Source organism: Parabacteroides timonensis (assembly GCF_900128505.1).
Lineage (GTDB): Bacteria > Bacteroidota > Bacteroidia > Bacteroidales > Tannerellaceae > Parabacteroides > Parabacteroides timonensis.
In genome coordinates, this window is the sequence record NZ_LT669941.1 from 1,894,233 (window position 1) to 1,951,903 (window position 57,671).

Consider the following 57,671-nt stretch of genomic DNA (forward strand, 5'->3'; position numbering starts at 1 on the left):
CTTCTCCGGTGCAACCCGTGGACCGGCTATCGGCCATGTCTCACCGGAAGCATACGAAGGAGGCCCTATCGCTTTGGTTGAAAACGGCGACCTGATTCATATCGATATCCCGGCCCGGATACTGGAAATTACAGGAACAAACGGCGTACAACAGACACCGGAGGAAATAAATCAGATCCTACAGGAGCGCCGGAGACAATGGAATAAACCAGCTCCGCTTCATACTCAAGGCATTCTCGATATTTTCACAAATATCAGTGTATCTCCCATGAAAGGAGCTTACATGGAGAGCAGAAATGCTTAAGCCTTGATAGTAGATGAATTACAATAAATTTTAGTACCTTTGCCGACCTAAAATTAAAAGAGATGTATAAGAAGATCGGTTTTATGGTAAGCCTATGGATACTTGTTCTCACTGCTTGCACAAACCAGAAACAATATTTTGAAGAGAGTGGTTCCGTATTTCATACAATCTACCATGTCAAATATGAAGCATCCGAACTGCTGACTGACAAGATTGATGCTGAATTCCAGAAGTTTAATCTGTCATTGAACCCGTTCAACCCGAACTCTATCATATCCAAGGTAAATCAGAACGAGCCTGTTGAAACCGACGACTGGTTTATCGAAGTATTCAACAAAGCCCGGGAAGTCTCAGACCATTCCGATGGTGTTTTCGACATCACATGTGCTCCGTTGGTAAACCTGTGGGGATTTGGTTTCAGCAAAATGGACAGTGTCACCCCACAGATGATCGACAGTATCAAACAGTTTGTCGGTTATCAGAAAGTAAAACTGAACGGACGAAAGGTAGTGAAGGAAGATCCCCGCATTTTACTGAATTGTTCAGCCATTGCAAAGGGATATGCGAGCGACATAATAGCCCGCTTGCTTGAACGAGAAGGAGTTAAGAATTATATGGTTGAGATTGGCGGTGAGGTTACAATGAAAGGTGTCAACCAGAATGGAAACTGCTGGCGCATCGGTATTAACAAACCGGAAGACGATTCCACCGGAATAAGAAACGATATAGAAGAGGTTGTCCAGCTATGTAAAAAAGGCGGAGTAGCCACTTCGGGCAATTACCGGAATTATTACGTAAAAGACGGAAAAAAATATGCACATACGATCGATCCGCGTACAGGATACCCGTCTGAGCAGAATATCTTAAGCGCAACTATTGTTGCAGATGACTGTATCACTGCCGATGCCTACGCAACGGCCTTCATGGCAATGGGTCTTGAAAAAGCACGTCAGGCAGCCAAAAACATCCCTGATATTGAATATTATGTAATCTACTCCGATGAAAATGGTAAACATCAGATAGAATACTCTGAAGGCATGCTCCAATATCTACCCAACAGGCAGTCTGAAGCAATACTGAATGAGTAATATTTTTTTATGAAGAATTTTTTTAATCAGTTTGAATGTAAAGAAGTTAAAGCAGGTGAAACAGCATACGACACAGAGTCGATTGGCAATGTCTTACTTTTTGTTACCTCCGGAACACTTCTTATCGACCCCCAAACATCAACTTCGGCCATAGAACTAAATGAAGGGTATTTTGTTTTGCTACCCGCAGAACAACGTTATATCATAACGGCCGTTACCGATGCACAAACAGTATTAATGTATGCAGGAAGTTTATCTGCCATGATCACGGAAGATCCGGAATGGGACCCGGAAAGACCGGTTATCCTCCCGATATTCCCCTCATTGGCAAAAACGATCTACCTGCTCGAATCCTATCAGAAAGAGGAAAAGGCGAAGTTGAATTAAAAGCTTTTGATCAGGAATGACGGATTTATCCGTAAATAAACTCCGGCAGAAAAACTCGTCGCACTACCGGACTTACTGAATCCGTCTACTCCTTGTTCATACATGTTAACAGGAAGATGTTGGTATATATCGACATCTACTCCCATAGAAAAACCTTTTCCGAAACTCCGGGAGTATTCAAATCCCAGATAGAACATATTCTGTCCGTCAAACGTAACACCTTCGGTGGATGTTGAAACAGCTCCGTAGAAAGGACTGCCGAACATCGATATAAACTTATTACTATTCCAATAGGACGTTTTCACACGAAAATCATAAATATCGGCCGAGGCGCGAACATAAAAGCCAGTCCCGCTATCATAAGGCCATAATTCACCGGCTTGCTGGTAATAACCGGTTACGTCAAATTCTAAATTGACATTCTTAAATATAGGATTTCCTGTATTCCATACTGCACCGGCACCAACCGCACCGTTCATCAAAGTCTGAACCGAATTAGTGTAGATCGTATCTATCTCTCCTCCCCGGTGCTGAGCAAGACCTTGCAGAGGTACATAGAAATGAAAACGTGATTCCGGATTGTTCAGCTTGTACCGCGCAGACAAACCGACCGTAAACGCTTCCTGGTGAGTATCTCCATGAAAGATAAAACTCTCCCAGTTCACCCATACATCGAAATCGAACCGCCGGGAATCGTATAACAATTGCAGGCCGGCCTCAGGATCAGCAGTCAGGTTCAGTTCCGGATTATATAACGGTTCGATCAGATTATGATTCGCTCCCCCATAAATATCTCCTAATACTATATTTACATGATCCGACAAGGCCACCTGTGCACGAAAGAAAGGAAGCACATGAAATCCATGCTGAAACTGATTACCTTTCCAGGTTGCAATATCCTGATAAGCCAGGCTTGGATATTTAGTTGCTCCCCAGTAACGCAGCATGTGAGCGCCCACCTCCAGTTTGATGTTACTTAACGGATAGAAGATCACTTTCGGCTGCACCCAAAGTCCCGGAAGCGAATATCCTTTCATAATAGAACCCGTATATTCATTATCTTTGAAAAAGCTTATATTATCCAGCTCCACGGACAGTTGCCCCTTTTTATCCGGATCAATCCTGTGGTCCGATTTAAACACACGTTCAGGAATCTGTGCAGAAGCAGTTTGTATAGCCAGCAAACCGGCAAGCACGAGACAAATACCTATTATTTTCATTTGTTTTTTAAATTTGCAGCAAACGTAAGAAATTATCGGCATAAATAAAAAGGGATACGGAAGTTTTACCCACCGTATCCCTTTCAATATTTTATTTGCTAAAGCTAACTCAACGTCTCGGAGTTGCTTCTTTAACAACCATCTGACGACCTTCGTATTCAGCACCGTCCAATTCTTTGATCGCATTTCTTGCTTCGCTTTCATTTGTGAACTCAGCGAATGCAAAACCTTTAGATCTGTTGGTGTCGCGATCAATGATTAACTTTACTGATTCTACAACTCCATACTCTTCCAGAACCTGCTGTAAGTCAGATTCTCTAACCCGATAGTTCAGGTTACCAATGTAAATATTCATACAAAAATGATATAAAATAATTAATAAAAAAACTGTAACAAATAAGCTTGGAAAGGTCGATTACTACAAAATAAATTCATTTTTGAATATTACATCGGAGATAAAAGAACTATTTCTGAAAACTATGTTGTTCACATGGGGCAAAGAAAAGTATTTTTATTTAATAAATCATCATAATCACGAATTTATTTGTCAGGTAAAATGTATTTTATAATTTTGTAACACATAAAACGGATAACGAGGTATACAACAGAACCTCCATTTTACAAAGTATCAGGGCAAAACGGACTTCTAAAGCATAATACTTTTAAGTCGTTATCCGGACAAGTTGTTGGAAATTATAGTATTTTTGACCAATTATATCGCATATTTATCCTTTTTAATTCAAATTAGAAGGCCTAAATTTGCACGATTATTTTTGAACTTAAATTGACATGGAAAAAATCGAAGTAAAAGAAGCCAAAGGAAAACTTGGTATTCTCGTTGTGGGTGTAGGTGGAGCAGTAGCAACCACCATGATTACAGGTACACTGGCCGCTCGTAAAGGGGCAGCCAAACCAATCGGGTCAATCGCAGCAATGGCGACGATGCGTTTGGAAAATGGAGAAGAAAAGGCAATTAAGGACATTGTACCCTTGGCGGATCTGAACGATATTGTATTCGGCGGATGGGATATATTCGCAGACAATGCATATGAAGCCGCCATGTATGCAGAAGTTTTAAAGGAAAAAGACCTGAACAAGGTGAAAGATGAACTGGAGGCTATTAAGCCGATGCCGGCAGCCTTCGATCACAACTGGGCCAAACGCTTAAACGGAACGCATATTAAACAAGCTGCTACTCGTTGGGATATGGTAGAGCAAATTCGCCAGGATATTCGCGATTTCAAAGCAGCTAACAACTGTGAACGTATCGCTGTATTATGGGCAGCAAGTACAGAAATCTATATTCCTCTTTCAGAAGAACATATGTCGCTTGCCGCATTGGAAAAAGCAATGAAGGAAAACAATACGGAGGCCATTTCTCCCAGTATGTGTTATGCTTATGCTGCCATTGCAGAAGGTGCTCCGTTCATCATGGGTGCTCCCAACCTGTGCGTAGACACGCCTGCTATGTGGGAATTCTCCAAACAGATGAATGTACCTATCTCAGGTAAAGATTTCAAGAGCGGACAGACACTGATGAAGACAGTACTGGCTCCGATGTTCAAAACACGTATGCTGGGTGTCAGCGGTTGGTTCTCTACCAATATCTTAGGAAATCGCGACGGCGAAGTATTGGACGACCCTGCAAACTTCAAGACGAAAGAAGTCAGCAAACTGTCGGTAATCGATAACATTTTCGAACCAGAGAAATATCCGGATCTTTATGGCGATGTATATCATAAAGTACGTATCAACTACTACCCGCCGCGTAAAGACAACAAAGAAGCATGGGACAACATCGACATCTTCGGATGGATGGGATATCCGATGGAAATCAAGGTAAACTTCCTTTGCCGCGACTCTATCCTTGCCGCTCCTATCGCACTCGACCTTGTATTGTTCAGCGACCTTGCTTTGCGTGCCGGTATGTCCGGTATCCAGACCTGGTTGTCATTCTTCTGCAAGAGCCCGATGCACGACTTCGAACACCAGCCTGTTCATGACCTGTTCACACAGTGGAGAATGGTTAAACAGACACTGCGTAACATGATCGGCGAAAAAGAGCCCAGCTATCTGGATTGATAAAATACATACAGAGATAAAGATTTCTTCTTTCCGTGAAAAGCCTGTCTTCTCACAGAAAGAAGAAATTCTTTTCATATATTACTCTTTTTAATTCAAACATATTCTAACATATGGATTATGCAATCATTGCAGCAGGCGAGGGTTCCCGATTGGTGCAAGAAGGTATTAAATGGCCCAAACCTTTAGTGCAACTAAATGGTATCACTCTTATAGACCGTCTGATCAATGTCTTCCTGAAAAACGACGCGTCATCTATCAGTATTATCGTAAACGAAGAAATGACAGAGGTACAGGAACACCTGCAGAAGCTGGAACTTCCGGTTCCTTTCCGGCTGCTGGTAAAGTCGACACCCAGTTCGATGCATAGTTTCTATGAACTGAATCACCACCTGGACAGCGACAATATCTGCCTGACTACTGTCGACACGATTTTTAAGGAAGATGAGTTCAGTGGATACATTAATGAATTCCTAAAAGAAAACCGGTTGGACGGACTGATGGCCGTAACCGATTTTATAGATGATGAAAAACCCCTATACGTAGATACAGACAAGGATTTAATGATCCATGGTTTTTTAGACAAACAGGGAGAGCCCGCATGTACTTACATATCCGGCGGTATCTACTGCCTGAGACGTTCCGGGCTAAAGGTTTTGAATAAAGCCATCGAACAGGGAATGTCACGCATGCGCAACTATCAACGCCAGCTTATAACTGAAGGATTGCAGCTTAAAGCATATCCATTCAGTAAAATCGTAGATGTCGATCATGCCGAAGATATCCAAAAAGCCGAAGAGTTTTTAAAACAGTAAACAATGAGTAAACTAACAATAGCAGGCATCCGCCGGGAAAATCAATTCTCCCCCAATCATATCGGAAACGATGCCGCCATCTTTTCCCTGACCGCTCAATATCTGCGCGATTTGGGGTGTGAAGTAAACGAATACATAGAATCAGACCTGATTATCCGGAACTTTGAAGAGACTGCAATCTTCAACATGGTAAGAAACTGGACATCCATCCATAAGCTTCAGCAAATGGAGGATCAGGGATACACCGTTATCAACTCCGGTTATGGTATTGAAAACTGTACGCGCGAGAAAATGACACGCCTGTTAATGTCGAACAATATCTCACATCCGGCCAGCCTGATCCTTCCCACCGATGAAGATCCGACTGCCGCAATGGAAGAAGCCGGATTCTACAACTGCTGGATCAAACGCGGTGACTTCCACGCTATCCACCGGGAAGACGTTACGTATGTCAGAAACCCGGAGGAGGCCAAAACAATTCTGAAAGAATACGCTATTCGCGGCATTAAAACAGCAGTTATCAACGAACATCTGGTAGGTGACCTGGTTAAGTTTTACGGTGTAACCGGTACTGATTTCTTTTATTGGTTCTATCCATCCAGCCAGCATCACAGTAAATTTGGACTAGAACAAATAAACGGAATGGCCAAAGGCATTCCGTTTGACGACTCAAAGCTGCAAAGCTATTGCAGCCATGCAGCAGAAGTATTAAATATACATGTTTACGGTGGCGACTGCATTGTATCCGAAGACGGTTCAATCCGATTGATCGACTTCAACGACTGGCCCAGCTTTGCCCCTTGCCGGGACGAAGCCGCTCCCCAGATAGCCCGCCGCATCTATAATTTAATCAACAAATAATGGAAGATACGAAAAAGAAACCCGATATAGAATCAACTCTCAAATCACTGGACACAGAAGAGTTTATCGACATTCATTTCTACCGTCCGATAGGTTATCGCTGGGCTTTGTTCTTCAATAAACTGGGAGTATCCCCCAATGCCATTACCGTGGCAAGTATATTCATAGGGATTGCAGCAGGTATCTGTTTCTACTTCCAGGACTTGACAGTCAACATAATCGGCATGCTACTGCTTATCTGGGCAAACTCCTACGACAGTGCAGACGGACAGTTGGCCCGTATGACCGGAAAGAAAACACCTCTGGGACGCATACTCGACGGTACTGCCGGCGACTGCTGGTTCATAGCTATCTATGCAGCAATCTGCCTTCGCCTCACACCGGAATGGGGTATCTGGATATGGATATTAGCAGCCATCACCGGATTCTTCCACAGTAAACAGGCCGCTATGGCCGACTATTACCGGAACATCCACCTCCTGTTCCTGAAGGGAAAAGCCGGAAGCGAATTATCCCACTCCCCTGCCCTGAAAGAGAAATACAAGACAATGAGTTGGAAAAAGGATTTCATCTACAAACTATTCGAAACATTCTATATCAACTATACTGTCGGCCAGGAAGCTTTAACACCGAAGTTTCAGAAGATGATGGATATCATCCGCAACAAATATCATGACGAAGCTCCGGAGTGGTTCCGCAAAGCATTCCGGGAAAAGAGCCTCCCGATGATGAAATACACGAACATGTTGTCGTTCAACACACGTGTCATCGCCTTGTTCATCAGTATTTTTATTGATATGCCGTGGTTGTATTTCGTATTTGAAATGACTGTATTAAATACGATGCTGATATATATGATATACACGCACGAACATTTCTGTGCTGAATTTACCAAAGAACTTAAATCAAAATCATAAGACAATATGTTAGAATCAGATAAGATAAAAGGGATCCTGTTCGATTACGGCGGTACTATCGACAGTAACGGTATGCATTGGGCCGAAGTGATCTGGAAAGCTTACCAGACGGAAGAAGTACCGATAAGTAAAGAGACCTTCCGTAAAGCTTACGTGCATGGAGAACGGACACTAGGTAAAAATCCGATCGTGCAACCGCATCACACCTTTCTCGACATGTTGCGCCTGAAAACCGACCTGCAAATCGAATGGCTCAAAGCAGGTGATTTCCTGCCGGAAGAATATGCCACCCCTGGACTAAAACAACGTCTGGCAGACTGGTGCTATGCGTATGCACGAAGATCGATCGATTCAGCCCGTCCCATACTTGCCGCCTTGTCTAAAAAATATCCGCTGGTGCTGGTTTCTAACTTTTACGGGAATATCGAATCTGTATTGAAAGACTTCCACCTCGATATCTATTTTCAGTCGATCATCGAATCGGCAGTTGTCGGTATCCGTAAACCAGATCCCGCCATTTTCGGATTAGGCGTAAAAGAATTAGCACTCCCCGCAGGAGAGATCGTCGTAATCGGTGACTCCTACGATAAAGATATTATCCCTGCCACCTCCATCGGATGTAAGACAATTTGGTTGAAAAGCATTGGCTGGGATGAATATCGGGGAGACGAAACAGCAGATCTCGTGATCTCGGATTTTACGGAACTGGAACAAATCTTCCACATATAGATATTTTGACCACCAATGGTTCAATAAAGACCTTTCCTTAAAATAAAAGTCGCCCTATCTTTGCATATAAAAAGATGGGGCTTTATTATGAGAAATAAATATGCTTTATTACTATTCATCCTACTCACCTCTTGCGATTTGATAGATTATCACCCGTATGACGGAAGAGTTTCAGATAAAGAAGACAAAGACATCAATGCAACCAATATTGCCAGGATCGAAAAAACTTGCGCAGACAAAGATACTATCCGTTTTGTCTTTACCGGCGATACACAGCGTTGGTATGATGAAACAGACGATTTCGTAAAACACGTCAACCAATTGGATTCCGTCGACTTTGTTATTCATGGTGGAGACCTTACCGACTTCGGTATCAAAAAAGAATATCTCCTGCAACATGAAATCCTGTCGCGGTTAAATATCCCTTATGTTGCCTTAATCGGCAATCACGATATTATCGGCAAAGGCGACCTGGTTTACGAGGATTTATATGGTAATGAAGACTTTTCTTTTCGAACAGGAGGAGGAATCCGCTTCATCTGTCTGAATACAAATGCTCTTGAATATGACTATTCAACTCCTGTACCCAATTTCGCCTTCATAAAAAATCAATTGAATGATACAAATGAAAAGGATACACGTACGGTCTTTATCATGCATGTTCCACCGGGAAGTGATCAGTTCAACAATAATGTCGCAGATATTTTTCAGGAAAAGATCAGGGAGTTCCCTTCTCTCCTTTTCTGCCTGCATGCCCATGATCACAACTTTGTGGCACGCGATCTGTTCAATGACGGGATTATTTACTATTGCTGCGACAATATAGGAAAACGAACTTATCTTCTCTATACTATAACACCGGATAGCTATTCATATGAAATCATTAAATTCTAACTGTTTACTATTACTCATATTCGCTTTTTTCTCATTTCATATAAATGCACAAGATAGCATTCCTACTCCTACTTTATATGAAAAGCATGTGAAAAAGTACACCTCACTATGGGATAATTTAATTCCACGATATAGCAAAATACAATTTGCAGGCTCTATCGGGATGTTCTCTTTCGGCTTGGGCTGGGATTACTACCGTCATCATTGGGAAACAGACTTGTTGTTTGGCTTTGTACCTAAAACGACACGTAATCTTAGTGCAGAGAGTGCCAAAAGACGACATGCCATGGCTACTTTTACATTGAAACAGAATTATATCCCCTGGAGAGTCCCTTTACATAAAAGCATTGACTTCGAACCTTTAACAACAGGGCTATACATCAGTACCCTACTCGACAGGGACTATTGGGTACACAGCCCTAGCAAATACCCTGATGGATATTACTTTTTTCCAACCCGCATACGTACCCATATTTTCCTGGGTGAACGTGTCACTTTCAAATTCAACAACCCGGGAAGATGGCATAAATCTGTCACCTTGTTTTACGAACTTAGCACCTGTGACCTGTATATCCTTAGTAAATTCGGGAATAAATACCTGAAACCGAAAGACTATTTGAGCTTATCGTTCGGGCTGAAGTTCCAAATATTATAGCTAAACTATCTTCCGATAGAACCATAGCTACAATAAAAGTTTCAATTAATAAATTACCTTATCCAGTCCACCTCATCCTTAGGAGTGAATATTAAAGCTGGATACAAAAAAATGAGAAGCTGCCTCTGCAGCTCCCCATTTTCTAATAAACTACATAAAACACTTAAAAGAACAAACTTCTATTTTAGAATGCAACACCGAAGCGTACGCCCCAGTTATTTATTCCGTCCATGGAATAAGTCAGGACTTTGCTTTTGTTTGTTGCATAGTTGTAATAAGCGGCTACGTGCAAACCGAATTTCTTTTCCGGAGTAAAGAAAATATTCATACCGATTTCAGGAGCTACATAGAAACCCCACTGGCGGTCGTATACTTTCATTACATTCATATAAGTCGACATTTCGCTGTATTCAGTACCCAATTTAGCTGATACATAAGGTTCGAACTGACCTTCACGTGTAAAGCTATAACGGAATGCTGCACCAAAAGGCAACTGGAATAAGGAATGTTGCTGATCGGATGTGATAGCAGAAGTTTCGCCTACATTGAGTGTCTGACGGTCGATGTATTTATTATTCGTGTGATAAGAAATAAATGCACCTACTGCAAAATTAGGAACTACATAATAACCGGCTTCACCGTGAGCACCCCAACCGCTTGTCTTGTCGGCAAAGCTATTGCCGAACGGAGTGTTAATATCCCAGTCGATATTGAAATACATATTGTTTACAACCTGGGCGCCAGCCAGTGAGGGCATCGCTAAACAGGCGATAAGTAAAGCGACTAATTTTATTGATTTATTTATCTTTTTCATAAGACTCAAATTTTACTGATTCGCGTTTAATTATTTCCTGAGGTATGGTGATTGAACAAATGCCTGATCGACTGCACGGATTGACAACTGAGTGTCGACCTTATCAGAACCGGACAATAATCCAGCCATGTAAGCAGTCCAAACAACCGGCAGTTTAGCATCAGCTTTTGGAGTCGGAGCTTTCAGATCAACCATTTCAGCAAGCAGTGAACCTACGCTATAACTGTAAACCACTGGATACGGATAATACCAATCGTGCCAGTCGTATCCCCATGACGGACCCCATCCTGGTCTCCAGTAATTCGGTGTCCAATAACCTGGGTAACCCCACCACCAGTAGTTGTTATTATAATCATTATACCAGTTTGTAAAATAATTTACATTTTCTACAAAAGAAACCTGCAGACCCAGATCTGCGTCTTCTTTATCCATTGTGCGTGTATAACCACGACTTTCCATATTGCCGATCACTGTAGAAATAATATCGTCAGCTTCTGTTGCTGTCCAGTACTGAGGTTTTTCACTACTACCGATTACCAACACGCTATCAGGCACATAGAATGTGGTGAACGATTTAAAATCCGTTTTGCTATCGTGATTTGTGTACACCACGAAATCATTATCCAGCTTTGACATATCCGGATCTTTCTGACAGGATGCCAGTAAAAGGATCAACAAGAAAAAAGGAATAATCTTTTTCATCTCATTTTAACGTTTAAAACAGTTTATACTATTATTTGTGCTTATATATAAGTTATCCATGAAACAGCAAATACTAAAAAAAGGTTCTCTTTGATGTTATTTTGGCTGTGTTAATTAACTTCTTGTAAGACTTCAAAATGCTCGTAAACGATAGTTAAAACGCAAAAAGGCCTGAAATAACTTACGCTATTTCAGGCCTTTGGATTATTCTTAAGAAATAAATATTTATTTCAATGTGCCCTGTTGTGCATCCTGTATCATCTTTTCGTTAGCAAGAATCAGGATCTCCACGCGACGGTTCAGTGCACGTCCTTCAGGCGTATCGTTGCTGGCAACAGGGTCGTGAACCCCTTTACCTTCATATTCCATACGTCGTCCGCTTACACCCTGGTCAACCATCATATAATCGTACACACTCTTAGCACGTTTCTCAGACAGTGTCTGGTTGTAGTCCACTTTACCGGTATTGTCGGTATAACCAACGATCTTGATGTCGGTATCCGGGTTCTCATTCAGGCTGACAGCCAGTTTACGCAATGCGCTGCGTGAAGCGTCGCTCAACGTGCTCGAGTTGGTGGCAAATAGAATACCGGAGTCGAAAGTTACTTTCAGAGCTTCGCCATTGTTGATCGTTTCAACAGTGGTTTCAGGCGGTAAAGTAGCTTCGAGTTCTTTCTTCTGCTTATCCATCTTTTTGCCGATCAGGGCTCCGGCTGTACCACCTACGGCAGCTCCGATAACAGCACCTAAAGCTGTATTACCAGCCAATGCACCGATCCCGGCTCCGGCAGCAGCACCACCACCTACGCCGATGGCTGTACCTTTACCTGTATTCGTCCATGTCCCACAACTCGTAAATACTACTGCCATACATAGCAGTACAGATAATAACTTAAAACTCTTCATGATTTTTTACTCTTTTATAAACCTTATATGAATATAACAGTTTATCAATCGAACATGTTGATAGAATCGCAGTATTCAAGTTCTCCCTGCACAATAAAACTGATTGCTTCAGGGTCGAATTTGCCTACGCCATCCTTTTTAGCGTTCTTAATAACATATTCGATCAATTCATCTTCGTCGATCTCGATATCGGTATTATCGTCTGCATCATCGTTCAGATAGCCGCGTGATTCGTAGAAATCGTAGATCAGGTCTACAATATAGTTAATATCGTCATTACTGAATTTGCCTTTCAATTCCTGGGGAAGATAGTTCTGAATAAATTTTACAGATTCGTCTTCATCGTAAATTAAATCGTCTTTGTCGCTCATAACTTTTTCAGTTTAATTGGTTACATACTCATGCAAAGATAAGTATCTTTTATTTATTTGTAAAACGAATAAATTATTTAAATACAGATCTTACCGCATTATCTCCTTCTTTCAGGATGTTGTCGATGATACCGTGCTTTGTCTGGATCGTCAGATAAATGGCTTTCAACTTCGTAATGCCGATCATCTCATCCGTAGATAGTTCGGAACTGTACTTGTCATATTTCGTTTCTGCAAATTCGACATACTTCTTTTCCAACTCTTTCCAGTCATCTTCCGAATACTTATCTTCATTCGCCTGTACCTTCTCTACGAATTTTGTAAAGTCCTTTATATATGAATCTTTCGATTCCCCACAACTGCTCATGACAAAAAGAGCCGTCGCTGCAAACATCATCATTAAAAACCTTTTCATATCTTTTCCTTTTTAGATTAATTCCGACAAAAGTAAACAAAAAAAGAGGATCTGCACTGTCCGGCAGAATGAAACTGCCGGACAGGTATTAATCGGCCGTAGCTACGATCCGGTCTGCCGTCCAACTATCAGCTACTATCTGTATCCGGTCTGCGGGTAAAGAAGAGGTAAAACTGATCGTTAAAGTACAATGGTCACCCGGCATAAGCGTGATATAGTTATCCGAATAATGTACGGGAAGGATACGATTGCCGGTTTCCTTATCCAATACCTTGATACGGTTGAAAAAAGAAATATTCGTTTTCGAATGGAGCGATACCATACCGGAATAGGTTGTTCCTTCCCGTTGCAGAGAAACTTTCACCTCCGGCTTTGCTTTGGGCAAACGGGATAAGTCGGAATAATCTTTCGGAAGCGTGGTCAGCCAATAGATATTCGGGGCGTCCGGTAATGCGACGGCTACGTTGGAAGGCCGGGCAGGATCAGCCGGCTGCATAGACAGGCGAAGGAAGTAGACTCCTTGTATCTCTTCCGGAACGGGAACATCAAACAAGGGCGCTACCGTATTGGCTTTGGCTTCCGACTTTATTTCTTTTTCCCAACGGATATTACCGCTGGTGTCGTAGATACGGGCATTTACGATCAGATCCGGGTAATCAGACAGGGATGTATTCAACAGTTCTACCTGCCGGGTGACAGGATTGTAAAACGGATGCAGGGGTTCGCATCCTTTACGTGTACCGTACAGGGAAGCATTTACATCGAGGAACCAATCGTACATCTGTCCGCGCAGGGAAGTCCACGGGTTCTGGGTTTTCCAGATCAGTATGCCGGTATACCAGTCCCAAAGATGCGAACCCCAGCCCTCCATAAAGCTACGGTATTGATCGTAATTCACGACCTGAGCATATTTACAATAAGTTTCGATATCCTTTACCTCGCCATAACGTTCCAAATGATCCTGATATCCCAGATCCCGATGATAACGCCAGGTGGCATTACGGGTAAAACCTTTTCTAGGAAATTCTGCCAGGTCTTTCTCCGTCATCATTTCCCGCATACTTTCCACCTCCGGCGAACCGACGGAGCCTGCCTCCGGATTAAACGGATGCGAACGGAAAGTAAAGAACCATTCCGGCTCCTGAATACCGTAAGGACCGTCGCCGTTATCGCCCAGCAGGTTGCGGGTAAAGAGGGAGTCGGTCGAATAGCTGACGAACAGGCGTTCGGGATCAAGCTCCGGGAAGACTTTTTCTTTCAGTTGCTTGTCGATGTTTTTAGCCAACGGCCATTCGTTAGCTCCACACCAAAGACAAAGGCTCGGATGGTTACGTATCATTTTGACCTGGTCTTTTACCGAGGCGATAAAAAGATCATGATTGTCGGGATATTCCCAACGACGTTCGCGGGAGTCCATTTTCATCGGGTCTTCCCAGGCACCGTTACAATCGCCACTGCCCCATAAATCCTGGAAGACCAGTATTCCGTATTCATCACAGGCATTATAAAACTCCGGACGTTCGAGCAGGGCACCTCCCCATACGCGGATCATACGCAAATTCATTTCGGCATGGAAACGGACTTCATCGCGGTAACGTTCAGGGGAAAGGCGCAGTAACCAGTCGGAAGAGATATAATTACCTCCGGTTACATAAATCTTCTGGCCGTTCACGTAGAAGCGACGGCCTCCGTTGTCCGGACATTTATCTGTTGTGATCTCACGGATTCCGTATTTGAGTTGCTGGCTGTCGCTGACCCGGTTATCTGCTTCAAAGTAAATATGCATATCGTATAGAGGTTGTTCCCCTACTCCGTTGGGCCACCACAACTGCGGATTTTTTATTTTCATCGGGTCGAAATGAACTTCCCTTTTTTCGTATGGAGACAAGGTGAGACGCTGCGTTAAACGGATACCGTTTGTTTCGCAGACTAACAGACCTTTACGGGGTGCATCGGTAACATTCTCCACCTCAACAGAGGTCTTTACCAAAGCATCCTCCTGCGTTTTCTTTTCCGGAGAGCGGACACCCGGTACTTTCGTTACGATATATGGCGACTGGACGGTAACAGCACCGGTAGTAGTAACCGACACCTCATCCCAAATACCGGTATTACGATCCCTGATGGGTTGAACCCAGTCCCAGCCGGGCGTATATTGCATGGTATTATTACGGGCGATCTGTCCGTCACCGCCTTGTCCGCCATTCGGATCGCCGGGGTATGTCGGAGGATATACGAGGACAGCCAACACATTCCTTCCTTTCTTCTGAAGATGTTCCGTTATATTAAACGATTTCCGCAGGAACATTCCTTCATGGGTGGTATTATTAAGCCGTTTGCCATTTAGGAACAGTTCTGCCTTATAGTTTATTCCCCGGAAGTTCAGCCAGACAATCCGACCGTCCGGTACTGTCGGCGTTTCAAACTGACAAACGAACCAGAAAGTATAAAAATCATTACCAGCGTCATAAATATCGGGGATCAGGTTATTGTTCATTCCGAACTCCGGTGCAGGGTACAGGCCGTTTTCCAGTAAAGTGGTCAGTACTGTTCCTGGGACACGGGCTGGTATCCAGCCTGTTGTTTCCAGAGGTGTAGAGCTTAAAAGGTTTCCGTCTGTCTTTATCTCACTGGCTCTCCGTGCCATCCAGCCGGAATTAAGCAAAGTCTTTTCTCCGGGTTCAGGGATTGTTATTGTATTTTCCTGTGCAAAGGCAGAGAATACTCCGCTTATCATTAACAGCAAAACAACAAAAGAAAAAGATGTATGTTTCATAACGTATTCTATTTAATAGGCGTAATATACAATAAAAAGATAAAAGGCCTCTCCCGATAATAGGAGAAGCCTTTCTCTTTAAATATTATTAATGTTGCTAGGATAGATTCGGACTATTTAGAATCAATTCTTAAATACCAGTCCATCCCCTTCCCGATCGATAATGATCGGACGGTTCTTATCGATCTTCATACCCAGTATCTCCTTCGACAGTTCGTTAAGGACATATTTCTGAATAGCACGTTTCACCGGACGGGCACCGAACTGGGAATCGTAACCTGCATCCGAGATAAAATCGACGGCAGCATCTGTAAAATTCAAGGCAACACCGTTGTTTGCCAGCATCTTCTTCACGCTGTTCAACTGCAAGGTAACGATCTTACGGATCTCTTCCTCATTCAGCGGGGTGAACATGATGATCTCGTCGATACGGTTCAGGAATTCCGGACGAATGGATTTCTTCAGTAATTCCAGTACCTGTATACGGGTTTCATCGATTACTTGCTCACGGTTATCGGGAGTGATCTTCTCGAAGCTTTCACGAATCAGGGATGAACCCATATTGCTGGTCATGATGATGATCGAGTTCTTGAAGTTCACGACGCGTCCCTTGTTGTCCGTCAGACGACCATCGTCCAATACCTGCAACAGGATATTGAATACGTCCGGATGTGCCTTTTCGATCTCGTCGAACAGGACGACAGAATAAGGTTTACGGCGAATTGCTTCCGTCAACTGTCCACCTTCATCGTAACCGACATATCCCGGAGGTGCACCGATCAGACGAGTCGCACTGAATTTCTCTTGATACTCACTCATATCAATACGGGTCATGCTGTTCTCATCGTCAAACAGATATTCAGCCAACGCTTTGGCAAGCTCTGTCTTACCCACACCGGTCGTACCGAGGAAAATGAACGAACCGATCGGACGTTTCGGATCTTGCAATCCGGCACGGCTACGACGCACGGCATCCGCAATAGCTGTAATAGCCTCTTCCTGACCGATCACACGGGTGTGCAATTCGTCTTCCAGGCGGAGTAGTTTGTCGCGTTCGCTCTGCATCATCTTGTTGACGGGAATACCAGTCCAACGGGATACCACATCGGCAATGTCTTCGCTGTCGACTTCCTCTTTGATCATGGCGGCAGCACCCTGCATGGTGTGCAGCTTAGCCTGTATTTCCTTGATCTCTTCTTCTTTCGCCTGCAGTTTGCCGTAACGGATCTCGGCAACCTTACCGTAATCGCCTTCACGTTCTGCCTTATCGGCTTCAAACTTCAGGTTCTCGATGTCGATCTTATTTTGCTGGATCTTGTTGATCTGTTCCTTTTCGCTTTCCCACTGGGCTTTCTGTTTCTTTTCTTCTTCCTTGAGGTTGGCGATTTCCTTGTTCAACTGTTCCAGTTTCGTCTTATCGTTTTCACGTTTGATGGCTTCGCGTTCGATCTCCAGCTGTTTGATACGGCGGGAAACTTCATCCAATGATTCGGGCACCGAATCCACCTGCAAACGCAGACGGGCAGCAGCCTCATCCATCAGGTCGATCGCCTTATCCGGCAGGAAACGGTCGGTAATATACCGTGTCGAAAGCTGGACGGCAGCGATAATGGCATCGTCTTTGATACGTACCTTATGATGGTTTTCGTACTTCTCTTTCAGACCACGCAGGATCGAAATAGTATCCAGTTCATCCGGTTCTTCGACCATCACAACCTGGAAACGACGTTCCAACGCCTTATCTTTTTCAAAATATTTCTGATATTCATCCAGTGTCGTCGCACCGATAGAACGCAATTCACCACGTGCCAACGCCGGTTTCAGGATATTGGCGGCATCCATAGCCCCGTCGCTCTTACCGGCTCCTACCAATGTATGGATCTCATCGATGAAAAGGATGATCTCGCCTTCCGACTTGGTCACCTCGTTGACTACGGATTTCAACCGTTCCTCAAATTCTCCTTTATATTTGGCACCGGCAATCAATGCCCCCATATCCAAAGAGTAAATCTGTTTTGATTTCAGATTCTCCGGAACGTCGCCACGAACAATACGGTGTGCCAAGCCTTCGGCGATAGCTGTTTTACCGACACCCGGTTCACCGATCAGGATCGGGTTGTTCTTTGTACGACGGCTCAGGATCTGAAGTACACGACGGATCTCGTCATCACGGCCGATCACCGGGTCGAGCTTGCCGCTACGGGCACGTTCGTTCAGGTTGATGGCGTATTTATTCAGAGAGTCGTATGTATCTTCTGCCGACTGGCTCGTTACTTTATTTCCCTTACGCAATTCCTCGATCGCTTTCTCCAGTTCTTTTTCCGTAACACCGGCATCTTTCAATATCTGCGAAGCCGTACTTTTTACGGTAAACAAAGCAAGAATGATATGTTCCAGAGAAACATACTGGTCACCCATCTTACCGGAATAATCGATTGCTTTCTGTAAAACGGCATTCGATTCGCTCGACAGGTAAGGTTCGCCACCGGATACTTTCGGATAGGATTCTATCTGACGATCCAGCACCATGTTCAGATTCTGGATATTCACACCCAGTTTCTGGAAGAGGAAGTTCGTGATGCTTTCGCCCGTCATAATGACAGCCTTAAGCAAATGAACAGGTTCGATCACCTGTTGGTTATTCTTCTGAACCAACTGCACCGCCTGCTGAACAGCCTCTTGTGATTTAATTGTAAAATTGTTTAAATTCATACCTTATATTACTTTCTTGTTATCTTCTTTATTTTAAACTTTCACTGATAACTCTACAAAATAAATACCAGATCGAAAACAAGTCATTTTGTCAGTATTATTTAATTATAAGAGAAAGATGTTATGCCGATCAGTCGGGATTAACGACATATTTTGCACTTTCGGTAAGAAAACAACAGGGAAGCAAAAAAGGTTTACTTTTGCAGAAGATGTGTGACTTTTTCACGCGCCGGGGTACTAATCCAATACAAACTAAAAGAGAAATGAATATGATAAAAGGTGAAGCAGACTTCCTTTCTGCGCTGGAATCGAACATAAGCATACTGATCAAGATCGCCCGGGTGTATGCTTATACCACGCACGACAGGAAAGACCTGATCAATGACATCATCCTCGAATTGTGGAAGTCGTACCCGAAGTTTAAAGGCGACTCCAAAATATCGACCTGGATCTATCGCGTCTCGCTCAACGTGGCGTTGAATGTCAAAAGAAAGCAGGACAATAACAAAGTATTGTTTTTCGATGAGTTGAAGGTAGCGGACGGCAGTGATATCCTCGAAGTCCCGACCGACAACTCCTCTGAAATCGGCCAACTCTATCAGTGCATCGAAAGTTTATCGGAACAGAACAAGGCTATTATCCTATTGTATCTGGATGATAAATCATACGAAGAGATCTCTCAAATCCTCGGTCTGTCCAGGACGAACGTCAGTACACGTTTGAACCGGATAAAAGAGCAATTAAGAAAACAAATGAACCCCAATAAATGAATCGTTATGGAACTCGATAATATAAAAAACAGCTGGAAACAGGAAAACCAGCAAATTGTAGCGAATGTACATCTGAATAGAACAGCCCTGATGAAAAAGATCTCGGCAGAAACAAACCGGATGAAAAGAAAGAATCTGTTACTCTTATTGTTCAGAATCCCTTTCCCGGTAGTTATCCTTGTCATATTATTTTCACACATTCATATCCATAACATGGTTAATTTCTATATTGGAATAGTGTTGTTTCTGGCTTTTGCCTGCTTTGCTTCATGGGGACTGATAAAATATTATCTGAATCTGAGAAAGCTGGATATAACAGATTCATATCTTGAAAATAAAAAGACTATACGGGAACTGGAGTTATATAAACTGAATGTGACGAAAAGGAATTACTATTGCAGCCCGGTGGGAATAGCCGGTATTTTCCTGATGATCAATGCGCCTCTGTTTACTACTACCGAAGGGGCTGTCATGTTGTTACTCATCATGGCTGTCATGGCCGCATCCATATTCATAAATCTGAAATATGTCTTACCAGCACAGTTCAAACGGTTGAATAAGGAGATGGAGGAGATTCGGAGGATGAAAGAAGAATAAAGGCGTAATCCTGCCCGGCTATTCAATATTTACTATCTTTGTCAATCACCAATATGCAAGTTTTAGGTATGACGAGAAAGAATGTATTCGGTTTGCTCTTTGCTATTTTCTGTGTGTCAGGAAATATCTCATGTAATAAATATCTCCTGAGCGAAAAAGACAAAGAAGAAGAAAAGGAAAATATTTTCATCGAGTCATTTGAAGGTGTTTCAAATATCGACCTGTCCAATCGGAACAATTGGATACTGACAATGAATTACTACTACATATATGATTATACGATAAACGGTAATAGAATCAAATCCTTTCCTAAAGACGAACCTTGCTACATTCCCGGTTCATTTATAACGGAAGACAACAGCGGAAGTCCCTGGGTCGGTCTGGGCTCAGGTCCGCTTATACTTTTTGCGTCACCCGGCTATTATTCCGAATTCATATCCGGAAGTACGGATAATGCACCACCCACATTCTTCGACCAGACAACCGAAGAAAAGTTATTGGCCGCCGATTGCCTGTCTTGCCAATATACAGGAAAAGCATCAACCGTTCTTTCCGACATGTTAATCCATTACAATGCTCTTCTGGATTTCGAATTGAAAAATGTTCCCGAATCGGCTAGCGTCTTGGTAGAGAACCAGGTACTTATCCATCCCTTTAGGGATAAAGCGAACCTACAACATTATAAAGCAATCGTATTTGCTTATTGGGGAGAAGATAACTCACAAGTTCATATAGCGATAGACGATAGGACTTACGTCGTCAAATTAATCCCTACCATAAACCTGTCCGATGATGATAACGGGATGTACCTGGGCGCACTCCGCCACGTAAAAAACGACACATACTACAAGTTCTCCTTATCTTACGACAAAGAAAAAGATACATTTTCCATCGAAGAAGTAGAAAACAAAGTATGGAGTCAGATGCCTGATTAACAGGTATACCCTCTCGAAGATGAGCATAACAATCTAATAATTTAGACATCAGATTTCATAAATTAGAGTTTAATATCATCGTTTCACTTATTCGTATCCAAAGAACAGGTATTGATTTAATTCTTCATACCATAATATTTAATTAAACTATTAAATATATCAGAGATAATTCATATTTTTGTAAAAAACAGTATTTTTATAGTATCAATTATAAGTTATATTATGAATACATCTACTATTTCAATATCAAATCACGAACCTCTTGTATTTAAAGAAATCAAGTTAGACATTAATAAAGACAAATTGTATAATTTCCGTTCACTCAATCAAACCAAACATAGATATGGAGATTGTGATTTTTGTTATTTTTCCATATCTAAAAATCAAAATATCAATAATTCAGCAGGATTATATTATTTTGTTGTGAATAACGAAATCATTCACGTTGGCAAAGTAGATACGGATATAGCAAACGTCATAAATAATGGTTTTGGAAAAATAACAGAAAGCAAATGTCTCATTCATGGAACATCTACCTTTTGTCATATTAATTCAATAATAGCTTCAGAAACTGCTAAAAGTATTCAACTATTCGTATGTATTCTGGATCCGAAAGATAATTTAACATCTATAAAAAAAGAATTGCAGAATATTTTATTACACAAAAAGTTACAACATAATAGAAATAATATACCACTAATTATTCATGACTTTTTCAAAAATATTATCCAACAAAGAGATATAGAAATTTATAACGAATTTAGTCTAGAACATGAACTAGGTATTTATCTAAGAGAATGTTTACCTGATTTCAAAGTACAATTTGAACGAAATATTTCGTTCTTTACAAATACAAAATTCAATTCTATAAAAAAAGAAATTGACATCTCTATTTATAATAAGAATGGTGAGAAATACGCTATCGAGTTAAAATGTCCCTTAAATGGCCAATATCCCGAACAAATGTATTCCTTCGTAAAGGATATTAAATTCATGGAACAAATTAAAGAAAACCTAGGTTTTAATCACACATATTGTGTTGTTCTAGTATCTCATAAAACATTTTATACAACAGCAATTAAATCTGAAGGCATTTACAAGTATTTCCGAGATGAAAATAAAATTTATGAAACTATATTCAAACCTACAGGTGAGACAAAAGAACAAGAATGTATAACTATTAAAGGAATATATAATTTTACTTGGGAAAAATATGATAACAGCGATAGACGGTATTATATTATAGAAATATAGTTTAGAAAAACAGAATGTATATTCTTTGATCACATTAGAGTCAGACATTTCACTAACTCTTTCTTTTTCATGAAGACAAATTCTTCAAAAGAAATTCTGTATAAAGTTCACAGCATCTTCGTCCTTTAGGACAGGTGTTCGTTTAATTTGTCGTGCCATAATGTTTACTATTAAAATTGTACAAAACCAAAAAGAAGTTGCCTAATAAGCAACTAATTGCTTCACTATCTCCTGAAATTTCCGTGGTATCCGTTTGAATACTTCCGACCGGATTCCGTCCGGTACGCCATAAAAAGCCTCGGCTATCCCTCCGGTGATACAGGCTAGCGTATCGCTATCGCCACCCAAAGAGACAGCCAGGCGGATGGCGTTTTCAAAATCTGTACTATCCAGGAAGGCGATGATTGCTTCGGGAACGGTGCCCTGGCAACTTTCATTGAAATGATAAGTCGGACGTATATCGTCACAGGTACGGTTCAGATCGTAGGAAAAAGTAGTTTCTATATATTGTTTGATTTCTTGCCTGCTTTTTCCGGTTCGTGCCAAATAAATCGCAGCAGCGGTAGCCTGGGCTCCTTTTATTCCTTCGGGATGGTTATGAGAGACAATAGCTGTTTCCCTGGTGACATCCAAAGTCTCTTCCAATGAATCGAATTTCCATCCGACAGCACTTACCCGCATTGCTGAACCATTTCCCCAGCTGTTATACGGTTGCGGATCTTTTTCCCGAAGCCAACCACTAAAACGACCGCCGTAACCTCCCATCGGACATGGATATTTACGTCCGTATTCCTGCATGACACGAGTCAGATCTCCCCCATTAAGCAGCCAGTCTGCAACAGCAACTGTCATGATCGTGTCGTCCGTATAATCACTTTCACTTGTAAACAGCGGAAAGTCCGTCGTTTTTATATTATCGAATTCATAAACGGAGCCGATAATGTCTCCTGCTATTGCACCTATCATAGTATGTTAATTAATATTCTTCGGTTGCATAAATATAATAAATATATTCAAACCTTACTCGCTTGTACTAAAAAAACTATATAAATCATCGGATTCCTATATCCTTCAGATATATTTGTGTACTTATTCAAATTCAAAACAGTATTTAATATGAAAAAGACGATTACGTGTGGCCTCTTATTACCTATCGCCACACTGGTATTGATTGCTTGCAGCGGAAATAATAATCTTACAAACCAATTAAAAGGTTCCTGGGTCGCTCCTATCAACGGTATGCCCGAACAAATGGAAGGTTTCGAACTGAAAGACGATGGACTTGCCTCTTCTATCAATATGGCAACACTGGTTTATGAGAAGTGGGAAACTATAAAACTGGACAATGCTGATGCCTTGGTACTTCAGGGAAAAAGTATCGGCAACGGACAAACACTCTCATTCTCCGACACACTAAAGATTGACAAGATATCTGAAAACTCACTGACGCTCACCCAAGACAGTTACACCAGAACATATACAAAAAAGTAAAAGAAAGCCACTGTCTGTAATACGGATTCCGTCTTACAGACAGTGCTGATCTTTAATCATGTAATCCTGTCCGAACAATACTTCTTCCGCTGACAGGTCTTGCAAGGAATCCCCATCCAAAGCTCATCGAACTGTTCGACGGCTTCCGTCACCAGCTCTTCTACGGAGGTGAAGATTCCCGCTTCGAAGTTACGGTTGTCTTTTCCTTTCATGCCTAACGCGGCTCCCGTCAAGTTTGCCGATCCGATATAGACCTGCTTCAGGTCGAATATCAATAACTTGAAATGGACACGCGGACAAAGCACACGCTCCATCCGACTCCAAAGCAAAGGATACTTATCAAAGTCATCGCGGAAGTTCTGTCCCGGTTCTTTAGCATGGATCAGACGTACTTCGACACCTTCCTTCACCTTTTGCTCCAACAGCTTCAGGAGGGGTACAGCGTCTTTTCCTTCTTTGATATAAAGGTCTTTTATATCAGCCGTGCCGATCCATACTGTCCGCTTTGCCTGCCGGATAGCCTCGATAAGGGAAGAGTAATGTTGTTCGTTTTTAATGTATTGGAGCATAAATAATAATTTCTCTGATGAAACCTTAGTACTATATCATAGACTATTCAAATATATAGGATAAATTCCAGACCGACAATCATTAAGCAATTGATGAGAAATAAAAATCACACTTTCTATCCGTTCTCAGATTAATTTCATATTTTTACGAACATAGCCCCCAAAAGGCATTCCTGTTATTCTACTGGATACAGAAGAGTGAACTCTGAATTATAAAACGTGAACCTATGAGATCTGTCATTTTATACAACCTGCTTCTTTGCATTCTTTTTATCGGATGTACAAACAGACAAAAGCAATCGACAATCATTGGCGGCGCAGATAGTACCACTGAAATCGTCATTGCCGATGCAGACACACAACAATACGACATAGATGCCCCTATTCCTCTGTCAGAGATAGAACAATATAACAAACGAGTGACCTTGAAACGTATCCCCAATGTAGCGATCACCCACCCGGATGCTTACAAGATAAGAACCCAAAAGCCTGTATATACAACCAAAACGCAACAAATCACATTAGACGTGATCAACGTCGATGCTCCTTCCGCTGAACTTGAATACCACAGAATGGAACAATGGGAAAACGGGAAATGGACTGAATTCCCATTCATCGACAATCTTGGGTTTGCCGGAGGAGGCAGAACTCTGTCCAAAGGAGACACATTGCCGGAACATATCAGCATGTCAGAGTTTAAATATCTTTTAGAACCTAATAAATACAAAATTCATTTCTATGTCTTTGCTAACATCTACATCTATTGTACCGTAACAGACAAGAGTATTCAATCCGTAAAAAACAGCGAAATGAAAGGTGCTTTCAACTTCCGTGTATTAGACTCAAAGAACGATTCACTTCGCATTCTGTTTGAAAATCACACCAATCTGTCAGTACAACCCGTATATCTACCCAGTGTCGGAACAGACGAATTATACAATGTTCATCCGTATGCCCGTTCAGGCTGGGTCGGAGAATCCCAATGGATGAAAAGCCATGCTCTATTGAAAGGTGGAGAAGCCATGCTATTCAGTATTCCGATATCGTGGGACACCAATGGTTTACAATCACGCCACGATAAAGAGAGTTTCAAAGCAGGAATACTAGCTCCCGGAAAATATAAAATAGGATTACAGATTGAGGTTTATATGGAGACAGAGTTTAAGGTAGAATATTCACCTATACCTTTACAACCCACGGAAATCACTCATTAATTCGACCATTCAATAGCCTCTTTTATCTGAATATCCTATCTGCATCCACTTCAAGCTCTCTAACTTTATCCAACAGTTGGAAAGTCGCTTTCACCATTGCATCCCATGCCTTAAGGCAATCCTTGATAATTTTTTCGCGATCAGGAAGATCATAGTCAGTTGTTCTTTCCAGATATCTTTCCTGTATCTTTCTGGCATTGGGTTGTTTGTAAATATAAGCCATGTGTTTAGCCTGCTCAATAGGATCCTTGATCTTTTTCCCTTCATTGTACAATCGCATCAAATTCTCTTCTTCATAAATCATCGCTTTATAGCATGACAAGTTCTCCTGATCAAGGAAAGTGATATAAACGCGCATCTTATCTTCCATATGAGTAACGAACAGTCCTTGATCCGAGAGCCAGATCATTTTATTTTCCTTATCTTCTTCACTCCAGTTTTCCGGATAAAAATCCGTTGGCCTCATATCGTCAGAGTGACGTTGGAAATAAAGGGCAGCATTCATCCCTTTCGTATTGATCTTGTCCGGCAGCAGATAACGTTCTTTATAACGTTGTACGAAATGGGAAGTTATCTTTTCAGGAAAAAAATCATCAATGCTCCTCAGGAACAGATATTCGGTAAGTTCTCCCCGATATAAAGGAATATAAATCACATAACCTCCTATCATTGCATTTTCCCGGGTGTAATAATTACTGTGGAATTCTATTTGCCATGTATTATTTCGTTTGGTACGATAAGTTTTCGTTTGAACAATATTATGGATACAATAAGGATTCTTTTTGCCGGAAGAATTCATTTGCCAACGGAAATTACCGAAAGCAATCCTTATAGGCCCCTTCAACTCAAGGAAATCAAGATAAGCTTCATGTTGAAGCTCTGCGTTTGTCATGGCTACAGTAAACATACATTATTGTGTTTTTCATTAATACTAATGTAAATTTTGCACATCCAAATATAACAAAAAAACACGAAACTATTCTATCCAAACAAAACTTTTTTGTTTATAAGCCTTACAAACGCCCATCCATAAACATCAGAGCCTGGCATTATATACGCAGCGCCAATACAATACTCAATCAGTAAGTTAAGTTATAACCCCTTCACCAATCTTTACATCCGGTATGGTATATTTTCTCCCCCTGATACTTTAACGTGATCGGTTCTGAAAAGCCTACTCTTTGCTTTCTTCCTCTTTCCGCATCCCTTTCTGCCAGCTTTCTTTCAACACGTAATATTTCTGTTTTCCTCTTCCCAAACGAAGCAACTTGCCTTGTTCGTGAAGCTTCTTCAGGTCTTTCAGGGCTTGATAACGGCTGCATTGATTAAAACACATGCAATCGGAGGAAGAAATGAGGTGGCTGGTTTCCAGTCGGGTGAGGATGCGCTTCAGCCGTTCCTCTTCAGCCTGTTCCTTGCGTTTGGGAAGGACGGCACGTTCAAGAGGCATTGCTTTCAGTTGCTGCTTAAGTTGGGGAGAGGAACGGTAGACAACATTGTTAAAACTGATCGACTCGGCACGAATTTGCTTCGGGCTGGTGATGCCCTTCGGAGTCTTCAAGGTAACAGAAAAGTTACCTATCCCATCCAGGTCAACGGTTTCGCCATATTTCAAATGAAAGGCCAACCTGTCCGATAAAGCACGAATCACCCCCTTTACATCGCCGGAACTGAACGAACAGATGCCGGCTATCTCATCCGCCAGCAGGTCAGTCGTGATCTTTCCATCGGAAACGACTTTGGCATACAGCGAACCTGTTTCTCCCGTTTCCCGGTTCGGTGGATTCTTATAAAACGTATATTTAGCACACATATACAGTAGATTTAAGTTTTAAGTCCTTATTATTTAGTTCGAAAGATAGCAATAATTTTACTTTTGTGCAAGCATAAAATCAATTTTGAGCTAGCTCAAAATTAAATTCGAGCATGCTAAAAATTAATTTCGGGCTTGCTCAAAAGTAAAAAAACATAGGAGAAAAATAATAGTTATTCGTATGTTTTGAGTTAAGATATAGGGAAGAAAATATTAAATTTACCCGGTAAACCAGAAACAACATATAAATATGCTAATTATATTAACCTCGGCAAAGACAATGACCGGCACTTCCAAGATAAAAGCGCCCGTAGGGACAACACCCCGTTTCACACAGGAAGCGATGGAAATAGCCCTGAATATGGCACAGTTCTCTGCCGATGAACTGAAAAAGATATTGAAGCTCAACCCCAAGCTAGCGTTGGAGAATTATAACCGATTCCAGGAGTTCCATTCGGAAGAGAACCATTCGTTGCAGGCAATACTGGCTTATACCGGAGTGGTCTTCAAGAACCTGGCACCGAAAGACTTTACGCCCGACGATTTTCGTTACATGAACGATCATCTGCGGATTGCTTCCATCTGCTATGGCCTATTGCGTCCGCTCGACCTGATCAAGACCTACCGGATGGAATATGAAGTGAAACTGCCGGAACTGGGCGAAGGAAATATGTACAACTACTGGCGTCCGCGGCAGACACAAACGCTTATAGACGATGTGAAAGCGAACGACAATATCCTGATCAACCTTGCCAGCCAGGAGATACAAGGAGCTTACAACTGGAAAGAGGTAGAAAAAGCGGTACGCATCATCACGCCGGAGTTCAAGGTTTGGAAAGACGGAAAAGCACAAACAATTGTCATTTACACGAAAATGGCACGCGGACAAATGACCCGGTATATACTGAAAAACCGGATTACTGATCCTGAAGAGCTCAAACAATTCTCCTGGGAAGGGTTTACTTATGACGAGAGCATGTCAGAAGGGGATAATTGGGTTTTCCTGCAAAGCTAAAGGAGGTAAATTTAATTATTCATATTGTTATATACCTCGATTCCCTTCACAGTCAACAAATATTTTTGTCGCGGATGATTGGGTTTATCGGGGTAAAGCAGTCGCAACACATTCTCTTGAATAGCCGGATTCAAATAGTTCTTTAAGAAATTACCTCGGTCTTTAAGCCCTACGGAATTCATCATCTCTTTCACCGACATAGTCTGGCTTCCTACTGCTTTTATCAGATCAAGAACTTGCGGGGTACTTACGGGGTACTTGTTGGGTACTTGTTGGGTACTTGTTGGGTCTGGTTTATCTTCCATATCCGATAACTCCGGGACATTCACTACCATATACCGGTTCTTCAGCTCATTTTCTTCACCTAAAAGCAGATTGCGGAAGAAGCGAATCAGAAAATTTGAATCACGCATAATACCTTTTTGCACATTCTGATAGTTGGCGCGTACTAATGCATTACGGAAGTACCATGAATGTTTAGCAAAAAGATCATTCTCTACATTAAAGCCCAATGAGCGCAAATACAGAATGGCAAAGACGGCAGTTGTTCTTGTATTGCCTTCACCAAAAGGATGAATCTGCCAAATTCCTGACACAAACTTAGCGATATGTTCCACCAACTCATTACGGTCCACCTGAGAATAATCAAAAGCATGCTCTTGCTCCAAATCATACTCTATGGCCCGGCGAATGTCAGGGGCAGAAACATAAAATACCGTATCACCACGTAATACCCATTCTTTTTTCGTGATATTATAATCGCGTATCTTCCCGGCAAATTTAAAGACACCATTAAAAATCCGACGATGTATGGAAGTCAAACCAACCAATGTAAAGGCAAATGTCTTTTCGGCTAGAATGCGCCTTATGTTTGTAGAAGCCACATCCGCTTCGTGTGTTTCATCATCTTCTACCGTACGAACTGCTTTCGATTGGTAATAGCTTTTTATAAGCTGCTCCGCTTCATCAATCGTAATTTCTCCTTCAATATCCCGGAGGGCCGTTTCGATCAAATAATCTGACGGCTTTAGTCCATCCACGGCTTGCAAGCCGATGGCAGTTTGCCAGGCATATCCTTTCTCACGCTTATGAGGCTCTGATTGCTTTATATATTCATCAAAATCATCTATTGCCATAATCGTTATTGTTGGATTATACTTCCATTACCTTCTATGCAAATTTAATCATTCTGCACCAAACACCTCAAAAGTACAAAAGAAATCGACCTTTCATTCAATAAACCGGAGATAAGATCGTTATATTTACGTTCTCTTTAAACGAATCATGAAATGAAAAAAACCTGTTTACTACTGCTACTGCTCGTCAGTATCATCTACATAAAAGAGGGATATCAACTTTTCTGTGTCGATACTCCGGTGAAAAGCACCGTTAAAGGCTCCTTGTCGGATATCGCCGAAGAGGTAATCGCGATCCCGTTGGAAACCAATTCCGACTGCCGACTGAAATATGCCACACAGATCAAACGCGACAGGGAAGATTTGTTCCTTGTCAGCAACCGTCAGCTCTACCGCTTCAACTGTTCCGGTAAATTCGAAAACCAGGTGACATCGAACACCTTCTTTCCGGTGGCCGACTATGTGATCGATCCGCTGCAAAAACAACTGATCGTGATGGATGACAAAGAAAACGTTTATTATTACGATTATGAAGGCGTATTGCTGGAACAGAAAAGCCTGGCCGGGATCAATCCGCTGAACACTCCTACCCGGATGATCTATCATGACCGCCATATCTGGATGACGGCCCAATCCCTGTCTCCCTGCAAAGAAGAACCCGGTAAACAAAATGTCGACCGCTGGCTCTATAAATTCGATACGACGTTCCATCTACAGGATGCCCGCAAACTGACGGCTGCCGACCTGGGACGTTTCTATCTCGGAGCCTGCTTTTCGCCGGAACTGTCCGTTTCCAACGGCAATGTATATGCCCACACCCCTTCCGTACAGCCGGAAGAGATACTGGCGGATACACTTTATCTGATCAGCCGGAACAAATTGGATATCCACGCAGGATATTCCTCCATCCTTCCGTTGTGCATAGCCGGACGTTACCTGGTTTCCACCTACGGTGATGCAAGCGAAGATGAACAAAATTACACGTTCTGCTACGACCGCCGAAAAGATTATGCATATAATGTGGCGGGAGGGTTCGACGACAACTTCTACCAAACAGGAAAAGTCCCCGACCTGCAAGCCCTGGATGTATATAATAATTCGTTTTGTTACTGCCGTTCAGGAGAAGAGTTGAAACAGGCTTTCCCGGATCGCACGGAGGAAGATAATCCGGTCTTGTTTATCGTTCGGATGAAGGCATAATGAGGGCATAATGAAGGATATTCACCCGGCTGCATTCATAGATAAAAAACTAAAAGCCAGACACTTGCCCTCACTATATGAATGATGAAGGCAAATATCCGGCAACATCCCTAAAGGGATTAGAATAATCTGCCGCAGAAGCGTATTTTCATTACCGGATAAACCGTCAGTTTATCCATGATCTTCGTGAAAGTATCGTCGCCGTCACCCAACGCACTACCCAGATCGCCGGAACTTGTATAAAGTTTAGGAGACCCATGGAACTGTACACCCAGTTCAAACTGTACACCGACACGCTTTTTAGGCACTGCACGTCCGAAACCGACACCCAGGTAAGGACGGAATCCCGATACCTTAAGACCACCGGATACGTTACCGTTCTTATCCACTGCAATCGTCTGGTCACCGATAACGATATTGGCATCGCCACCATTCTTTATGTATTCGGCCAGTTCATCGCTATGCCCGTCAATCTTCACCATCTTGGAACCACCGAAATAAGCACCGGCAGTAACGAAGAAAGAAGAACTCAGGAACGGATAATAATTGACCAGCAATTCACCGGAAGTACGTTTCGTACTACCCGTCAGGTCGATACTTGAAGTACGCTGACCCAATTCCGGATCAACCAAATCGACATCGGCATCGGTATTGATCTTTATCCCCGGCATAAACGATACACCACCACGAATTGCAAAATGAGGTGTAACAGGAGTTGCCACATCGACGCCGATACCAGTCGTACCGGCACTTACACCTACCGAAAGAGAATTGAAAATACCCAGCTCCTTTTGTGCTGAAGCCTGATTACACATTACACCGAGGCATACGAGAGCCCACAGAAAAATTACCTTTTTCATACAGATAGAGTTTAATAAAATATACTAGTCCGGCGCGAAAGTACAAAAAAACCCAATGACATAAAAAAAGTGATACCGGAATTACTCCGATATCACTTCCTTTTAACATATAAGACAGAAGATTACTCTTCTTCGCTGTCGTCTTCCTTGATATTATGGAATACATTCTGCACGTCGTCGTCTTCTTCCAGCTTTTCGATCAACTTGTCAAGTGCTTCACGTTGTTCGGCTGTCACTTCTTTCAGGTCGTTCGGTATACGTACGAACTCGCTGCTTGTGATCTCGTAGCCGTTTTCTTCCAGATACTTCTGGATAGCAGAGTTCTGAGAGAATTCGCCGTAGATAACTACTTCTTCTTCGTCCTCATCCACTTCATCCACACCATAGTCGATCAGTTCGAGCTCCAGGTCTTCCAGTGAAATGCCTTCCTTCTTTGCAATATGGAATACGCACTTATGGTCGAACAGAAATTCGAGGCTACCGCTTGTACCCAGCGAACCACCGTGTTTGTTGAAGTAGCTACGCACGTTGGCAACCGTACGGGTTGTATTGTCAGTCGCTGTTTCCACGAAGATAGCGATACCATACGGGCCGTATCCTTCATAATTCATTTCCTTATAACCGGAAAAATCTTTTTCAACAGCACGTTTAATGGCACGTTCCACATTTTCCTTCGGCATGTTCTCCTTCTTTGCATTCTGCATCAAAGCACGCAAGTGGGGATTGTTTTCCGGATCAGGACCACCGGCTTTTGCCGCAATAGTGATTTCCTTACCCAGTTTTGTAAATACACGGGCCATATTACCCCAACGTTTAAATTTTCTTGCTTTACGGAACTCAAACGCTCTTCCCATATTGTATGAATGTTTTTATTGTTATGAATTAATCATTATCTCAATGACGCACCCAGCTTGTCTTCCAGATTCTTCCGGATCTTCTGCATGATTGCATCGATTTGTTTATCGTTCAATGTCTTTGTCTCATCCTGCAGATAGAAACTTACGGCATACGATTTCTTACCTGCCGGCAGGTTCTTGCCTTCGTAAACGTCGAACAGGGATACTTCCTTCAACAACTTTCGTTCGCTGTCTTCTGCGATCTTTTGGATTTCAGCAAACTGAACCGATTTATCCAATAAAAGAGCCAGGTCACGTTTCACGGCCGGGAACTTGGAGATCTCGGAGAAAGTAACTTTGCTCTTCTTCGTTTCTTTCATCAGCAGCGTCCATGACAATTCTGCATAATAAACTTCGAAGTCGATATCCATCGCCTTACAGATCTTACGGCTCACGATACCGAAAGTACCCAACTGACGACCGGAAGCAGTTGTGATGCTAACACCTATCGAATAGATGTCATTGCTCAGATTTCCGAAAATCACTTTCTTGAGGTTTACTCCCAGGCGGACAAGGATATTTTCTACATAAGCTTTCAGTTCATATACGGTAGACTTTTCGTCGGCATGTGCCCAGCTGTTTTCTACACGGTCACCACACACCCATATTCCCAGGCGATAGTCTTCCGAGTATTCGGCCAGTGTGGCATCTTCTCTTTTCTTTTCTACATTGTAATCGTAGCAGTTTCCGAACTCGAAGAAACGGATATTGCCGTTCTTACGCTTGGCATTGTGCTCGATACTTTCCAGACCACCGAACAACAGTGTCTGACGCATACCGTTCAGGTCGGCACTCAGCGGGTTCATCAGCATGACGCAGTGAGACACCGGATAAGTAGTCAACTCATCATAATAAGCCGAACGGGTCAGCGAGTTATTCATGATCTCATTGAAACCTGAACCGCAAAGCTGTTCCGAGATCAGGTTTTGCAGATCGTAACTACGGTCTGTTGCTGTCTTGTAGCTCAGGTTCGACTTCACGCTATCGCTGAACTCAATATTATTATATCCGTAGATACGAAGGATATCTTCGATCACGTCTACATCACGTTGTACGTCGATACGGTAAACAGGTACATGGATAGTCAATCCCTCGGCTGTTTCAGAAACGATTTCCATTTCCAGACTATCCAGAATACTCTTAACCGTTTCTACCGGAATTACCTTACCTATCAGTGAATTTATCTTATTATAAGTCAGCTCAACCGTGTACGGTTTCATTGGAACCGGATATACATCCTGGATCGAACCGGTAATCTTACCACCTGCAACTTCCTGAATCAACAATGCGGCACGCTTCAATACATAGATTGTATTGTTTGCATCCAAACCACGTTCGAAACGGAAAGAGGCATCCGTATTCAGACCGAAACGACGGGCTGTCTTACGAATCCATGTCGGATGGAAGCAAGCTGATTCCAGGAACACATCGGTAGTCTGTTCCGTTACACCTGAATCCAGACCTCCGAATACACCACCGATACACATTGCATCTTCGGTGTTGCAGATCATCAGGTCGCGATCGGTCAACGTACGTTCAACACCGTCCAGGGTAACGAACTTCGTTCCTTCCGGCTGTGTCTTCACAATCACTTTATTTCCTTTAACCTTACCGGCATCGAACGAGTGCAAAGGTTGTCCCAATTCGTGCAGGACAAAGTTTGTCACGTCCACTACATTATTGATAGGACGCAGACCGATGGTAGTCAGGCGGTTCTTCAACCATTCCGGACTTTCTTTTACGGTTACGCCTTTGATTGTCACACCGGAGTAACGGGGACAGGCTTCTGTATTTTCTACCACGACTTCAATAGCCGGGGTTTCATCATCTATTTTGAAAGCGTCGATAGAGGGACGTTTCAGTTCCGTCGGCTTACCGTTTTGTTTCAGGTAAGCAGCCAGGTCGCGGGCAACACCGAAATGAGACGTTCCGTCCACACGGTTCGGAGTGATGTCCACTTCCAACACATAGTCGCTCTTTACATTATAATATTCCTTGGCAGGAGTTCCTACAACCGCATCAGCCGGGAGGACGATAATACCGGCATGGTCTGTTCCGATACCGATCTCGTCTTCTGCACAGATCATACCGTTTGACTCTACGCCACGTATCTTTGAACGTTTGATCGTAAAGACTTCGTCACCGTCATACAGTTTCGTACCGTTAACAGCAACAACCACTTTCTGGCCTGCTGCAACATTAGGTGCGCCACAAACGATCTGCAAAGGTTCTTCACCACCGACATTTACTGTTGTAATATGCAGGTGATCGGAGTTCGGATGTTCCACACAGGTAAGAACTTCACCGATAACCAGTCCTTCCAGTCCACCTTTGATAGTTTGAACTTCTTCCACTCCGCCGGTTTCCAAACCGATAGAGGTTAGTGCTGCTGATACTTCTTCAGGCTGTAAATCGAAATCAAGATACTCTTTCAGCCAGTTGTAAGATATATTCATTGTTCTAAAATTTATTCAATCAAGTTACTATGCGTCTGTGGCTTTCACCGCCAGCGGCAATTTGACTGGCAAAAGTACAAATAATAGAATAATTATTCAACGTGTGTGCCGACTTTATTCTTGCACGATTCTAAAAAACCATATAAATCAACAGTTATTATAACATTTCACACCCTAAATCTTTGTTCAATATAAAAATTCAGTCTAATTTAGAGGCGTAAATGAATGATCGAGGTCATAAACAGTAACACACTAGGGATAAAAACATATACTAAATCAACATTCTAATGTCAAATAGACTTCTCCATGTACCATATATATTCACTCTTGTCCTGTTTTGCTTTCTGAATAGCTCCTGCAAGCAAACAACCAGCCCAAAGCAGATAGTAATAATCCAGTCATACGAAGCTGGGTTCCCCGCCTATAAAGAAATAAAGAAAATATTTGCCGACCAGTTACAGAAAAGAGAGATTCAGGCAGAAGTGCATTCCATCTACCTGGATTGTATAAAAAAGACAGAGAAGAAACAAAAAATGTTCCTCTATGAGAAGTTGAATACATTGTCATCCCTGCATCCCGACATTATCCTGGCCTACGACGACCAGGCACTGAACGCATTACTGACCTGCGATCATCCTTCCGTCAAAACAACTCCGGTAGTCTTTACCGGTGTCAATTATCCCAACCTATCATTTATTCAGAAGTATCCCAACATCACTGGTTTTCATGACAAGCCGGATTATAAAACGAATATCGAACTGATCGAACAGCTTATCGGGAAATGTATCGTGGTACGGGTCACCGACGATATCTATTCAGATAAAATCATTCTGGATGATATGGATCAGCAGATAAAAGATATTTGCAAGACAAATAATATCTTCTCTACCGAAAAAATACGGCTGTCAGGGAAAAGCGGCATCTCACTGCCCAAAGATAAAAAGATCATACCGGATGCCATGTATATCAGTACGATCAACGGCAAATCGACCCGGTCATTACTGAAAGGCCTGGGCGAGAACTATTATAACAAAGCTTACCTGGCTGTTAAGAGAGATTACCTGACACTTTCCCTGGGACGATTCAGTTCTTTTCCGGGTTTTTCCGTTATTTCAGAAATGATCGGTCATAACTACGGGGTAATCGGAGGATATGTGACCACCCTGGAAGGGCAAACGATCGTGGCAGCCAACCGCATAGCCGATATATTGAAAGGAGCAGAAGTAAGCGATTTCCCTCAAATTACGGAAACAGCAAAAAAGTATATCTTCGACTATAAAATTCTCGACCAGTGGGATATTAGTCCCAGTAAACTTCCTGCCGGAAGTGAGATTATAAACATTCCTTTCTATGTACAATATCAGTCATATATTATATGTACATGTATAATATTAGGTATAGTGTTACTGATAATCATTATCTACCAACGGATATTATACAAAAGGGAAAATACACGTAAAAAAGAGATACAGGAAAACCTGAAACACGAAAAAGAGTTCATGTCTTTTGCCCTTGAAAGCGGTAATATCTTCACGTTCTGTTATAAAAACGGAGTCTTTTATTTCGATAAAGAATTCTATCATTACCTGGATATGCCCGAAAAGCCGATCAGTGCGGAAGAATTCAGCAATGCCATCCATGCAGATGAACAGGCTGATTTCCTGCTTAACCGTTATAAGCTGGATCATGGTTTCACTTCCCGGCAAATAACGAGAAGAAGATATGATTTCAATAAAAAAGGGCATGAATGGTGGGAGTTCAGGTATGCGCAAAATATAAAGTCATCACCGACCGATGAATATTCGGTTGAAGTAAACGGTCTTTGCCTCAATATCCAGCAAATCAAGGATACGGAATTAGACCTGATGAATGCCCTGAAAAAGGCAGAAGAGTCGGATAAGATGAAGTCTGCATTCCTGGCCAATATGAGCCATGAGATACGTACGCCACTTAATGCGATCGTCGGCTTTTCCCAATTGCTGGGTTCGGATATGGAATTGGACAAGGAAGAAAAGGACGAGTTCATCAGCCTGATAAACACGAACAATACGCTACTGCTTAAACTGATCAACGACATTCTGGATTTATCACGTATCGAATCCGGGCAAATCTCTTTTACTTATGCAGACTGCGACCTGAGCCAGCTGATAGATGAAATCTTCAATACACATAAGTTACTAATGCCTGACGGGGTTGAACTGATCAAAGAAACTCCGGAAAAGCCGGCTATCATCTACACAGACCGTTTCAGACTGACGCAGGTGGTGACCAATTTTATCAACAACGCGACCAAGTTCACATCGCACGGATATATCAAAGTCAAATATGAATACGACACAGACAATCAACATATTTTACTTTCAGTTGAAGATACCGGAAAGGGAATTCCTAAAGATAAAATAAACCAGGTGTTCGAACGCTTCCAAAAGCTGGATGAGTTCGCCAAAGGAACAGGCTTGGGATTAGCTATCAGCCTGAGTATCATAAAAACATTCAACGGGACGATCCTGCTCGAATCGGAAGAAGGGAAAGGCAGCAAATTCACTATTTCGCTACCCTATACTCCTCAATAAAACGTTTATTGGCTTTGGCCTCTTCAATCCATTCCGGTATGACGGTTTTCAGGAATTCGTCTTTCGCTGCCATTTCCGAACGGATATCCAGACCGACGTATTTCTGTGCTTTCTCTTTAGTAGAAAGATCGGGTATAGGAACCTCTCCGTCGTAACCGTATTTATCCAATACGTCCCTGATTATCATCCGCGCTTGCATCGTTTTATACAGGCCGTCCCCCAATATGCGTTCTACTTCCTGCGGAGCATGGAAAGCTGCGCCGTGCGAAGCAATAGCAAAGTCCCAACGCCACTGGGCACTACGAAGCAGTTTAAGAACCGGTTGCATCTGGCTTTCCGTTGCACCCCTATCCCAGGCACATTTGGCTTCGATATGTGCCTTTACCAATTCTTTCTCCACATGATTCCGTAATTCCATGACTTTATTCTGGCGGGTATATACATCCTGACGAAGTTCTTCCTCACTTTCACGATGGCAGGACTGGCATGTTTTATTTATCATCGCCAACGGACTTTGGATATGATGATTATTATATCCTCTTTCCTCCTCTTCCACAAAAGGCATATGACATTCCCCGCAAGAGACTCCACGGCGGGCATGAATACCCATTTGAGCCAGTTCATAATCCGGGTGCTGGGCTTTCAGCATGGGAGTTCTACTTAATTTATGGGTATAATCCGTAAAGTCTATCCGGTCATAGTAGTTTTCAATCGCTTCTACCGTATAGCCGGAGTCCCAGGGTAAAACAATCTCTTTATCTTCTCCTTTCAGATAATATTCCGAATGGCATTGAGCACAAACCAGCGAACGCATCTTCTGCTCGGAAGCATTCTCTATCGCATCACCTCCCCGTTTCAAAGCATCAGACAAAAACTGGCGTGGCACTCTCAACTCCATGCTTTCGGGGTCGTGACAGTCGGCACAACCGACAGGATTGACAACCTCCGATCCCCAGTCGTACCACTTCTTTCTATAAAAGCCTTGCGAACCGACTTCCCCCATCAACCGCGGAACATCGAGGCTTTTACATGACCAACATGCAGCCGGTTGAGGACCTTCACCTGCTTTCCGCGGAGCTCCGGTACGTAAACTATAACGAAGATCGTCAATAGCATACATATGTCCTCTTGGGGATAAATAACTTTTAGAAAAAGCATAGCCGGCCCACAGGATAACCATATCCGGACGCATCGCCAGGATGTCTTCCGCCTGATTCCCGTTATATAAACTTTTAAAAGTAGTATCGGTTGTGTTCTTCCAACTTTTATATTCGTTGGAATTCGACAAATGCAGTTCATCCGACAAAAAACTTTCACCCGTCTCTACATTCTCTATTTCATCTACAAATGTTATTTCCCCTTCATTTACAAAAGAATATGCGGTAGTCACTATTAAAATGGCTATTGCGACAGCAATCAATAATACGATAAAATGCCCTATACCTAGTGTGTTTTTCATTATATATTTATTTGCTGATACCGAATTCCACCTTTAATCCTGCAAAACCCGTTGATTTACCAGCCGTTTGATTCTGATTACAAAAGTAAGAAAAAGATATTATGAACCAACAGAATTTTGATAACTATAAAATAATACCGTATTTTGCACCGTAAATAAATGAACTTCTATGCGTATTGATATACTGACCGTATTACCGGAAATGATCGATGGAATGATTAATTGCTCCATCGTAAAAAGAGCACAGGACAAAGGCCTGGCAGAAATACACCTGCACAACCTAAGAGACTACACGACCGACAAATGGCGGCGTGTGGATGATTATCCTTTTGGCGGAGAAGCCGGGATGGTCATGCAGATCGAACCGATCGACCGGGCCATATCTGCTTTAAAAAGTGAACGGGAATATGACGAAGTCATTTATACATCCCCGGATGGAGAAACCCTCAACCAGCCCATGGCAAACAGCATGTCGCTACTGAATAATATGATTATTCTATGCGGCCATTATAAAGGCATCGACTACCGGATACGCGAACATCTGATCACTAAAGAGATATCTGTCGGTGATTACGTCCTGACCGGCGGCGAACTGGCAGCCGCTATTATTACCGATGCAGTGGTACGCTTAATCCCCGGGGTGATCGGTGACGAACAAAGTGCCCTCTCCGACTCTTTCCAGGATGATTTGCTGGCACCTCCGGTTTATACCCGCCCGGCAGAATATAAAGGTTGGAAAGTACCCGACGTCCTTCTCTCCGGCCATCAACGGAAGATTGATGAATGGCGGTTACAACAGGCACAGGAACGGACTGCACGCCTACGACCGGACCTACTGAAAGATAAATAAATCACAGATTATAAAGCCGACTCTAAAAATAACAAGAGCGGCTTTTTTTTATATAACCCTTAGCTCTATCGGTTTATAGGAGACACATTTCCATTACTTTTCTTCCCCTCACCATAGTTTGGATATTTCCCATTATCCTTTGGTTAAAATAAACAAAAAAGGTATTCATGTTGTAAGTAGGCCTAACTCAAATTTTGTCACTCTAGTAAAGTTTACATCATGAACATTTAATAAACTCAAACAATGGTAACAGAGAAATATTCAAATGAAATCTTTTTATCTCTCGCTGCTGTAATCATGTCGGTGTTTAGCGCATGCAACACACAGGAAAACAACAGCCTGACAGAAAAAGAAAAAGCAGAAGGATGGCAACTCCTTTTCGATGGAAAGAGCCTCGACGGTTGGCGGGACTATAACGGAACAGCTCTCACAGGTCCCTGGGAGGTGGTAGACGGAACTATACAAGCCAACGGGCACGGAAGTGATGCTAGCGGCTATATAGTGACAGATAAAATATATGAGAACTTTGAACTCTCGTGGGATTGGAAAATTTCTAAAGGAGGAAACAGCGGACTATTATACCATGTCGTTGAACGCCCTCAATTTGCAGTTCCTTATGTAACCGGACCCGAATATCAGCTGATCGACGATATAAATTTCGCAGAACCCCTGGAAGACTGGCAACGTTGCGGCGTGGACTATGCCATGTATTTACCGGATTTCTCCACAATCAAGATCAATCCGGCAGGAGAATGGAATAATTCCAAGATCATTTTCGATAACGGTCATGTCACCTATTTTATGAACGGGGAAAAGACTATCGAATTCGATGCCTGGTCAGACGACTGGTTCAACCGGAAGAACAGCGGAAAATGGTCGCATGCTCCGGAATATGGTTTGGCTCACAAAGGATTGATCTGCCTGCAGGATCATGGATATCCCGCCTGGTTCCGTAACATTAAGATAAAAGAACTTCCTCGCAAAACAAAAGAAGTCAGCTTATTCAACGGAGAAAACCTGGATGGCTGGGATAAATACGGTACCGAGTCATGGTATGTCAAAGACGGTCTTTTAATATGTGAAAGCGGCCCTGATAAACAATATGGTTACCTGGCCACCAGAGAATATTATGACGATTTCGACCTTACTGTCGAATTCAAACAAGAATCGGACGGAAACTCCGGTGTTTTCATCCGTTCGTTCGTGGAAGAAGATGTGAAAGTGAACGGATGGCAGGTAGAAGTTGCTCCTCCGGGCTTCGATACCGGAGGTGTCTATGAATCGTACGGCCGCGGATGGTTGATACAGATACCGGATGAAAAAGAAGATATCCTGAAATACGGGGATTGGAATACCCTGCGGGTCAGAGTACAGGGAGATAACGTACAAACCTGGCTCAATGGAAAAGAAATGATAAATATCCGGGACGAAAAAATCGGTGCCGGACAAGGACGCATCGCTCTTCAGATACATGATGGAGGAGGTATTAAGGTTCTATGGCGTAACCTCCGCCTGGCTACATTATAATCATATCGTTTACTTTAATAATAATAGTTATGAAAAACATTTCAAGAAGAAGTTTCCTGAAGACCGGGGCTGTGGCTGCGGCCGGTCTGACTATCGTTCCGGGATCCGTGCTCGGCAGAACTTTCGGGCATACGGCTCCAAGTGACAAACTGAATATTGCCGGTATCGGCGTAGGCGGTATGGGACGGCGTAACCTGGCGAATATGAACACGGAAAACATCGTGGCACTCTGTGACGTCGACTGGCATTATGCCGACAAGACCTTTAAAGATTACCCGAACGCCAAACGTTTTAAAGACTGGCGTGTGATGTTCGACGAGATAGGCAAATCGATCGATGCGGTGATGGTGGCTACCCCCGACCATACTCATGCAGGCGTAACCGCCCATGCCATCACGTTAGGTAAACATTGCTACACACAAAAACCGCTTACCCACTCTGTTTACGAATCGCGTTTACTGACCAGGCTGGCCAAGAAATATAAAGTAGCCACACAGATGGGTAACCAAGGCAATTCATTCGACTGGTGCCGCCAGATCGCTGAATGGATACAGGCTGGTATCATCGGTGAAGTATATGAAGTACATTGCTGGACCGACCGTCCTATCTGGCCGCAAGGACTAATGCAGCCTAAAGATATGCCTAAATGTCCGAAGACTTTGGACTGGGATCTCTTTATCGGCCCGGCACAGAAACGTCCTTATAATCCGGTATATACACCCTGGAACTGGCGTGGCTGGTGGGATTTCGGAACAGGTGCATTAGGCGATATGGCCTGTCATATCATGGATCCGCTCTACTGGGCACTCGACCTGAAATATCCGACCAGTGTTATCGGTAGCTCGACCTTAAGTAATTTATATTCTCCGCCTCATGCTCAGATCGTTACTTATACTTTCCCGGCACGTCCGGCAAAGGGAAGCGTCAAAATGCCGGAAGTAAAAGTTTACTGGTACGATGGCGGCCTGATGCCTCCCCGCCCTGAAGAATTGAAAGACGGTCAGATGATGGGAGATGAAAATGGGGGTATCATCTTTGTCGGTACCAAAGGAAAGATCATGACCGGCTGTTACGGAATGAATCCGACCCTATTACCCATTTCCGCCATGGAACATTTCAACCAGCCTAAACCGACTATCCCACGAATCAAGGGAGGCAACGGTGATATCTGGTCGACCAATGCCCATGAACAGGATTGGATACGGGCTTGTAAAGAATCGCCGGAAAACAGGACGGAAGCTTCTTCCAATTTCCAGTTCTCCGGTCCGTTCAATGAAATGGTCGTGATGGGGGTTCTTGCTGTGCGTCTGTCCGGTTTGCAAGGTTTACACCGGGAACTGCAATGGGATGGCGAGAATATGCGCTTTACCAATATATCTCCGACCGACAAAATAAAGATCGTAACGGTAGACGATTTCAAGGTAATAGATGGCGATCCTCGCTTCGACCGTCGTTTTGCCGAATTCAATGCAGCTGAAATGGCCAACGAATGGATCAAGCATACCTATAATAACGGGTTCTCTTTACCTGACATGCCTAAATAACTCAAATAGAATGAATAAATTATGATAAGACGAATATTCAACAGCTTATTGACAATGGTTTGTTGCCTGCTGGCTTTCTCGGCTCAGGCACAGACCAAAGCCGAAAAAAACGGCTGGCGCCTGGGAATACAATCCTATAGCTTCCATCTCTTTTCCCTGACAGAGGCATTCGACAAAACCCAGCAATTAGGTCTGAAATATATAGAAATATATCCCGGACATAAACTGGGCGGTACATGGGGCGACCGGGTTTTCGATTTCAACCTGGATAGCCAAACCCAGAAGGAACTGAAAGAATTGGCAGCCTCCAAAGGCATAAAAATTATCGGAACAGGCGTTTATGTCGCAGAGAAATCTTCCGACTGGGAAAAGATGTTCTGCTTTGCCAAAGCGATGGATATGGAATTCATCACTTGCGAACCGGCTCTCGAGGACTGGGACCTGGTAGAGAAACTCTCAAAACAGTATGGAATCAAAATATCCGTACATAACCATCCCCAGCCTTCTGATTACTGGAAACCGGAAAATCTGTTACAAGCGATATCCAGCCGTAGTCACTCGCTCGGTTCCTGTGCCGACGTCGGTCACTGGCGCAGGGAAGGATTGGATCAGATTGAATGTCTGAAGAAGCTGAAAGGGCGCCTGATCTCCCTTCACTTCAAAGATATCGCGCCTAAAAAAGCCGGCGAGAAAGAACAACATGATGTAATCTGGGGAACCGGTATACTTGATGTCAAAGGTATGTTGAAAGAATTACAATCACAGAAATTCAAAGGCGTATTCTCCATCGAATATGAATATAACTGGGATAATTCTGTTCCCGACATCAAAAAATGCATTCAGTATTTCAATCAGGTGACAGATGAAATTTTATGATCTGCAAAACTAAATTGCTTGCGAAGTCCGGGACTACTTCCCCTAGGGACTTCGCAGGCAATACCCGTCAATCATCAAAAACAGTAAGTAAAACGATTTCAAACATTCAAACTACAATGAAATCTGATGAAACAATAATTGCGCAGATCCAGGCTGGAAATATTTCTACATTTAATACGCTGTTTCATGTAGTATATATCCAATTATATGTTCACTGCCGTAAATTCATTTACGATCCCGAGATTGCAAAAGACCTGTTACAAAATGTCTTTCTCCGTTTCTGGGAAAAAAGAGAAGAAATAGATATCCATACCTCCTTAAATGCCTATTTACACCGATCTGTTCAAAATGAATGTTTAAATTATATACGAACTATGAAAACAACAGCAATCATCGAAAACAACGATTCCGGTCAGAAAACAGAAATTGCCGGGGATGCAAATCCACACTCAGAACTGACAATGCAGGAAATAGAACAAATAATGGAAAATACGATCGAACAATTACCGGATCAATGTAAATCGATCTTCAGGTTAAGCCGTATAGACGGCCTCAGGAACCAGGAAATAGCAGATCAGCTGGCCATCTCCGTCCGGACAGTGGAAACACAAATCTACCGGGCTCTCAAAATCCTGAAAAATAACCTGAAAGATTATCTGGCCTCCTAACAAATTTATAACACAAAATGAATCAGTCTTGTAAGTAGCTCACCCTTCGGATGTGTCATACTTATAAAAGAGAAAAAGAAAAACTAAAAATGAAGGAATACATCAAAGATATAATCGAAGAAAGTCTGAACGATGAAGTGGTTGTAGGCAATGAATGGGAACGCCTGTTATCGTCGCTACCGACATCGGAACCGAACAACTCTCCCACCCCCAAAAAAGAAAAAACATTCTTGCTCGCCCTCCGGTATGCAGCAGCTATTTTTATCGGTTTCGGCATTTCGCTGGCAACCATCTTCTTTATCGACCAGAAAAATACAACAGAAACCGGAACATATAAACTGGTCACACTGAAAGGTGAAAAAAGCTATTTGCAATTACCCGACGGAACAAAAGTATGGCTTAACTCCTGCACGACAATCCAATATGCAGAAGATTACGGACGGTCCAACCGCAATATCCATTTAAGCGGGGAAGCTTATTTCGAAGTAGCCAGGAATGAGAAAAAGCCGTTTATCGTCAAGACAAACGGAATCGATGTAAAAGCCCTCGGCACAGCATTCAATATATCTGCCTATCCGGAAGATACCCAACTGATCACCACCCTGTTCAGTGGAAAAGTTGCCGTGCAACCGACATTGACCAAGCAGCAGATCATGCTTGCCCCCAATCAGGTCGCCATTTATTACAAAAGCGGAAACAAAATAGAGGTAACCCCTTATGACAAAAAACTATTTGCGCAGTGGAGAGGCGGTTATCTCTCTTTCGAGATGATGTATCTGCAGGATATAACCAAACTGCTGGAAAGAAATTATAATGTCGTATTCAGATATGACAATCAAAAGATCAAGAAGTTCAAATTCAGCGGAAGTTTCCGAAACAGCGAAGATCTGACTCAGATACTCAATGTGATCAAGACAAATACCGGTATTCAGTATCAGGCCACGCAGGATACGATAATTATTAAATAAAACAAAGTTTTAATCTCCTAAAATAAATAGCCTATGGAACAATCATAAAATCTTTTACAGGCCGGTAACGGTCCTGATCGTTGTGTTTATAAATAATTACTAATCTTAAATATACAAATTATGGCAAATCATGCAGGGAGTTCAGGAAGCGCCCAATTGAGTACTTTAAAGAAGTTTACTATAATAGGTTTGTGCTTAATTATCTTCCAACTGAACGTAGCGGCAACATCCGCCCAGATGATCTCACTAAGTATTACCAAAGGAACGATCTCTGATGTCTTTAAAGCGATAGAAAATCAAAGCGATTACAAATTCTTTTACAATGATAACCAGATCGATGTAAACGATAAGGTGGATATCAAGGTACAGGATAGTCCTATTGAAAATGTCCTGAACGATATGTTCAGGGATACGGATATCACTTATAAGATCGTAAAGAACCATGTCGTTCTGACAAATAAGAAAATTAAAGAGGCCCCGGTCGAATCGGTTAATCAGGATAAAAAAAGAATATCCGGAAAAGTGACCGACCAGAACGGAGAAGCCCTGATCGGAGTAAATGTCATAGTAAAAGGTACTACACTGGGGTCTATGACAGATGTAGATGGAAATTATCTGCTTGATAATGTCCCGGACAATGCAATTGTTGAATTCTCATACATCGGTTATGTACAGCAAAGTATAAATGCAGGAAACAGAAGCCGGTTGGATATCATGTTGTCGGAAGACACCCAGAAACTGGAAGAAGTAGTAGTGGTCGGTTACGGTCATTTCAAGAAAAGAGACCTGACCGGAGCTATTACCCAAGTAAAAGGAGATGATATAGCGAACCTTCCTCTTCGTAGTGCCGCAGATGCCTTACAAGGAAAAGCAGCAGGTGTAACCATCACCTCCAGTTCCGGTAGCCCGGGTTCGTTGGGTAACGTACGTATCCGTGGTGTCGGTACCATCAACAACAATAATCCGTTATATGTAGTGGACGGATTACCGCAGGATGATATAGGTTGGCTGAATGCACGCGATATAGAAAGTATCGAAGTGCTGAAAGATGCATCCGCCCAGGCTATCTACGGAGCACGTGCCGCTAATGGTGTTATACTTGTCTCTACCAAACGCGGAGCGTCCGGCGAAAGTTACCGGAGCAATATCGAATTCGATATGAATATCGGTTTCCAAAGTATCCCCAAACGTTATGACGTATTAGATGCCGAAGGATTTATGGAATATAAGAATCGTGCTTACACAGCAGCCGGCAAAACATTGATCGACGACTTTTCCACACCGGAGAAACGGGAACAGATCCTCTCCTTCCTCGAAAAGAACGGTGGACGAGCAGGTACAGACTGGTGGGACGAAACCACCCGTAAACCGTCGGAAGCGGTTAACCAGAATTATAACCTGGCTTTCTCAGGTGGCTTGAATAAAATGAGATACCGCACCAGTTTCGGATACATGAAACAGGATGGTATTTTGAGAGGTTCCGACTACGAACGTTTGTCCGGCCGTCTGAACATGGACTCGGAAGTAACCAAATGGTTGAATTTATCGGCAAACATCAACGTGATTTATGAATCCAGAAGAAACCTGGATGAAAACAACTCTTATACCGCCACAGTATTCAGTACGATCAGTGCCGACCCGATCACTCCTGTATACAGAGATAATCTGGTCGATATTCCCGATTTCCTGCAGACACGTATTATGGGTGGATATGAACCGACAAATCCGTGGTCCAGATATACCGGTGTCATTTACTCAAACAAACCTAATACAGTTGCCCAGGTAGATCGCATGGCTGAAAACAAATGGCATGGCATAGCAACGAAATCGAATGTTTCCGGAGAATTCAAACTATTCCCATTCCTGACATTCAAATCCAGTATCGCACTTGACCTGAATCGCAACCAAAGCGATGGCTTTACTCCCAAGTATTATCTGGATGGAGATGAATACAGTACCTATGCAACCGTAAGCAGGGGTGTTTCCAATACCGATTATTGGGTGTTCGACAACTATTTTACTTACAATCAAAAGTTCAACAAACACTCAGTCAGTGCAATGATAGGAACCTCGGCCGAAAAGAAACGCTACGAATACATCGGTGCATCCAAACAGGGAATGGTCAATAACGATCCGAGCCAGCAAATCATTAACGCCGGTACACTCAATCCGGGAGCCAGCGGATATTCTGTCACCAACTCCCTGAATTCATATTTCGGACGTGTATTCTATTCATTTGACAACCGTTATATGCTGACTGCCAATATTCGTTGGGACGGTTCATCCCGCTTTGCAGACGGTAACCGCTGGGGTTGCTTCCCGTCCGTTTCTGCCGGTTGGAACTTCTCGGAAGAAAGCTTCATGAAAGATTTCGAATGGTTATCTCTCAGCAAACTAAGAGCTGGTTGGGGAGAAATCGGAAACCAGACTATTTCAGACGGTGCCTATTTGAATACCTACGGAAATGGCAGCTATTACCTTTTTGGTAATCCTTATGAAACCATCCTGTATGGTGGTCGTACCCAGGTCGGTAACCAGGATTTAAAATGGGAAACCACCCGGCAATTAGACCTCGGTTTAGACCTGGCCTTCTTCAATGGATCGCTACATGCCAGTTTCGATTACTTCAACCGTAAGACACAGGATATGCTTGTACAGGTTCCGGTTCCCAGCAGTCTAGGATTTCCCAATATCCCGTGGATGAACGCCGGTAGTGTAAGTAATAAAGGTATCGAACTGACAATAGGATATAACGGCAAAGCCGGAAAAGATTTCAAGTATTCTATCGATGGAAATATTTCCACTTATCGCAATAAGGTAGAAAGTCTTGGTAGCGGAGCCAATATCCCCGGTAAAGGAATCCATCTGGGTTATTATAGCTACACCATGACAGAACCGGGTAAACCGATCGGTTATTTCTATGGATATAAAACAGACGGAGTATTCCAGACACAGGAAGAAATCGACAATTACAAAAACAATGGCCAGGTAGTTATGCCGGGAGCTAAACCGGGTGACCTGAAATTTAAAGATCTCAACGGAGACGGTAAACTGGATGACGAAGACCGCACCATGACCGGTAATCCACATCCGGACTTCACATTCGGCCTAACCTTGTCCGCCGAATATAAAGGTTTTGATGTTTCAGCCTTCTTCCAAGGATCTGTCGGCAACGACTTATTGAATGTTTTGAAATATGATATTTATTCGGGAACAGGATGGTATAATGCCCCGAAGGATATCCTGACAACCTATTGGAACGGCCCGGGTAGTACGAATAAGAATTTCGGTATCGATGCCGATAGCCGCATGAACTTGGAAATGTCAGACTGGTATGTGGAAGATGGTTCTTATGTCCGTTTGAAAAATCTGCAAATAGGTTATACAATCCCTTCTGCCATCACCAAAAAGATTACGATCAATAACCTGCGTGTATTCGTTGCTGCACAAAATCTATTTACCATTACCGGATACTCAGGACTTGATCCGGAAATCGGGGAGATTAATAACAATCCTCAATACAAAGGATGTGATATGGGATTTTATCCGCAGCCAAGAACATTTATGTTTGGTATAAGTCTAAAGCTTTAATCTTAAAAATGACTGTATTATGAAATCAATATTAAATAAATGTACATTATTTGCATCGACAGTAGCCATAAGTCTTCTAATGGCGGGTTGTAACTCCGATTTCTTGGACAGGCCAACCTTAGGATCACTCGACGAAACAACGTATCTGAGTACGGAAGATGCGGGCTTCAAACTTCTGATAAACTGTTATCAACCTATATTAAACCAGTGGGATTATCAGACCATGAAGTTTGACCTTGGCGATCAGTTGACAGACGACTGTTCCAAAGGAGGTTCCGATGCCGGTGACCGTTCTGTTATCACAGAAGTAACCCGGGGAAATCCTACCGCCACCAGCAGTTTACTGACACAATTCTGGGATCATCGTTATAAACAGGCTATTTCTCCCTGCAACGTATTCTTGTCACTGATAACTCCGGAAACGCAGCTAATTAAAACCGGAGGTTCCCTGGTTTCTACCGAAGAGAAAAAACGCTGGATAGCAGAAGCCTATTTTATGCGTGCTTTCTATTATTTTGACCTGGCAATGATGTTTTCCAATATTCCTATCATAGACAGGCCATTAAGTGCAAGTGAAAAAGGAGATATAACAAAAGCCGATAAAGCGGAAGTTATGAAGTTTATCCTTTCCGATCTGGAGCTAGCTATTGCGGAGCCGAATCTACCGAGTGCCAAATCATTACCCGCATCCGAACTGGGACGTATCACAAAAGAAGCAGCTTTAGCATTCAGAGCCAGAGTAAATATGTTTTACGGTAATTATGAAGCAGCGAAAACTGATTTGAAAACGGTCGTCGACTCCGGTTGTTACGAGCTGATCGATGATTACGAAACCTTGTTTAATAGTGCCGCTAAAGGGTATATGTCTAAAGAGGCTGTATTTATAACCTTACGTTCCTATGTTCCGAATTATACGGGAGGAAGTGTTTGTCCTCAAATGAATATCGGACGTGCCGGAGCAGGTGGCTGGGGAGGCGAATGTCCGACCTACGACCTGGTAGATGAATATGAAGTAGGTGATCCGCGTCTGGTTCACACTATACTTTCATCAGGAGATATCTTTGTCAAATCGGATGGAACAGAGGAAGTCCATGATTACTCCGGATATGATAATTTCTCATTACAACATAGCCGCAAACAATATCCAGACTGGTCAAGAAGACCTATCGGCGATTTATTGAACACGGACTGGACTTTTTATCATATCCGCTATGCCGACGTTCTGTTAATGTATGCCGAATGTCTGATCGAAACGGGTGACGATAAACAAAAAGCCGTAGATCTGATCAACCAGGTTCGTCATCGTGCTTTCGTCACCACCTCCCCAACAGACAGTTATGCAAAGCTGAGAAAATTCAATCTGACCGATGATAAACGAGTCACTGAAGATATTTTCAACGCAAAATACAAAGTAAAAGTGTCTGATGACCTGCAGAAAGCCTTACGCCATGAGCGAAGAGTCGAGTTGGGATGTGAAGGTTTACGCTTGTATGACTTGCTCCGTTGGGGAGTTTTTATTCCTACCATGCAGGCATTCGGTCAAACAGCCGAAGGCAAATACTCCGGAGCGGGAACTCACGTTACAGACAAAACCTATCCGTATCCGATACCACAGAATGAAATCGATTACGTAGGAGGCTCTTTAACACAGAATGACAACTATTGATAGAGAACGAATAATATCATTTTGAAAAAGAAGGGCGGACTCCAATGGAGTTCGCCCTTTCACGTTATTAACTACCTATTTGATTAAAAAGCACAAATCTTTTTCCTTTTGGCGTGCCATCAACTGCGCAACATACAAAGAACGGGGAAAGATATTGATCTCATTCTGTCCTTCCCACATACCTTCGGGACGATCCGTAAAATGGCCGGAATACTTCTCTCCTTTCAGTCCGATACAATAATTCTTTCCAGAAGTCCACGGATTCTGTACCGCAGCACGTTTCACCCGGCAATTCCATAATACCTGTGTGACGCCGGCCCAGCCATGCCCACTCCCCATTTGTCCCCGGTCCTGCACATTTATTTCTCCATCAGTAATGATATTATCATACAATGTGCCTATCGACCAACGGTGATGCGGACCAATGTCGGCAAATGTTTGCGAAGCCGTGCAATTATAAAAAACATTCGGCCCGCAAACCTGCGCACCGGTGACATAGTCATGACGGCCTTCTGTCGCCTGACAATTCATAAAGAGATTTTGCTGCCCCCAATTATTGAAGGAATAGCGATATCCTCCCGTGATCAGTGATTTCGGTTCCAGGCAACGACAATCGATAACAGAAACATTTTTTGCAAAACGTTCGCAACTGACAGCCGAGTACGCAAAATAACGGGCCGTAATATTTTTTACCCAGCAATTCTCTACCTTATCCAGCTCGACGGCAATCCAACCATGTTTAAGATCTTCGTAATCTTCAAACTCAGATTCTATACACATATCGGATATTCCGACTTCACTGATACGCCCATCGAAAGTATATTTATAGACCTCGCCTCCTCCAAACTTCTTATCCATCTGCATAACGACAGGATTGTCGATAAAGATATTATTTCCTTCTATTCCGGTAATCTCCCGTTCAAAAGCCAAATTATATTCCTGCGGAGTCCATTGGCGGGTTCCTTTCCGTTCCACGATCTGATCCATCCTGATAGCATGTATCCACTCCTGAGTGCCGGGACGATAAACTATTATACGGTCGCCAACCCGGAAACTATCTGCTGATGATATATGGAACGAATGGGTACCGGTAGGTACAAAATCGTCTGTTATCTTCATTCTTGTTCCCTGCATTTCCTGCATAGAGCCGGAACCTCTCACCTGAATAAGTGAACGTCGTTTTTTACCGGTAGCGATCAAACGGGTTTCATTGACATTCCCCCCTTCTCCCATAAGGATTATACCACTGTTATTGATTACTATAGAGTCGGCTATCCGGTAAACGCCCCGCTTTAGAAGGATCGTACCCCGATGCCCGTTCTCATCCGGCTTCCTACAGGATACCTCGTCGATAGCTTGCTGTATAACTACACGGCTATCTCCATTCTTAACCGGGTATACTTCTTTTACAACCGGATAACAGGGAATACTTTTATTGCCATGATGATATCCAACTCTACTGAAATCGGGTATAGTGTTTCCCTCCTTATCGGGTATATAAGTCAACCTACCCTCATCACTGATCTTTATCAAACCGGATTGCCAGGCCGGAGGCAGTTTCGTTTGTGCATGACAACAAACAACTGCTACTCCAGCCACCAATCCTACTATAAATTGTTTAAAAGCGCTCACTATAATCTTAATCTTCAATAATCACACGGAAACCTACATTATGTACTTTCTGCCAGGGCAGATAAGATTTACGGAAATAAGCTGTTGCCGTTTTCGGATGATCTATCCATGAACCGCCACGAACTACTTTTTCCGTTCCTCGTCCTTGTTCTTTTTCGTTGTATGGATAAGGCAAATAATCGGAACGGGTCCATTCGGCAATATTCCCCTGCATATCGTATAGCCCCCAGGGGTTAGCCTGATAATCGCCACCTTTCACCATCAACATATTACCGTCATCCACCCTATTATCTTTCGGTTGAAAAGTATAATATTTATACCAGGGATCAGTTGAACTCATCGGCTGGGGATCAACTCCCCTTACGGCTAATTTATTCAATTGCTTATCCGCCATATTTTCATACGCAGCAAAATCAGTATCTAATGCACCATACCAGAAGTCACTGCTACTACCGGCCCGGCAAGCCCATTCCCATTGTACCTCCGTCGGTAAGGTTACCTTCAATCCGGTTTTTGCACTCAACTTCTTACAGAAATCCACGGCTTCTTCCCAACTGACACGGATAGCCGGTTGTTCCGGATTGTTTGCCGGATATCCCTCATGTACATGGTCTTTCCAAAGCTGATTGATGAAGCGGCTGTTATGATCCGGGAAAACGGTACGGAACTGTTCATTACTCACTTCAATCTCTGCCATCCAGAAAGCTTTCTTTACTTCCTGCTTGTTGGCCGGCGAATAATCGGAATGTATCCGGTTGCTTCCCATTACAAACGTACCGGCCGGGATACGGACAAAGTTCATGACAATACCCGAAGCCAGTTCGATACTTTTCTTTGTCTCCTTGTCTTTTGCCAACATGCTCTTGGCTGCATCAGCATTAAATGGCCAGCCTTTTACTTTCGCTTCTTTATCCTTATATTCCTGACGTTCCGGTTTTACGGGAGAGGGTTTCGGCTGTTTACCCAGGTAATCGGCATAATCACGTATCTCTGCCTGCCAATCTACACCTGAACGGGCATATTTTTCCATCAGCTCCGTACGGCGACTGATCTGTTCTACCCCTTTAAAAAGATTCGCTTTGAACTTACTATGATAGGGAGCATTAAAATCAATCCAGTTATAAAGGGTTTTCCACTCCTTATCTGTTAATTCTATTCCATGATGTCCGGTTCTCAATATCCTGATCAAATCACTGGCAGATGCATGATACTCATACGGATTCAAGACTTCTATTTCTGCTTCCGGCCCCTGACGATGAACATAAGGATGCAGGTTCAGATAGCTTTTGCCAAATCCGGAAAATTCATCGATACGGCCACCGGTAAAGTCGGCCAGTTTGTTGGAGCCATTATGACAGGCGATGCAAGCACGATCCAAAACCGGTTGAACTTCCAATTCGAAGGTAAACGGACGTTGTCCTCCCTCCGGCAGGGTGATCGCATGCGGTTTGATTGTCGATGCAACCACACGTTTCGGGATAGGTATCTGGTTCTGATCTTCGTGACAACCGATACAGGAAACGGTTTCACCCGGCATACCGGTCAGCCAGCTTCTCATCCATTGTACGGCACGTCCGCACGAATCGAGCGGCTGAAGTGAGATCGGCATGTTTGCAGGTATGGTGAACAAGGCGGAACCATCTTCTTCCACCGGAACAGTACCCAATAGGCGTTTGATATCCCAGCCACTCTGTACACCCTGTGCCCAATGATCGGATGGTGTTTTGTTGTAAGCATATTCGTAAGAAAGCACACGGAAGGCTTTCACCGTACCACGCGGTACGCCTTTCAATCCTTCCCCTTCATAGATATCCTGAATAAAGACAGTCGCTTCCTTCGTATCCGGTTTCGTACGATCAGGGATAACAGGAGGTACTGGTGTCGTTCTGACCGGAATCGGATGGATCAGTCCTTCGCCTTCGTATTCTGCAATCAACGTCAGGTTATCGAATACATCTACCAGATAGATTCCCCACAGCGCATTCGGATTCAACTTGGCCGCTACCAGGTAATATTTATCGTTCAATGGATAAGGCTTGATAAACTGTGGCCATACATCATCCACTAAGCGGTCTTTTACGACCGGTTCTATCTTACGATCGCGGAAAGGCAACTCCTGCACCATTCCCTGTTCAGCCTTACGTCCTTTAGACGGGTCAAACAGGATCAGACGACCGGAACGGGTAACACCATGATGGCCGGAGATAATACCTATAAAACCTGATGCCTGTCCAGGAAGCGGTTTTGCATCAAATGTACTGTTCGGGAAATAAGAACCACTACCGTAAAGTGCCTTCTGTTCCGTTCCGTCCGGATTCATATGCATCACGAAACGGGAGAAATAATGCGTCAGATCAGTATATTCCCAGCGGGTATACATCACCTTCCCGTTATTCATCAGTACAGGCGACCAGTTGGCGTCCTGATCGAATGTCAGGCGACGCAATGAGCCGTCTTTCGGATCATACAAACACATATTACCGACTTCGTCGTTACCGTTTACACACGGGACACCATTATAACCGATATTGGATATCGCAATGATTTTTCCGGAAGGTAGCCAAGTAGCATCAAAAAACTCCAGATCTTTCTCCGGCGATTCGACCAGTTTCTTCAAACCTTTCCCATCCAACCCAACTTCAAAAACTTGCCAGCGCTTGTCGGTATCGACCATGGAGAACATAACACGATCTGCATTCCAATGTAGTTTCAGGTCAGGCAGGGATGATCCGTTATCCGGTTTAAAAATAGTACGCGACTGAATATCGCCACGCAGGTTCGATAATACCACAATCTCCGCATCAAATCCGCTACGGGCGGCAGAAGTCTGGTTCGACCAGTTGTTGTTCTGCGTTCCCAGAGCACGAGGATTGATCTGACGGGCGTTAGTTCCTATATGATAACGACCGACGATCAATTTGTCGATATCCAGTTCTGGGTTTGCCAACAATATATCATGTTTCAACTGTAAGGCATGTTTAGCTTCTTTTATAGTAGTTTCATCGTTTGAATATATACCGGAAAAACCTTTATTGACCAATCCCTTTAATGTGGAAAGTCGGGATTGGTTAACAGCCTGGTCAAACGATTTGTTACGTTTCATATCATTAAATGCCTCTTCGATGGCCCGCAAATTCAGCCAACTCAGAGACTCCTGCAATTCGTATACCTTCATAGCATCCTGTGCTATATCCAGGTAAACGACCACCTGTCTGTCCAGCTCTTTTTCCTGGCCGGCAGCAGTAATACAGGTTGTAAAATATCTTTTATCCGTCAACAGGTCGACAACGGATTGGGCTATATGTTTTTCTATATCGGCATTGTAAGTCGTAACCAACGCTTTCATGTCACTTCCGGCAAACGGAAGAAACTGTGTCGCTTCAGCCGGAAAACCGGCAATAATATCTTCGGACAACTCTTTTCCCGTTATCCCCTGCAAGCGGAAAACAACTGTTCCCGCCGAGGAACGGTTTTCCAGTCCGATCTCAGCTTCAAAACGGACATATTTTTTATCTAAAGGAACGACAATCTGTGCATTCGCATTTGCCATGATCGTCCGATCATACATTTTTCCTTTCATAACAACCGGAACATCTTTAGCATTGGCATTAAAGACCAGACGCCCTGTACCGGTATCCTTAAATGTATCTTTCAGGTCATTCAGCCAGACAGATGAACCGTCGGCAGCTATCAACCGTGCATTTGCCCATACGGCCTGGTCGTCGGCAGTACCGTCGACTGTTCCCCAGGAATAAAGTACCATTTCATCCAGCCCGGTAACATCGGCTGTGAATTTCTCGGCTGCATTTTTCGCCTTTATGACTTTGGATACTACCGGCAGACAGTTATTCCTCATTTGCTCATAAGCATTCTGCTTTGCTACGGCAATCTTTTCCGACCAGGAAAGAGGTGCCTGTTTCTTCTGCTTCTGAGAAAAAGCAGAAAGCGAAAAAGCCAGACAAGCTGATAAAATAATTAGTTTCTTATCCATAAATATCTATCTCTGTATTTCAAACTGACTAAAGACGTAAGAAGAAGCCCCGCCAACAGAGGCGAGGCTCCTCACCCATACTTAAATTATTGACGAACGATTAATAGTTCGGATTCTGTATCAAAACTCCATTAGAGAAATCAACCTGATCCTGTGGCAACGGTAAATACTCATGTGCTTTCGACCAGGCTGTTACATGTCCGGCCAATAACGGATCGAGTTCAAGACCATTTAGTTTATCCATGATCCTCCAACGTTTCATATCATAATAACGGATTAACTCGAACGGAGTTTCCACACGGCGTTCGTGACGAATCTTTTCACGCAACTGGTCCTGAGTCAGATTTGCCGCCAAATCAGCTAATCCCGCACGCTTGCGAATCTGATTTACCATTTCAGCAGCACCGGAAATGCCCAGTTCATTAGCAGCTTCAGCCTTCAACAGCAAAAGTTCACCCCAACGCAAGAACACCCAGTCCTGCTCACTACGGGTACTAGCCTGCCACATTTCACCATCTTTCAACATAGGAGTCAGCCATTTTATCATTGCCTTCTTCAAATCACTTCTGGTCAATGATACAACTTCACCACCCGGCCATTGATATTTATCATCAAAAGCAACGATCTGTCCCAGACGATTATCTCCATCTTCATACTCTTTAATCAGATTGTCAACGGGACGAGCCGGAGAATAGTTTCCGTATATGTGATCGAAATTGTTATAATCATTCGGGGCCAGGAACTTTATAGAGAAAACGATCTCCGGACAACCTTCCTGTGCATCATAAGTAAAGTTATCGGCATAACGTTCAGCCAATGAATATCCTTTGATTTCATTCAATAGATTATAAGCTTCCTGCACTTCATCACGATTAGCGATCTTTCCACCATCACCATAAGCATGGTACATTAATACGCGGGCTTTCAATGCCTTTGCAGCACCTTTGGTAGCATGACCACCGGCACCTTTGAAAGTCTTATCATCCATCTTATCGATAGCCGTCTGTAAATCGGATGTCAGATTCTTATAGACATTATCAAGCGTTTCTTTCGGCATGTTCTGAGTTGTTATATCCAGCGGAACTGTTGGATACGGAACCTCACCGTAACACAAATAAAGCAGATAATAACAATAGGAACGAAGGAATAAAGCCTCACCTTCATACTGATTACGCACACTGCTCATATCCCCTCCCTGATAGTTATTCAACTGATAAAGAAATATATTCAAACGGGTTATGGCAGCATAAGCTTCTTTATAAAGATCAGGAACAAAACCACCCATCGACGGGTCCAGGTTATCAGCCTGTATCAGATACGACTGATAGACATAGCTAGAACCGGAACTTCCGTAAGCATTATCCGTCAGGCAGTCGAAAACAATCATCCCATGAGATAAAGTTTTTGCCTGCATAATTTCGTAACAACCCGCCAGTGCAGAGTTGAAATCAGACTTGGATTGCCAGAAAATA

48 protein-coding genes (2 of these 48 cut by a window edge) are annotated in these 57,671 nt (G+C 43.0%); 27 read left to right on the forward strand and 21 right to left on the reverse strand.

The genetic code is table 11. From position 1 onward, the window contains the following. The 3 genes from ilvD to BQ7394_RS15260 all read left to right on the forward strand — a co-directional run. Positions 1-304: the 3' portion of a dihydroxy-acid dehydratase gene (ilvD, locus tag BQ7394_RS15250; RefSeq protein WP_075558217.1), read on the forward strand. 1,424 nt of this gene lie to the left of the window's left edge; the window shows 304 of its 1,728 coding nt (coding positions 1,425-1,728); the start codon falls outside the window, past its left edge; it ends in the stop codon at positions 302-304. 62 nt (positions 305-366) lie between these two features. Then, entirely contained in the window at positions 367-1,392 is a 1,026-nt protein-coding gene (locus tag BQ7394_RS15255) for an FAD:protein FMN transferase (protein ID WP_075558218.1), read from the forward strand. A gap of 9 nt (positions 1,393-1,401) precedes the next feature. Continuing rightward, a complete protein-coding gene (locus BQ7394_RS15260) occupies positions 1,402-1,779 on the forward strand; it encodes a hypothetical protein (protein ID WP_075558219.1) in 378 nt (125 codons plus the stop codon). Here BQ7394_RS15260 and BQ7394_RS15265 read toward each other — a convergent pair. Together BQ7394_RS15265 and BQ7394_RS15270 are read right to left on the reverse strand one after the other, a co-directional pair. Beyond that, the gene (locus BQ7394_RS15265; RefSeq protein ID WP_075558220.1) at positions 1,776-2,999 is read right to left on the reverse strand and encodes an LpxZ family protein; all 1,224 of its coding nucleotides are present in this window, start codon (positions 2,997-2,999) and stop codon (positions 1,776-1,778) included. The genes BQ7394_RS15260 and BQ7394_RS15265 overlap by 4 nt on opposite strands. A gap of 109 nt (positions 3,000-3,108) precedes the next feature. Further along, complete coding sequence (locus BQ7394_RS15270; RefSeq protein WP_028730423.1) at positions 3,109-3,354, reverse strand: RNA recognition motif domain-containing protein; 246 nt, start codon at positions 3,352-3,354, stop codon at positions 3,109-3,111. A 434-nt stretch (positions 3,355-3,788) separates the two neighbouring features. Here BQ7394_RS15270 and BQ7394_RS15275 point away from each other — a divergent pair, with 434 nt between their 5' ends. From BQ7394_RS15275 to BQ7394_RS15305, 7 genes are all read left to right on the forward strand, one after another. Further along, positions 3,789-5,081 carry an inositol-3-phosphate synthase gene (locus BQ7394_RS15275; protein WP_075558221.1) on the forward strand — a complete coding sequence of 431 codons (1,293 nt, stop codon included), beginning with the start codon at positions 3,789-3,791 and terminating at the stop codon, positions 5,079-5,081. 113 nt (positions 5,082-5,194) lie between these two features. Beyond that, positions 5,195-5,896, forward strand: coding sequence for a nucleotidyltransferase family protein (locus BQ7394_RS15280; protein WP_075558222.1), 702 nt, complete (start codon positions 5,195-5,197; stop codon positions 5,894-5,896). A 3-nt stretch (positions 5,897-5,899) separates the two neighbouring features. Beyond that, a complete protein-coding gene (locus BQ7394_RS15285) occupies positions 5,900-6,757 on the forward strand; it encodes a hypothetical protein (protein WP_075558223.1) in 858 nt (285 codons plus the stop codon). Next, a complete protein-coding gene (locus tag BQ7394_RS15290) occupies positions 6,757-7,674 on the forward strand; it encodes a CDP-alcohol phosphatidyltransferase family protein (RefSeq protein WP_075558224.1) in 918 nt (305 codons plus the stop codon). The genes BQ7394_RS15285 and BQ7394_RS15290 overlap by 1 nt, the downstream gene beginning before the upstream one ends. Positions 7,675-7,680: 6 nt before the next feature. After that, on the forward strand, positions 7,681-8,403 hold the full coding sequence (locus BQ7394_RS15295; RefSeq protein WP_075558225.1) for an HAD family hydrolase: 723 nt from the start codon (positions 7,681-7,683) through the stop codon (positions 8,401-8,403). Between the two features lie 87 nt (positions 8,404-8,490). Continuing rightward, positions 8,491-9,297 (forward strand): metallophosphoesterase family protein, encoded by an 807-nt coding sequence (locus BQ7394_RS15300; protein WP_075558226.1) that lies wholly within the window; start codon positions 8,491-8,493, stop codon positions 9,295-9,297. After that, positions 9,278-9,952: a hypothetical protein gene (locus BQ7394_RS15305; RefSeq protein WP_075558227.1), complete on the forward strand. Its 675-nt coding sequence runs from the start codon at positions 9,278-9,280 to the stop codon at positions 9,950-9,952. The genes BQ7394_RS15300 and BQ7394_RS15305 overlap by 20 nt, the downstream gene beginning before the upstream one ends. 184 nt (positions 9,953-10,136) lie before the next feature. On the opposite strand, the gene BQ7394_RS15310 is transcribed toward BQ7394_RS15305, so the two are convergent. From BQ7394_RS15310 to clpB, 7 genes are all read right to left on the reverse strand, one after another. Then, positions 10,137-10,766 (reverse strand): outer membrane beta-barrel protein, encoded by a 630-nt coding sequence (locus tag BQ7394_RS15310; RefSeq protein ID WP_075558228.1) that lies wholly within the window; start codon positions 10,764-10,766, stop codon positions 10,137-10,139. A gap of 30 nt (positions 10,767-10,796) precedes the next feature. Beyond that, entirely contained in the window at positions 10,797-11,468 is a 672-nt protein-coding gene (locus tag BQ7394_RS15315; protein WP_075558229.1) for a DUF4136 domain-containing protein, read from the reverse strand. Between the two features lie 225 nt (positions 11,469-11,693). After that, on the reverse strand, positions 11,694-12,374 hold the full coding sequence (locus BQ7394_RS15320) for a YiaD family glycine zipper/OmpA-like lipoprotein (protein ID WP_075558230.1): 681 nt from the start codon (positions 12,372-12,374) through the stop codon (positions 11,694-11,696). 44 nt (positions 12,375-12,418) lie between these two features. Continuing rightward, a complete protein-coding gene (locus tag BQ7394_RS15325) occupies positions 12,419-12,745 on the reverse strand; it encodes a hypothetical protein (RefSeq protein WP_075558231.1) in 327 nt (108 codons plus the stop codon). Positions 12,746-12,818: 73 nt separating this feature from the next. After that, entirely contained in the window at positions 12,819-13,160 is a 342-nt protein-coding gene (locus BQ7394_RS15330; RefSeq protein WP_075558232.1) for a DUF6565 domain-containing protein, read from the reverse strand. An 88-nt stretch (positions 13,161-13,248) separates the two neighbouring features. Continuing rightward, positions 13,249-15,897, reverse strand: coding sequence for a glycoside hydrolase family 2 protein (locus BQ7394_RS15335; protein WP_075560055.1), 2,649 nt, complete (start codon positions 15,895-15,897; stop codon positions 13,249-13,251). A 162-nt stretch (positions 15,898-16,059) separates the two neighbouring features. Next, the gene (gene clpB, locus BQ7394_RS15340) at positions 16,060-18,648 is read right to left on the reverse strand and encodes an ATP-dependent chaperone ClpB (protein WP_075558233.1); all 2,589 of its coding nucleotides are present in this window, start codon (positions 18,646-18,648) and stop codon (positions 16,060-16,062) included. Between the two features lie 263 nt (positions 18,649-18,911). Here clpB and BQ7394_RS15345 point away from each other — a divergent pair, with 263 nt between their 5' ends. From BQ7394_RS15345 to BQ7394_RS26085, 4 genes are all read left to right on the forward strand, one after another. Further along, positions 18,912-19,418, forward strand: coding sequence for an RNA polymerase sigma factor (locus BQ7394_RS15345; RefSeq protein ID WP_082211963.1), 507 nt, complete (start codon positions 18,912-18,914; stop codon positions 19,416-19,418). A 6-nt stretch (positions 19,419-19,424) separates the two neighbouring features. After that, positions 19,425-20,015: a hypothetical protein gene (locus tag BQ7394_RS15350; protein WP_075558234.1), complete on the forward strand. Its 591-nt coding sequence runs from the start codon at positions 19,425-19,427 to the stop codon at positions 20,013-20,015. A gap of 68 nt (positions 20,016-20,083) precedes the next feature. Further along, a complete protein-coding gene (locus BQ7394_RS15355; protein ID WP_139317716.1) occupies positions 20,084-20,950 on the forward strand; it encodes a hypothetical protein in 867 nt (288 codons plus the stop codon). Positions 20,951-21,172: 222 nt separating this feature from the next. Then, the gene (locus BQ7394_RS26085) at positions 21,173-22,204 is read left to right on the forward strand and encodes a hypothetical protein (protein ID WP_210436534.1); all 1,032 of its coding nucleotides are present in this window, start codon (positions 21,173-21,175) and stop codon (positions 22,202-22,204) included. Between the two features lie 201 nt (positions 22,205-22,405). Here the strand turns inward: BQ7394_RS26085 and BQ7394_RS15365 are convergent, their stop codons facing one another. Next, positions 22,406-23,170 (reverse strand): ADP-ribosylglycohydrolase family protein, encoded by a 765-nt coding sequence (locus BQ7394_RS15365; RefSeq protein WP_075558236.1) that lies wholly within the window; start codon positions 23,168-23,170, stop codon positions 22,406-22,408. Between the two features lie 150 nt (positions 23,171-23,320). Here BQ7394_RS15365 and BQ7394_RS15370 point away from each other — a divergent pair, with 150 nt between their 5' ends. Next, a complete protein-coding gene (locus tag BQ7394_RS15370) occupies positions 23,321-23,695 on the forward strand; it encodes a lipocalin-like domain-containing protein (RefSeq protein ID WP_075558237.1) in 375 nt (124 codons plus the stop codon). A 56-nt stretch (positions 23,696-23,751) separates the two neighbouring features. On the opposite strand, the gene BQ7394_RS15375 is transcribed toward BQ7394_RS15370, so the two are convergent. Continuing rightward, positions 23,752-24,264: a phospholipase D-like domain-containing protein gene (locus tag BQ7394_RS15375; protein WP_075558238.1), complete on the reverse strand. Its 513-nt coding sequence runs from the start codon at positions 24,262-24,264 to the stop codon at positions 23,752-23,754. A 227-nt stretch (positions 24,265-24,491) separates the two neighbouring features. On the opposite strand from BQ7394_RS15375, the gene BQ7394_RS15380 reads away from it, so the two are divergent. Further along, complete coding sequence (locus BQ7394_RS15380) at positions 24,492-25,478, forward strand: immunoglobulin-like domain-containing protein (protein WP_087880608.1); 987 nt, start codon at positions 24,492-24,494, stop codon at positions 25,476-25,478. Positions 25,479-25,500: 22 nt separating this feature from the next. Here the strand turns inward: BQ7394_RS15380 and BQ7394_RS15385 are convergent, their stop codons facing one another. Further along, complete coding sequence (locus tag BQ7394_RS15385; protein ID WP_075558239.1) at positions 25,501-26,385, reverse strand: hypothetical protein; 885 nt, start codon at positions 26,383-26,385, stop codon at positions 25,501-25,503. A gap of 267 nt (positions 26,386-26,652) precedes the next feature. Continuing rightward, positions 26,653-27,291 carry an HU family DNA-binding protein gene (locus BQ7394_RS15390; protein ID WP_075558240.1) on the reverse strand — a complete coding sequence of 213 codons (639 nt, stop codon included), beginning with the start codon at positions 27,289-27,291 and terminating at the stop codon, positions 26,653-26,655. Positions 27,292-27,541: 250 nt separating this feature from the next. On the opposite strand from BQ7394_RS15390, the gene yaaA reads away from it, so the two are divergent. Continuing rightward, a complete protein-coding gene (gene yaaA, locus BQ7394_RS15395) occupies positions 27,542-28,306 on the forward strand; it encodes a peroxide stress protein YaaA (RefSeq protein ID WP_075558241.1) in 765 nt (254 codons plus the stop codon). 11 nt (positions 28,307-28,317) lie between these two features. Here the strand turns inward: yaaA and BQ7394_RS15400 are convergent, their stop codons facing one another. After that, positions 28,318-29,436: a Fic family protein gene (locus BQ7394_RS15400; protein WP_075560059.1), complete on the reverse strand. Its 1,119-nt coding sequence runs from the start codon at positions 29,434-29,436 to the stop codon at positions 28,318-28,320. Positions 29,437-29,595: 159 nt separating this feature from the next. Between BQ7394_RS15400 and BQ7394_RS15405 the strand changes: the two genes are divergently transcribed. Continuing rightward, positions 29,596-30,642, forward strand: coding sequence for a 6-bladed beta-propeller (locus BQ7394_RS15405; RefSeq protein WP_075558242.1), 1,047 nt, complete (start codon positions 29,596-29,598; stop codon positions 30,640-30,642). 119 nt (positions 30,643-30,761) lie between these two features. Here BQ7394_RS15405 and BQ7394_RS15410 read toward each other — a convergent pair whose 3' ends face one another. From BQ7394_RS15410 to pheT, 3 genes are all read right to left on the reverse strand, one after another. Beyond that, entirely contained in the window at positions 30,762-31,502 is a 741-nt protein-coding gene (locus BQ7394_RS15410) for a hypothetical protein (RefSeq protein WP_075558243.1), read from the reverse strand. 122 nt (positions 31,503-31,624) lie between these two features. Beyond that, complete coding sequence (locus tag BQ7394_RS15415) at positions 31,625-32,356, reverse strand: YebC/PmpR family DNA-binding transcriptional regulator (RefSeq protein WP_075558244.1); 732 nt, start codon at positions 32,354-32,356, stop codon at positions 31,625-31,627. A gap of 35 nt (positions 32,357-32,391) precedes the next feature. Beyond that, positions 32,392-34,854, reverse strand: coding sequence for a phenylalanine--tRNA ligase subunit beta (gene pheT, locus BQ7394_RS15420; RefSeq protein WP_075558245.1), 2,463 nt, complete (start codon positions 34,852-34,854; stop codon positions 32,392-32,394). A 287-nt stretch (positions 34,855-35,141) separates the two neighbouring features. On the opposite strand from pheT, the gene BQ7394_RS15425 reads away from it, so the two are divergent. Continuing rightward, complete coding sequence (locus BQ7394_RS15425) at positions 35,142-37,427, forward strand: sensor histidine kinase (protein ID WP_075558246.1); 2,286 nt, start codon at positions 35,142-35,144, stop codon at positions 37,425-37,427. Here BQ7394_RS15425 and nrfA read toward each other — a convergent pair. After that, the gene (nrfA, locus tag BQ7394_RS15430) at positions 37,399-38,886 is read right to left on the reverse strand and encodes an ammonia-forming cytochrome c nitrite reductase (protein WP_075558247.1); all 1,488 of its coding nucleotides are present in this window, start codon (positions 38,884-38,886) and stop codon (positions 37,399-37,401) included. The genes BQ7394_RS15425 and nrfA overlap by 29 nt on opposite strands. A 169-nt stretch (positions 38,887-39,055) precedes the next feature. On the opposite strand from nrfA, the gene trmD reads away from it, so the two are divergent. The 8 genes from trmD to BQ7394_RS15470 all read left to right on the forward strand — a co-directional run bounded on the left by trmD (position 39,056) and on the right by BQ7394_RS15470 (position 50,576). Further along, on the forward strand, positions 39,056-39,736 hold the full coding sequence (gene trmD / locus BQ7394_RS15435; protein ID WP_075558248.1) for a tRNA (guanosine(37)-N1)-methyltransferase TrmD: 681 nt from the start codon (positions 39,056-39,058) through the stop codon (positions 39,734-39,736). A gap of 297 nt (positions 39,737-40,033) precedes the next feature. Continuing rightward, positions 40,034-41,263 (forward strand): 3-keto-disaccharide hydrolase, encoded by a 1,230-nt coding sequence (locus BQ7394_RS15440; protein WP_075560060.1) that lies wholly within the window; start codon positions 40,034-40,036, stop codon positions 41,261-41,263. A 29-nt stretch (positions 41,264-41,292) separates the two neighbouring features. Further along, complete coding sequence (locus tag BQ7394_RS15445; protein ID WP_075558249.1) at positions 41,293-42,807, forward strand: Gfo/Idh/MocA family oxidoreductase; 1,515 nt, start codon at positions 41,293-41,295, stop codon at positions 42,805-42,807. A 21-nt stretch (positions 42,808-42,828) separates the two neighbouring features. Continuing rightward, positions 42,829-43,683: a sugar phosphate isomerase/epimerase family protein gene (locus BQ7394_RS15450; protein WP_075558250.1), complete on the forward strand. Its 855-nt coding sequence runs from the start codon at positions 42,829-42,831 to the stop codon at positions 43,681-43,683. A 116-nt stretch (positions 43,684-43,799) separates the two neighbouring features. After that, positions 43,800-44,351, forward strand: coding sequence for an RNA polymerase sigma-70 factor (locus BQ7394_RS15455; protein WP_075558251.1), 552 nt, complete (start codon positions 43,800-43,802; stop codon positions 44,349-44,351). An 89-nt stretch (positions 44,352-44,440) separates the two neighbouring features. Further along, positions 44,441-45,319, forward strand: coding sequence for a FecR family protein (locus tag BQ7394_RS15460; protein ID WP_075558252.1), 879 nt, complete (start codon positions 44,441-44,443; stop codon positions 45,317-45,319). A gap of 237 nt (positions 45,320-45,556) precedes the next feature. Next, positions 45,557-48,910: a TonB-dependent receptor gene (locus tag BQ7394_RS15465; RefSeq protein WP_087880634.1), complete on the forward strand. Its 3,354-nt coding sequence runs from the start codon at positions 45,557-45,559 to the stop codon at positions 48,908-48,910. A gap of 19 nt (positions 48,911-48,929) precedes the next feature. Next, positions 48,930-50,576 carry a RagB/SusD family nutrient uptake outer membrane protein gene (locus tag BQ7394_RS15470; RefSeq protein WP_075558253.1) on the forward strand — a complete coding sequence of 549 codons (1,647 nt, stop codon included), beginning with the start codon at positions 48,930-48,932 and terminating at the stop codon, positions 50,574-50,576. 75 nt (positions 50,577-50,651) lie between these two features. Here the strand turns inward: BQ7394_RS15470 and BQ7394_RS15475 are convergent, their stop codons facing one another. The 3 genes from BQ7394_RS15475 to BQ7394_RS15485 all read right to left on the reverse strand — a co-directional run. Then, positions 50,652-52,208, reverse strand: coding sequence for a hypothetical protein (locus tag BQ7394_RS15475; RefSeq protein ID WP_087880635.1), 1,557 nt, complete (start codon positions 52,206-52,208; stop codon positions 50,652-50,654). Positions 52,209-52,215: 7 nt separating this feature from the next. Continuing rightward, the gene (locus BQ7394_RS15480; protein ID WP_075558254.1) at positions 52,216-56,199 is read right to left on the reverse strand and encodes an SUMF1/EgtB/PvdO family nonheme iron enzyme; all 3,984 of its coding nucleotides are present in this window, start codon (positions 56,197-56,199) and stop codon (positions 52,216-52,218) included. Positions 56,200-56,299: 100 nt separating this feature from the next. After that, positions 56,300-57,671, reverse strand: the 3' portion of a protein-coding gene (locus BQ7394_RS15485; RefSeq protein ID WP_235848757.1) for a RagB/SusD family nutrient uptake outer membrane protein. It continues 110 nt past the right edge of the window; the window shows 1,372 of its 1,482 coding nt (coding positions 111-1,482); the start codon falls outside the window, past its right edge; it ends in the stop codon at positions 56,300-56,302.

Bases quoted from the DNA above. Each gene is read 5' to 3' on its own strand.
- BQ7394_RS15320 (WP_075558230.1), bottom strand. From the start codon at position 12,374: ATGAAGAGTTTTAAGTTATTATCTGTACTGCTATGTATGGCAGTAGTA.
- BQ7394_RS15385 (WP_075558239.1), bottom strand. From the start codon at position 26,385: ATGTTTACTGTAGCCATGACAAACGCAGAGCTTCAACATGAAGCTTAT.
- pheT (WP_075558245.1), bottom strand. From the start codon at position 34,854: ATGAATATATCTTACAACTGGCTGAAAGAGTATCTTGATTTCGATTTA.
- BQ7394_RS15300 (WP_075558226.1), top strand. From the start codon at position 8,491: ATGAGAAATAAATATGCTTTATTACTATTCATCCTACTCACCTCTTGC.
- BQ7394_RS15455 (WP_075558251.1), top strand. From the start codon at position 43,800: ATGAAATCTGATGAAACAATAATTGCGCAGATCCAGGCTGGAAATATT.
- BQ7394_RS15440 (WP_075560060.1), top strand. From the start codon at position 40,034: ATGTCGGTGTTTAGCGCATGCAACACACAGGAAAACAACAGCCTGACA.
- BQ7394_RS15305 (WP_075558227.1), top strand. From the start codon at position 9,278: ATGAAATCATTAAATTCTAACTGTTTACTATTACTCATATTCGCTTTT.
- BQ7394_RS15265 (WP_075558220.1), bottom strand. From the start codon at position 2,999: ATGAAAATAATAGGTATTTGTCTCGTGCTTGCCGGTTTGCTGGCTATA.
- BQ7394_RS15460 (WP_075558252.1), top strand. From the start codon at position 44,441: ATGAAGGAATACATCAAAGATATAATCGAAGAAAGTCTGAACGATGAA.
- BQ7394_RS15370 (WP_075558237.1), top strand. From the start codon at position 23,321: ATGAAAAAGACGATTACGTGTGGCCTCTTATTACCTATCGCCACACTG.
- BQ7394_RS15465 (WP_087880634.1), top strand. From the start codon at position 45,557: ATGATCTCACTAAGTATTACCAAAGGAACGATCTCTGATGTCTTTAAA.
- trmD (WP_075558248.1), top strand. From the start codon at position 39,056: ATGCGTATTGATATACTGACCGTATTACCGGAAATGATCGATGGAATG.
- BQ7394_RS15270 (WP_028730423.1), bottom strand. From the start codon at position 3,354: ATGAATATTTACATTGGTAACCTGAACTATCGGGTTAGAGAATCTGAC.
- BQ7394_RS15355 (WP_139317716.1), top strand. From the start codon at position 20,084: ATGACGAGAAAGAATGTATTCGGTTTGCTCTTTGCTATTTTCTGTGTG.
- nrfA (WP_075558247.1), bottom strand. From the start codon at position 38,886: ATGAAAAACACACTAGGTATAGGGCATTTTATCGTATTATTGATTGCT.
- BQ7394_RS15365 (WP_075558236.1), bottom strand. From the start codon at position 23,170: ATGATAGGTGCAATAGCAGGAGACATTATCGGCTCCGTTTATGAATTC.
- BQ7394_RS26085 (WP_210436534.1), top strand. From the start codon at position 21,173: ATGAATACATCTACTATTTCAATATCAAATCACGAACCTCTTGTATTT.
- BQ7394_RS15275 (WP_075558221.1), top strand. From the start codon at position 3,789: ATGGAAAAAATCGAAGTAAAAGAAGCCAAAGGAAAACTTGGTATTCTC.
- BQ7394_RS15325 (WP_075558231.1), bottom strand. From the start codon at position 12,745: ATGAGCGACAAAGACGATTTAATTTACGATGAAGACGAATCTGTAAAA.
- BQ7394_RS15380 (WP_087880608.1), top strand. From the start codon at position 24,492: ATGAGATCTGTCATTTTATACAACCTGCTTCTTTGCATTCTTTTTATC.
- BQ7394_RS15350 (WP_075558234.1), top strand. From the start codon at position 19,425: ATGGAACTCGATAATATAAAAAACAGCTGGAAACAGGAAAACCAGCAA.
- clpB (WP_075558233.1), bottom strand. From the start codon at position 18,648: ATGAATTTAAACAATTTTACAATTAAATCACAAGAGGCTGTTCAGCAG.
- BQ7394_RS15375 (WP_075558238.1), bottom strand. From the start codon at position 24,264: ATGCTCCAATACATTAAAAACGAACAACATTACTCTTCCCTTATCGAG.
- BQ7394_RS15330 (WP_075558232.1), bottom strand. From the start codon at position 13,160: ATGAAAAGGTTTTTAATGATGATGTTTGCAGCGACGGCTCTTTTTGTC.
- BQ7394_RS15315 (WP_075558229.1), bottom strand. From the start codon at position 11,468: ATGAAAAAGATTATTCCTTTTTTCTTGTTGATCCTTTTACTGGCATCC.
- BQ7394_RS15415 (WP_075558244.1), bottom strand. From the start codon at position 32,356: ATGGGAAGAGCGTTTGAGTTCCGTAAAGCAAGAAAATTTAAACGTTGG.
- BQ7394_RS15445 (WP_075558249.1), top strand. From the start codon at position 41,293: ATGAAAAACATTTCAAGAAGAAGTTTCCTGAAGACCGGGGCTGTGGCT.
- BQ7394_RS15410 (WP_075558243.1), bottom strand. From the start codon at position 31,502: ATGAAAAAGGTAATTTTTCTGTGGGCTCTCGTATGCCTCGGTGTAATG.
- BQ7394_RS15335 (WP_075560055.1), bottom strand. From the start codon at position 15,897: ATGATAAGCGGAGTATTCTCTGCCTTTGCACAGGAAAATACAATAACA.
- BQ7394_RS15390 (WP_075558240.1), bottom strand. From the start codon at position 27,291: ATGTGTGCTAAATATACGTTTTATAAGAATCCACCGAACCGGGAAACG.
- BQ7394_RS15480 (WP_075558254.1), bottom strand. From the start codon at position 56,199: ATGGATAAGAAACTAATTATTTTATCAGCTTGTCTGGCTTTTTCGCTT.
- BQ7394_RS15470 (WP_075558253.1), top strand. From the start codon at position 48,930: ATGAAATCAATATTAAATAAATGTACATTATTTGCATCGACAGTAGCC.
- BQ7394_RS15285 (WP_075558223.1), top strand. From the start codon at position 5,900: ATGAGTAAACTAACAATAGCAGGCATCCGCCGGGAAAATCAATTCTCC.
- BQ7394_RS15345 (WP_082211963.1), top strand. From the start codon at position 18,912: ATGAATATGATAAAAGGTGAAGCAGACTTCCTTTCTGCGCTGGAATCG.
- BQ7394_RS15290 (WP_075558224.1), top strand. From the start codon at position 6,757: ATGGAAGATACGAAAAAGAAACCCGATATAGAATCAACTCTCAAATCA.
- yaaA (WP_075558241.1), top strand. From the start codon at position 27,542: ATGCTAATTATATTAACCTCGGCAAAGACAATGACCGGCACTTCCAAG.
- BQ7394_RS15255 (WP_075558218.1), top strand. From the start codon at position 367: ATGTATAAGAAGATCGGTTTTATGGTAAGCCTATGGATACTTGTTCTC.
- BQ7394_RS15280 (WP_075558222.1), top strand. From the start codon at position 5,195: ATGGATTATGCAATCATTGCAGCAGGCGAGGGTTCCCGATTGGTGCAA.
- BQ7394_RS15295 (WP_075558225.1), top strand. From the start codon at position 7,681: ATGTTAGAATCAGATAAGATAAAAGGGATCCTGTTCGATTACGGCGGT.
- BQ7394_RS15310 (WP_075558228.1), bottom strand. From the start codon at position 10,766: ATGAAAAAGATAAATAAATCAATAAAATTAGTCGCTTTACTTATCGCC.
- BQ7394_RS15405 (WP_075558242.1), top strand. From the start codon at position 29,596: ATGAAAAAAACCTGTTTACTACTGCTACTGCTCGTCAGTATCATCTAC.
- BQ7394_RS15425 (WP_075558246.1), top strand. From the start codon at position 35,142: ATGTCAAATAGACTTCTCCATGTACCATATATATTCACTCTTGTCCTG.
- BQ7394_RS15260 (WP_075558219.1), top strand. From the start codon at position 1,402: ATGAAGAATTTTTTTAATCAGTTTGAATGTAAAGAAGTTAAAGCAGGT.
- BQ7394_RS15450 (WP_075558250.1), top strand. From the start codon at position 42,829: ATGATAAGACGAATATTCAACAGCTTATTGACAATGGTTTGTTGCCTG.